Origin of the sequence: Limnohabitans sp. Hippo3 (genome assembly GCF_003063665.1) — a bacterium.
Lineage (GTDB): Bacteria > Pseudomonadota > Gammaproteobacteria > Burkholderiales > Burkholderiaceae_C > Limnohabitans_A.
In genome coordinates this window covers 1-41,936 of record NZ_NESF01000015.1, presented here as the reverse complement: position 1 = coordinate 41,936, position 41,936 = coordinate 1, and the positions used below count along the sequence as shown (strand labels likewise).

Annotated in this window: 36 protein-coding genes; 16 read left to right on the top strand and 20 right to left on the bottom strand. The window is 60.5% G+C overall.

The window, feature by feature from the left end; translation table 11 throughout:
- Positions 1-258: 258 nt before the first annotated feature.
- Complete coding sequence (locus B9Z34_RS13580; RefSeq protein WP_108428658.1) at positions 259-2,163, bottom strand: caspase family protein; 1,905 nt, start codon at positions 2,161-2,163, stop codon at positions 259-261.
- Between the two features lie 122 nt (positions 2,164-2,285).
- Here B9Z34_RS13580 and B9Z34_RS13575 point away from each other — a divergent pair, with 122 nt between their 5' ends.
- Genes B9Z34_RS13575 through B9Z34_RS13550 form a run of 6 tightly spaced genes read left to right on the top strand, consistent with a single transcriptional unit; the run spans position 2,286 to position 7,323 of the window.
- Entirely contained in the window at positions 2,286-2,714 is a 429-nt protein-coding gene (locus B9Z34_RS13575) for a hypothetical protein (RefSeq protein WP_146179669.1), read from the top strand.
- Positions 2,711-3,541, top strand: coding sequence for a hypothetical protein (locus tag B9Z34_RS13570; RefSeq protein WP_108428656.1), 831 nt, complete (start codon positions 2,711-2,713; stop codon positions 3,539-3,541). The genes B9Z34_RS13575 and B9Z34_RS13570 overlap by 4 nt, the downstream gene beginning before the upstream one ends.
- A 29-nt stretch (positions 3,542-3,570) precedes the next feature.
- A complete protein-coding gene (locus B9Z34_RS13565) occupies positions 3,571-5,421 on the top strand; it encodes a caspase family protein (RefSeq protein WP_158268731.1) in 1,851 nt (616 codons plus the stop codon).
- Positions 5,418-5,909, top strand: a complete 492-nt coding sequence (locus B9Z34_RS13560; protein ID WP_199220135.1) for an OmpA family protein — start codon at positions 5,418-5,420, stop codon at positions 5,907-5,909. Before B9Z34_RS13565 ends, B9Z34_RS13560 begins: the two co-directional genes overlap by 4 nt.
- Positions 5,906-6,367, top strand: coding sequence for a hypothetical protein (locus tag B9Z34_RS13555; RefSeq protein ID WP_108428654.1), 462 nt, complete (start codon positions 5,906-5,908; stop codon positions 6,365-6,367). The genes B9Z34_RS13560 and B9Z34_RS13555 overlap by 4 nt, the downstream gene beginning before the upstream one ends.
- A 41-nt stretch (positions 6,368-6,408) precedes the next feature.
- A complete protein-coding gene (locus B9Z34_RS13550; protein WP_233249617.1) occupies positions 6,409-7,323 on the top strand; it encodes a DMT family transporter in 915 nt (304 codons plus the stop codon).
- 106 nt (positions 7,324-7,429) lie between these two features.
- Here the strand turns inward: B9Z34_RS13550 and B9Z34_RS13545 are convergent, their stop codons facing one another.
- Positions 7,430-7,903: a hypothetical protein gene (locus B9Z34_RS13545; protein WP_233249615.1), complete on the bottom strand. Its 474-nt coding sequence runs from the start codon at positions 7,901-7,903 to the stop codon at positions 7,430-7,432.
- A gap of 147 nt (positions 7,904-8,050) precedes the next feature.
- Between B9Z34_RS13545 and B9Z34_RS13540 the strand changes: the two genes are divergently transcribed.
- The 3 genes from B9Z34_RS13540 (at position 8,051) to B9Z34_RS13530 (ending at position 10,457) form a co-directional block, all read left to right on the top strand.
- Positions 8,051-9,037, top strand: coding sequence for a LysR family transcriptional regulator (locus B9Z34_RS13540; RefSeq protein ID WP_199220134.1), 987 nt, complete (start codon positions 8,051-8,053; stop codon positions 9,035-9,037).
- Complete coding sequence (locus B9Z34_RS13535; RefSeq protein WP_108428651.1) at positions 9,034-9,906, top strand: metallophosphoesterase; 873 nt, start codon at positions 9,034-9,036, stop codon at positions 9,904-9,906. Before B9Z34_RS13540 ends, B9Z34_RS13535 begins: the two co-directional genes overlap by 4 nt.
- A gap of 128 nt (positions 9,907-10,034) precedes the next feature.
- The gene (locus B9Z34_RS13530) at positions 10,035-10,457 is read left to right on the top strand and encodes a universal stress protein (RefSeq protein ID WP_108428650.1); all 423 of its coding nucleotides are present in this window, start codon (positions 10,035-10,037) and stop codon (positions 10,455-10,457) included.
- Between the two features lie 69 nt (positions 10,458-10,526).
- Here the strand turns inward: B9Z34_RS13530 and B9Z34_RS13525 are convergent, their stop codons facing one another.
- Both B9Z34_RS13525 and B9Z34_RS13520 read right to left on the bottom strand, forming a co-directional pair.
- Positions 10,527-11,150 (bottom strand): TetR/AcrR family transcriptional regulator, encoded by a 624-nt coding sequence (locus B9Z34_RS13525; protein WP_108428649.1) that lies wholly within the window; start codon positions 11,148-11,150, stop codon positions 10,527-10,529.
- Between the two features lie 105 nt (positions 11,151-11,255).
- Positions 11,256-12,836 (bottom strand): alkaline phosphatase, encoded by a 1,581-nt coding sequence (locus B9Z34_RS13520; RefSeq protein ID WP_108428648.1) that lies wholly within the window; start codon positions 12,834-12,836, stop codon positions 11,256-11,258.
- A gap of 135 nt (positions 12,837-12,971) precedes the next feature.
- On the opposite strand from B9Z34_RS13520, the gene B9Z34_RS13515 reads away from it, so the two are divergent.
- The 4 genes from B9Z34_RS13515 to B9Z34_RS13500 all read left to right on the top strand — a co-directional run bounded on the left by B9Z34_RS13515 (position 12,972) and on the right by B9Z34_RS13500 (position 16,417).
- Complete coding sequence (locus tag B9Z34_RS13515; protein WP_108428661.1) at positions 12,972-13,868, top strand: DMT family transporter; 897 nt, start codon at positions 12,972-12,974, stop codon at positions 13,866-13,868.
- A 143-nt stretch (positions 13,869-14,011) separates the two neighbouring features.
- On the top strand, positions 14,012-14,998 hold the full coding sequence (locus tag B9Z34_RS13510) for an MDR family oxidoreductase (protein WP_108428647.1): 987 nt from the start codon (positions 14,012-14,014) through the stop codon (positions 14,996-14,998).
- 92 nt (positions 14,999-15,090) lie between these two features.
- Positions 15,091-16,068 carry a 2,3,4,5-tetrahydropyridine-2,6-dicarboxylate N-succinyltransferase gene (dapD, locus tag B9Z34_RS13505; protein ID WP_108428646.1) on the top strand — a complete coding sequence of 326 codons (978 nt, stop codon included), beginning with the start codon at positions 15,091-15,093 and terminating at the stop codon, positions 16,066-16,068.
- Positions 16,069-16,072: 4 nt separating this feature from the next.
- Positions 16,073-16,417 carry a hypothetical protein gene (locus B9Z34_RS13500; protein WP_233249614.1) on the top strand — a complete coding sequence of 115 codons (345 nt, stop codon included), beginning with the start codon at positions 16,073-16,075 and terminating at the stop codon, positions 16,415-16,417.
- Positions 16,418-16,453: 36 nt separating this feature from the next.
- Here B9Z34_RS13500 and yjjJ read toward each other — a convergent pair whose 3' ends face one another.
- From yjjJ to B9Z34_RS13480, 4 genes are all read right to left on the bottom strand, one after another.
- Positions 16,454-17,782, bottom strand: coding sequence for a type II toxin-antitoxin system HipA family toxin YjjJ (gene yjjJ / locus B9Z34_RS13495; protein ID WP_108428644.1), 1,329 nt, complete (start codon positions 17,780-17,782; stop codon positions 16,454-16,456).
- A gap of 150 nt (positions 17,783-17,932) precedes the next feature.
- Positions 17,933-20,029, bottom strand: a complete 2,097-nt coding sequence (locus B9Z34_RS13490) for an acetoacetate--CoA ligase (RefSeq protein WP_108428643.1) — start codon at positions 20,027-20,029, stop codon at positions 17,933-17,935.
- Between the two features lie 84 nt (positions 20,030-20,113).
- The gene (locus tag B9Z34_RS13485; RefSeq protein ID WP_146179666.1) at positions 20,114-20,434 is read right to left on the bottom strand and encodes a hypothetical protein; all 321 of its coding nucleotides are present in this window, start codon (positions 20,432-20,434) and stop codon (positions 20,114-20,116) included.
- A 25-nt stretch (positions 20,435-20,459) separates the two neighbouring features.
- Complete coding sequence (locus B9Z34_RS13480) at positions 20,460-21,026, bottom strand: cob(I)yrinic acid a,c-diamide adenosyltransferase (RefSeq protein ID WP_108428641.1); 567 nt, start codon at positions 21,024-21,026, stop codon at positions 20,460-20,462.
- 200 nt (positions 21,027-21,226) lie between these two features.
- Between B9Z34_RS13480 and B9Z34_RS13475 the strand changes: the two genes are divergently transcribed.
- On the top strand, positions 21,227-22,654 hold the full coding sequence (locus tag B9Z34_RS13475; RefSeq protein ID WP_108428640.1) for an FAD-binding oxidoreductase: 1,428 nt from the start codon (positions 21,227-21,229) through the stop codon (positions 22,652-22,654).
- A gap of 4 nt (positions 22,655-22,658) precedes the next feature.
- Here B9Z34_RS13475 and B9Z34_RS13470 read toward each other — a convergent pair whose 3' ends face one another.
- From B9Z34_RS13470 to mnmG, 11 genes are all read right to left on the bottom strand, one after another.
- Positions 22,659-24,434 (bottom strand): ATP-binding protein, encoded by a 1,776-nt coding sequence (locus B9Z34_RS13470; protein WP_108428639.1) that lies wholly within the window; start codon positions 24,432-24,434, stop codon positions 22,659-22,661.
- Entirely contained in the window at positions 24,431-26,191 is a 1,761-nt protein-coding gene (locus B9Z34_RS13465; RefSeq protein WP_108428638.1) for a hybrid sensor histidine kinase/response regulator, read from the bottom strand. Before B9Z34_RS13465 ends, B9Z34_RS13470 begins: the two co-directional genes overlap by 4 nt.
- Positions 26,188-27,945, bottom strand: coding sequence for an ATP-binding protein (locus tag B9Z34_RS13460; RefSeq protein ID WP_146179665.1), 1,758 nt, complete (start codon positions 27,943-27,945; stop codon positions 26,188-26,190). Before B9Z34_RS13460 ends, B9Z34_RS13465 begins: the two co-directional genes overlap by 4 nt.
- Positions 27,942-29,615 (bottom strand): ATP-binding protein, encoded by a 1,674-nt coding sequence (locus B9Z34_RS13455; protein WP_146179664.1) that lies wholly within the window; start codon positions 29,613-29,615, stop codon positions 27,942-27,944. Before B9Z34_RS13455 ends, B9Z34_RS13460 begins: the two co-directional genes overlap by 4 nt.
- Before the next feature lie 82 nt (positions 29,616-29,697).
- Positions 29,698-30,615: a ParB/RepB/Spo0J family partition protein gene (locus B9Z34_RS13450; RefSeq protein WP_108428635.1), complete on the bottom strand. Its 918-nt coding sequence runs from the start codon at positions 30,613-30,615 to the stop codon at positions 29,698-29,700.
- Between the two features lie 2 nt (positions 30,616-30,617).
- Positions 30,618-31,199 carry an alpha/beta hydrolase gene (locus B9Z34_RS13445; RefSeq protein ID WP_108428634.1) on the bottom strand — a complete coding sequence of 194 codons (582 nt, stop codon included), beginning with the start codon at positions 31,197-31,199 and terminating at the stop codon, positions 30,618-30,620.
- 11 nt (positions 31,200-31,210) lie between these two features.
- Positions 31,211-31,981: a ParA family protein gene (locus B9Z34_RS13440; protein WP_108428633.1), complete on the bottom strand. Its 771-nt coding sequence runs from the start codon at positions 31,979-31,981 to the stop codon at positions 31,211-31,213.
- A gap of 15 nt (positions 31,982-31,996) precedes the next feature.
- Positions 31,997-32,614 (bottom strand): LysE family translocator, encoded by a 618-nt coding sequence (locus B9Z34_RS13435; RefSeq protein ID WP_108428632.1) that lies wholly within the window; start codon positions 32,612-32,614, stop codon positions 31,997-31,999.
- A 39-nt stretch (positions 32,615-32,653) separates the two neighbouring features.
- On the bottom strand, positions 32,654-33,268 hold the full coding sequence (locus tag B9Z34_RS13430) for a LysE family transporter (RefSeq protein WP_108428631.1): 615 nt from the start codon (positions 33,266-33,268) through the stop codon (positions 32,654-32,656).
- A 91-nt stretch (positions 33,269-33,359) separates the two neighbouring features.
- Entirely contained in the window at positions 33,360-34,007 is a 648-nt protein-coding gene (rsmG, locus tag B9Z34_RS13425) for a 16S rRNA (guanine(527)-N(7))-methyltransferase RsmG (protein ID WP_199220133.1), read from the bottom strand.
- Complete coding sequence (mnmG, locus tag B9Z34_RS13420; RefSeq protein WP_108428630.1) at positions 34,004-35,974, bottom strand: tRNA uridine-5-carboxymethylaminomethyl(34) synthesis enzyme MnmG; 1,971 nt, start codon at positions 35,972-35,974, stop codon at positions 34,004-34,006. Before mnmG ends, rsmG begins: the two co-directional genes overlap by 4 nt.
- A 233-nt stretch (positions 35,975-36,207) precedes the next feature.
- Between mnmG and B9Z34_RS13415 the strand changes: the two genes are divergently transcribed.
- Positions 36,208-37,518 carry a Glu/Leu/Phe/Val dehydrogenase gene (locus B9Z34_RS13415; protein WP_199220132.1) on the top strand — a complete coding sequence of 437 codons (1,311 nt, stop codon included), beginning with the start codon at positions 36,208-36,210 and terminating at the stop codon, positions 37,516-37,518.
- 54 nt (positions 37,519-37,572) lie between these two features.
- On the opposite strand, the gene B9Z34_RS13410 is transcribed toward B9Z34_RS13415, so the two are convergent.
- Entirely contained in the window at positions 37,573-38,040 is a 468-nt protein-coding gene (locus tag B9Z34_RS13410; RefSeq protein WP_108428629.1) for an Lrp/AsnC family transcriptional regulator, read from the bottom strand.
- Between the two features lie 120 nt (positions 38,041-38,160).
- On the opposite strand from B9Z34_RS13410, the gene B9Z34_RS13405 reads away from it, so the two are divergent.
- Positions 38,161-41,697: an indolepyruvate ferredoxin oxidoreductase family protein gene (locus B9Z34_RS13405; protein WP_108428628.1), complete on the top strand. Its 3,537-nt coding sequence runs from the start codon at positions 38,161-38,163 to the stop codon at positions 41,695-41,697.
- Positions 41,698-41,936 lie beyond the last annotated feature (239 nt).

The following is a 41,936-nucleotide window of genomic DNA, read 5'->3' as shown; positions in this document are numbered from 1 at the left end:
AGCTGCCAGTCCTCATCGAGGCGAACAAATTCCGACGGCTGCACCGAGCACTCCATGGCCTTCTCCTTCCATACGCAATGGAGAAGAGCATATCTCAAATTGATATTTTAAGTTAGCGCATATGCGCGCATGCGGGTATCCATGGTGAGCAAAGGCCAAGTCGACTCATCTTGTCTGAACAGGGATCAGGCGAAGACCTGATCTGCACAACGCCCCGGCTGCGCGCCGGGGCTTTTTCATGTCAGCAGCACTGGCGACTTACTGCCGGAAATAAAACTCGCCAATCGCCTGGTCGTACAGCGCCGGGGTTTGCTCGTGCCCCACCGTGCGGGCCAAACGGACGACCTCATTGCGAACGTTACGCAAGACCCGGTCCACCGAAAGACCGGGCTTGACCATTTCTTTCACAAAAATACGGGTGAACAGGCCGTTCTTTTCCTTGTCGTTGTCACCCAAGCGGTCGAGCGCCTGCTGCCCCGAACCCGCCGAGAACATGATCATCTGACCGGTCGCAGCCGAAGTGGGGGCCAAGCCTCGGCCACCAATGGCGCGACCTTTGCTCTTGAACGGGTTGTCGCGGCAAGCATCGATCACGGCCAGGGCAAATTTGGTTTTTTTCTCTTCCAGGTCGTCCAGCACCTTTTGCAACAAGATGGCATCGTCCTTCACTTGGTCTTCCTGATCGCCTTGCACATCGGTAGGCAACAAATAATTGGCGTTGCCCAATTGCACGCCATGACCGGCGTAGAAGAACAACACCTCATCGCCGCCGCTCAGGTTTTGACGAAAGTCCCGAATGGCCTGCTTGAATTTTTTCTCATCCAGGTTCAAGTGCTTGAATACCTTGTAACCCACCGCCTCCAATGACTTGGCCATGGCCTCGGCGTCGGCACCCGCATTGTTGAGTTTGGGCACATGGGTGTACAAATCGTTGCCGATCACCAAGGCCTTGCGGTTGGCATAAGTCACAGGTTGACTGGGTTTGGCTGGCGGCTCAGGCGTTGCCGCTGCGACTTCCTTGGCTTTCGCCGCAGCAACTGCTGCTGCATTTTCTTGCTGGAGTTTGGCGAGCATCTGCGTCATGGCTTCGAGCTGCTGCGCCATCTTGCGCTTTTCCTCATCCATGGCCCGACGCTCCTGCTCCAACTTGAGTTGGGCGGAGTTGTCAACGACCACAGCGGGAGCAGGTACGGAAGCAGGCGGTACAACTGCTGCTGGGGTCGGTTTACTTGCCGATGGGCTCGCTTGATTGGCGGGTGCCAATGCCACAGCAGGCAGCAAGGCAGTGGATTGAACAGGTTTCGACGTTTCAGACTCGATTCTGGGCGCAGCAACAACCAGTGGTTCTGGCGCTGCGGCAAGCTGCTCACCCGTATTCACCGGGTAGGCCAACGCCATGATCGGTTGTGGCTTTTTGTTGAAATAACTTTGCTGCATGGACTCGATGTAAATCGAAGTCCAACCGGACAATATTTGATGCTCTGCCAAAACTTGACCTGTTTTGAAATCGTCCCTGAATTTGACCGCTGTCATGCCTTTTGGTGGCAAAACAAATGCATCAATACGCAGGTTCTTGCCGTTAAATTGTTGAACAGTCAATTCAACTTGAAAGACACTGGGTCTCGATCTGCCCAGTTTCTCCGGCAACCCCTCTAATGCACCCGACCACCATTTTTTGGCGTTTTGATCAGCCCAGCTCAAGGTCCTCCAGCTATCAAAATTAAATGCAAACATCCTGGAGCATTTATTCAAGGTCTGACTGCTGGTGGTGCCATGCTCGCTGACCATGAATTGATTGGGCGCGTTTGATAAGCAATTCGTATTTCCCCACCGACCCACTGTAGTTGTCTGTCGAACGATCAAGAAGGGCACTTTCGCATCGGGCTGCTGATTTTTAAGTGTGTATACCTCCCAGTTGCTGCCGGGATAATCAATGGTGGTGACTTGAGTCGCCTCCCACACACCTTCTGGCAAAGCCACACTGGCACCCGATCCCATGGGCAAGAAATCCCTGTAAACAGAACCCTTGGCAGGCTGCGCCGTAGCAGGAAGAATGACACAAGCCATAAGCCCAACAAAAACCAAAAGCCAACGCTGAACTACAGTGAAAAACAAATTGGGCTGTATCAAAGTAGCCCGCTTGGTAAATGAAATGGTCGACATGTTTGTTCCTGAAATCTCTTGGCGTTCATGGTTTGACAGACTCAGCACAAAGCGTCTGCGCAGAAACCGTTCCAATTGTTACACTGATGACCCGGTCTACACCACTGTAGGAAACACCCAATATGCGCTTCCTTTTCTCGACCACGATCATGGCCCTGGTGCTTTCGCCATGGAGCGCCATGGCTCAAACCCAGTTGATCACCGAAGCCGAGGCTCAGGCACCCAACATGCAAGTGCCCGCCACGCGGGCCATCACCCGGGGTCCGGGTATCAACTTGCTGTCGCCGACAGAAGTCTCAGGTAAATCTTTCGCATTCAAAATGGTTTTTGAGCCCCGAGGCGGCGCCAAAATCGATCCGAGTTCGGTCAAATTTGAATACTTAAAGCAACCTGTCGTCGATCTAACCGCTCGATTCAAAACAGGTTTGAACGGCAATCAGCTTGAATTGCCTCAAGCCAGCGTGCCCGCAGGCACGCACCCGATCCGCGTTTCCGTGCGCGACAGCGAAGGCCGTGAAGGCAAGACCATCATCCACTTGAGCGCCAAGTGAGCCACTCCACCTTCAACTGTCCTTACTGCTGGAGCAGTGTGCCTGTCCAGGCATCGGTGTGCAGCCATTGCACGCGGGATCTCACACTCTTCAAACCCCTGGCGCTCCAACTTCAAACACTGAGCGATGAACTGACGCAACTGAAAGCGCTGGTGCAGCATCAGGCCGAGACACTCACGCAGTTGCAATCGCGGGACATCCAGGCTGCCGCGCTGAGCTATGCCGAAAAGCACGACACTTCACCGCCATCACCAAGCGACTTTGACACCATCGCGCCCCAACGGTCCTGGCTCCATCTGCTGGGCATGGTGGTAGTGACCATTGCCACCATGGGACTTTGTCACTGGGTCCTGCTTTTTGTCTACGACGCACCGCCTTTGTTTCTGCGTCTCTTGACCATCACACTGCCCGCATGGACCGGCTATGCCTGTGCCCGTCGCAGTGGTTTCGGTGGGTTCACACAACTCCTGGCCGCTTTGCTGGTGGGTGGCTTGTCCGTCACCTTGATGCTGACCATCACAGCCCGCCTCGATGGGGTGCCTCTGTGGCCCGAGACTGCGAGGGATTGGCGCGAAACACTGGAATACACCGCCGCCATCGCTTTGTCATTTTTCACAGGCTACTTGACCCACCATCTGTTGGCCCGATGGGCGCGCCAACAGCGCAACAAGATCAGCCTGAGGGTTTTGCTGGCGCGCGATGAGTCCGGTCAATTCAAGATCACGGAAATCTCCAACCAGGTTCAAAGCCTGATCACGGCCACCGCCCCTTTGGTCTCTGCGGGTGCGGCACTCTACTCCGGACTCAAGGCCTTCACGGGCTCATGAACTGTCCCCGCTTGAATGGGTTTACTCTCATGAAAATAAACACTTCGCTCATGCTGATGCTGGCTTTGTTCACGGCATGGCCTGCACAATCACAGACACAGGCTTTGCGATCTGCAGTGATCATCGGTCTGAGCCAATACGGAGCCAACACTGGCGCAACCACGCTCGAAGGTGTACCCCATGACGTGGAGAGCGCCAAACGGATTGCCGCCGCCATGGGCATTCCGGCCAACCAGATCCGCCTGGTGCGAGACCAGGAGGCCACCAAAGAAAAAATCCTCCAGGAAATTCGGCAATTGGGAGAACGCACGCGCGATGGCGGACGCAGCTTCATCTACTTTTCCGGACACGGCACGCGTTATTGGGACCCGGCGGTCAACGGTTGCGTGGAAGGCCTGCTGACCCACGATGGTCAAGCCATCACCAATGCAGAACTGGCACAGGCCACACAAAAAGTGACTGCTGGTGCGGACAAAGTCATCACCATGATCGATGCCTGCCACTCGGGTGGCGTGACTTCCAGCAAGGCGGCCACACGGTCGATCGGCGGCATTGAGTTCAAACCCAAATTCACCTTCAAGGCCAGCAGCGCTGCCGACGCCTGCAGCCAGCCCTCGAACCTCAAGACCAGAAGCCTCTTGGGTGAAGCGACACGCTTGGGGGCACTGCAAGAAAACGTGGTGCAAATCACGTCTTCCCGGCCTGATGAAGTCAGTTTTGACGAACCGGGCAAAGGTGGACTGGCGACGCAAGGTGTACGGGATTGTTTGCTGGGCAAAGCCGTCGACAAGGACGGCTCCGGTGCGGTCTCGCTGGCAGAGATTCAGCAATGCGCACAATCTTTCATTGACTTGAGGCTCAAGGGAGCGAAAGACCTGACGCCGCACCATGTGTCGGTATCGGGTAACCGAAACCTGATTCCTGTGGCTGTGCAACGTCCGACCACAACACAAGTGGCAGCGGCCACGCCCAGTCCGGCGCCCGCAGTGACGTCTGCGCCAGCGGCGACCACCGCGGCAACACCGGCACCGACTGCACCGGCACGACCCCCTGCCACCATGGCCGCGAACACGACACCGGTCAGCACAGCGGTACCTGTCACGTCACCGTCACCTCCTCCTGCAGCCCCGCCCAATACAGCTTCACGGCCCCCTTCCACACCCGTCGTGCCGGTCATTCAAACACCAGCCGCGCCACCGGTCACAGCAACGGCCACCCCTGGCCCAGCCCCAGCAACCAGTCCACCCCCTGCAGTCACCCCTGCAGTCACCCCTGCGGCACAACGCCCTGAGCCCAGCTCAGCGGTAGCAGCCACGCCACCTGCCGCCAGCACCCCTGCACTGGCGCAAGCCACACCTGCACCCGCAGCACCCGAGCCGATGCTGGCATCACTGGCCACATTGACCGATATCGAACAGCAACGCGATCCACGCATCGTGCTCGATGTCAAACTGAGCAAATCGGTACTGAAGATCGGCAAAGACGCTTTGGACCTCAGCATCAAATCCAGCCACGATGGCTACATTTATATGGTCTTGCTGGGCAGTGACCGCAAGAGCTTCTATGTGCTCTATCCCAATGGTCTCGACAAAGACAACCGGATCAAGGCCGGTCAAACACGTCGGCTGCCACGCCCTGACTGGCAACTGGAGGCTGCTGGCCCCCCCGGCACAGACCACCTGTTGGTGATGGTGTCTTCAAGCCCACGGCAAATCGACCGCTTGACCATGGCCGAGCCCTCGGCCACCAACCCGTTCACTTTTGCCCTCAATGAAATTGGTGGCCGCACTGCGCTGATCAACTTTTTGGTTCACAACAAAGATGGTGAGGGCTCCGAACGCTTTGGTGCCAAACTGCTGACCCTGAAGGAAGTCTTATGAAACGCTTTACCCTGACTTTGGCATTCGTTTTGATGGGGGCATCTGCATCGGCCCAGTTGGTGCAGCAGGCCTCCAAAGAAGACCTGATCGAAAAGCTCACACCACCTGCACCACCCACCACGCGCAGCCTGCGCAACCTGGTGCCCAAACCAGTCAATGTGGATTTATCCATCAACTTTGATTTTGACTCCGCGCGTTTACAGGCCAGCAGCAAGCCCTTGCTCGACAACCTGGCCCAGGCCATGAACAGCGAGCGTCTGTCCCAACTGAAATTCAAGGTTGAAGGTCACACCGATGCCAAAGGCAAAAACGAATACAACCAGGAGCTGTCAGCACGACGGGCCGCGGCTGTGCAGGCCTACCTGATCGGTCAGAACGTGACTGCCGAACGCTTGCAGGCCGAAGGCAAAGGTGCCAGCGAATTGCTGGTCCCCGAAAAGCCATTGGCCAGTGAAAACCGCCGCGTGCGGATCAGCCTGTTGCCATGATGCGCTGGGTCTCTTGGCTGCCAACACCGGTCCTGGCGTTGGGGCTGTGCGCACCGGCCATCCATGTGCAGGCTTTTGAGTTGGTCTCTGTGCAAGAAATGCAGGCCTCTTTGGCGGCAGCTGAACCGTTAAGCGCTAAAACGGCTGCGGTGCCAGGCGCTCCTCAAATCGAGATCGTGTACCCCAAACTGGACGCGCCTGTGGCCTCGCCAACGGCCATTCAGTTGATGTTTGTGCCTGCTGCCTCCAGCGTTGTCCGTCCAGAGACCTTCAAAGTCCTGTATGGCCGTCTGCGCATTGACATCACGCAGCGCCTGATCAACGTGGCCAAGGTCACCGCCGAAGGCATCAACGTCAAAGAGGCCAGCTTGCCCAAAGGCACGCACCGACTTCTGATCAGCATTGAAGACCTGCAAGGCCGCCAGGGCATCAAGTCACTTGATTTTGAAATCAAGTGATTTAACTGACGGCTTCAGCGACACTCTGAATTGACTTCATTTTGAACTCCCCTGAATCCCGCGAACGCCGGGCCCTTTGGCTGCTCTGGATCACACCGGCCCTGTGGTCCGTCAATTACATCGTGGCCCGCACCGCACCCGGGGTGGTGGAGCCGCACATGCTGGCGCTGGGCAGGTGGGCGCTGGCGGGCGTGATACTGGGCTTCATTGCACGCAGTGAACTCTGGCGCGAACGCCGCAGCAGCCTGCGGGTGGCTTGGCAATACCTGGTGCTGGGCGCTTTGGGCATGCTGATTTGCGGGGCCTGGGTTTACCTGAGCGCACAGACCACCACAGCCATGAACATCGCGCTGATTTATGCCGCATCACCGGTACTGATCGCACTCGGTGCCGTGCTGTGGCTGGGCGAACGGTTTTCCTGGCGACAAGGCTTGGGCGTGCTGGTGGCCATGGCGGGCGTTTTCCATGTGGTGGTCAAGGGGCAATGGGCGGCGCTGGGCCAAGTGCAATGGGTGGCGGGTGACGGCTGGATTGTGGTCGCCATGATCGCTTGGGCAGGCTTTTCTTTGCTGCAAAAAAAATGGCCCTCGCCTTTGGGTGCCACTGCGCGGCTGGCCACGATTTGCATGGGCGGCGTGTTGGTGCTTTTGCCTTTTGCAGCCTGGGAATGGCAGCAAGCCGAAACACCCCTGTGGAGCATGCAAGCCACCTGGCTGGTAGTGGGTGCCGGTCTGGTGCCCGGCGTCGGGGCTTACTGGGCTTATGGGTTTTGCCAGAAAGTGCTGGGCGCCAGCCGCGTGGCAGCCAGCTTGTACCTGGGGCCGCTGTATGGCGGCTTGACCGCCTGGGTGGTGCTGGGCGAATCTCTGGGATGGCACCACGTCATGGGCGCGGGCCTGATCTTGCCCGGCATCTACCTGGCCTCACGCCAAGCCCCCGCCAGCCCAGAGATCTAACGCCGCTTGGCGTTCCACAAGCGCAGGGCTTTGCGGACTGCCGGCACAAAAAAGCCTCCCGAAGGAGGCTGTTGGGTTCTGGGCATCATCGCCCCTGGCAGAAGCCTCAGATGTAATACATGCGGCTGTTGACCATGCGGGCAGCGCGGCGGGTCATGTAAGTGGTCAAGTCGGCGGCTGGGGCGGAAGTGTTTTCGGCGCGGTCCATGGCCGTTTGCAGCTCGGTCATCAGGCGGCTGTCGGTTTGGGCCATGGCCCACAGTCGCTGGTCCGCACGGTTGCGCGCCAAGTTGGCCGACCAGGCGTCCAGATTCGCCATCACGGCCTGCGCCAACAGACGGCTCACGCCGCGCAAGGCGGCAATGGCGACCACCGCCACGGCCCAAAGCGCCATCCAGGCCGCGATCACATGTGTTTCGGCCCAGTCGTCAATCAGGTGGTCGGTCACCACCACCAAACCCGCAACGCCAGCGGCTAGCATCCAGGTGGCCAGGGTTTTGGTCGAGGTCGTCGGTGCTGACGGTGCACCAGAGGGGGCAGGCATTTGGCCCAAGACAGATTTAGAAGTGGTCGTGTTCATTTTGAGTTCCCTTGATTTGATTTTGTATGCTTTGGCAATCCAAACCAGCAAAACCATGACTTGAATCATAGGGTTTTTACTCATGCGATTCAACTTTATATTCATGATGTTCATCATTCATAATGGTGATATATAACCGGTATTTGCATGAACTCCCCCATCCCGGCCTCATTTCGCACGCTCGACCTGAATTTGCTCCGAATTTTTGACGAGGTCATGGCCGAACGCAGCCTGACAAGGGCGGCGCGCAACCTCTCGCTGACCCAACCCGCCGTGAGCAACGCCTTGCGCCGCTTGCGCGATGCACTGGGCGACGAACTGGTACGCCGCCACGGGCACGGCATCGAACCCACCCCACGCGCCTTGGTGCTGTGGCCCAGCGTGCGGGAGGCGCTGCGCCAGCTGCAAGAAGCCATCGTGCCCCAAACGTTTGTCCCCCAAGAGGCCAGCAGCACCTTCATTCTGGCCATGGCCGACGCCACGGCGGCTGAATTGATGGGCGGGCTGGCCCGTCAAATCCAATCCGAGGCACCGGGCGTCTCGCTGCGGGTGGTGCCGCTGACCACGCGGGACCCCCGCAGTCTGCTCAGCGATGGCGCGGCCGACATGGCACTGGGCTACTTTCCCGCTGTGCTGACCGACTTGACCGGGCGCGCACAAGCGGGTGAAGCCGTGTCCTTTGAACACCAGCGCCTGTATGCCGGTGAATATGTGTGCGTGATGCGACAAGGCCACCCCCTGGCCAAGCAGCCCATGACACTGGACAGGTATTGCGCCGCCCGGCACCTGTTGGTGAGTTTTTCAGGTCGGCCCTATGGCTTTGTGGACGAGGCGCTGGCCACGATTGGTCGACAGCGCCGCATCGTGATGACGGTGAACCAGTTTTTCACCGCCGGGCAGGTGGTGGTCAACTCCGACCTGCTCACCGTGCTACCACGCCACTTTGTGCCCACCACCGGCATGGGCGATCAGTTGCTGCTGCGTGAGCTGCCGCTGGACGTGCCCCCCGTGCATGTCGAGGCTTTGTGGCATCGGCGGCTGCAACACGACAGCGCGCACCAATGGCTGCGTGAGCAGCTGCTGCAAGTGGCGAAAGCGGCTTTCGACACCGAAGCCACGGGGGTAATGGCATGAACATCCAGCTCCTGTCGGACCTGCATCTGGAGTCCAACCCCGGCTTCATGCCCACGCCCGCGCCGGGTGCCGATGTGCTGGTGCTGGCCGGTGACATCGGCTCGTACCAAACCGGCTCGGCACTGGCCGCGTCCGGCGATGACGACTTTGGCCTGGCGCGGTTTTCGCCGCTGCACGGCTGGCCGACGCCTGTGCTGTTTGTACCGGGCAACCACGAATACGACGGCCTGGACTTTGACCAAGCCCACACCCGTTTGCAGGGCACCTGCCAACGCTTGGGCATCACCTGGCTGGAGCGCGAAGTGCTGGAGCTGGACGGTGTGCGTTTTGTCGGCACCACGCTGTGGACCGATTTCGATGCACTGGGACCGTTGGCAGGCCAGACCTTGCCAGACCCCACATCCGCCAAATTTCCAGCCCACTTTCACCATCCCAACAGCCAGTACACACGCCAGCTCAAGGCACGTGACAAGGCTTTTCGGGCGGCCAACTATTACCTGCGCAAAACCCTGACCACACGCCGTGGCGAGCCCTGGCTGGCCGAGGGCCTGCGCGAGCAGGCCCTGCAATGCCAAGTCTGGTTGAGCCAGGCCTTGGCCCAGCCGTTTGACGGACCCACCGTGGTCATCACACACTTTGCGCCCAGCCTGCACAGCGCTGATCCGCGTTACGGCCACGTGCCGGGCACGGCCGGTTTTTGCAATGCACTGGACCACTTGCTGCCACACGCCCAGTTGTGGCTGCACGGCCATTTGCATTGCGCCAGCGACTACACCCAACACGGCTGCCGCGTGGTGGCCAATCCGCTGGGTTATGCGCACAAAAACGAGCAGCTGCAATTCCAGCCTGGCTGCCTGCTCGCAATCTGAATGAATGCCAGATCACATGGGGTCATACACGCCCCGGCATCCCGTCAAATTTCATGACCCAAGTCAAGACAGGGCTCTGAGGCTGCGGTTAAAGTCAAGACTTCTTTGATCCGCAACAGGAGACCTTCATGAAAATCTTATTGGCCGTTGATGGCAGCGAATACACCAAAAAAATGCTGGCCTACCTGACCACGCATGACGAACTGTTCAGCGCGAACAACAGCTACACCCTGCTGACGGTGAATCCACAACTGCCCCCCCGTGCGCGCGCAGCCGTGGGCAAAGAAGTGGTCGACGCCTACCAACGTGAAGAAGCCGAAAAAGTGCTCGGCCCGGTCACCAAGTTCCTGTTGCGTCACGGCATCGACGCCAAGACCGTGGCCAAGGTGGGCCATGCGGGCGAGACCATTTCCAAGACCGCCGACAGCGGCAAGTTTGACCTGGTGGTGATGGGCTCACACGGCCACGGCACGCTGGGCAACCTGGTCATGGGCTCGGTCGCCACCCAGGTGCTGGCACATTGCAAAGTGCCCGTGCTGTTGGTGCGCTGAGCATTGGGGTATCAGCCCAGCCCTTAGCCAGCATTCGCGAGCAGGGGCTCGCTCCCACTTCAGACCGCGTCAGCGGGCGCTCAGGCCGTCGAAACAGGTGCTCATCACCAGGTCGAGGATTTGTTCGTCGGTGTGTTGCTCGCCCATTTTGAGAAACTCCAGCACCGGGTCGCAGGCCCGTGCAAACAGGGTGTAGAGCACCGCCACCGCAGGCAGGGCTTGGTTGATCTGACCTTGCGCCTGGGCTTTTTCAATCCAGCCGCCCAGCGCATCGCTGACTTCCATCAAGCCATCCATGTAGTCCTTGCTGGCCATCAAGGTGGCGCGCAGGCTGGAGTTCTGGCTGGGCAAGGAAGGCATCAGACCTTGCAGTTTGAGGGTCATCGTCCAGCGGGTCACCGCCTTGAGCTTGTCGATGGCCGCCTGTTCGGCAGGCAAAGTCAAAATGAACTCTTGCGCCTTGCGCATGGCCGTCACCATGGCCGCGCAGGCCAGCTCTTCCTTGCTGGTGAAGTGCTTGTACAAGCTGGCCTTGGCAATGCCCACCTCGGCCGCCACTTCGTCCACAGTCATCGCATCAAAGCCTTTTTCGGCCAGCAATCGGTTGACCGACTGGATGATGGCCGTCTCTCGGGCGGCGAGCATCTGGACCTTGAAGGATTTTTTGGGCGGTGTACGGGCTTCTGTATTCATCGGCGGATTCTAGCCCGGCAGACCAAAAAAAGACCCTGCGGTCATCCCTAAGCCTGTTCAATTCAAACCGCGAGAGTCCCGTTTATCCACACGGGCCGGTGGGCGTCAGGCTTTTTGCAAGCCTGGCACCCCCGCGCGAACAACCCACTGCCCCTGCGAGCGAAAAACCCCGTCCGCCTGGGCCGGGTTGGGGGTAGTTCTGAACTCTGCCGCCACGCCCTCGGGCCGCACATCCAGCACGGTGTAACCGCGTTCGTCCGAGCGGGCATGCAGGATGTCCGGGTTGCTCTCGCGGATTTGGGCCAACAACTTCTCACCCAGACCGCGTGAGGTGACCGATGTGGTCACGATCTCGCTGGCCACCACAGGCGAGCGCTCGTCGTTGGCTTGCACGCGCAATTGGGCTGCCACGTTCATGTGCACATCGCCGCCCAACAACACCACATTGGACACCCCTGCCTGCGCCACCGTGCCGAGCAGTCTGGCGCGGGCTTGCGGGTAGCCGTCCCAGCCATCGGTGAAGGCACTGCGCCCCAAAGGCGTGTTGACGCCACTCGAACTCATTTGTGTGGACTGCGCCACCAGTTTCCAGCGCCGGGTGCTGCACGTCAGGCCCTCGGTCAACCATTGCTCTTGCGCCGCGCCCAGCATGCTGCGCGCCGGATCGCTCAGGGCGTCACACCCCACCACCACCCGGCCACCGCCCCGGTTCGGGTCCAGACAGGCCTGGTGGTCGCGGTACTGGCGGCAGTCGAGTGTCCACAGATCGGCCAGTTTGCCCCAAGCCATGCGGTCATGGATGCGCATTTGGCTACCGTTGACCGGGTCTGGCCCCAGGCGCAGCGGCATGTGTTCAAAATAAGCTTGGTAAGCCGCCGCGCGGCGGCGCAAAAACACCTGTGGGTCGGTGAACTGGCGATCGAGGTCGTTGGCGTAATCGTTGACCACTTCGTGGTCGTCCCAGGTCATGACCCAAGTGTGCGCGGCGTGGCAGGCTTGCAAATCCGCGTCGGTCTTGTATTGCGCGTGACGCTCGCGGTATTCCTCCAGCAACTTGGGCACGCCCCCTTGGTGCTTGCGCAACATGTACTGGGGGTTGGAGCTTTCGTAAATGTAGTCCCCCACAAACAGCACCAAGTCCAGATCGCTTTGGGCCATCTCGCGGTGGGCGGCAAAAAACCCCTGCTCGTAATGCTGGCAAGAGGCCAGGCCCATGCGCAAACGCGCCACGGCCTCCTCGGCAGCAGGGCTGGTGCGTGCACGGCCCACCGGGCTGATGGCGTTGCCGCAGACAAAGCGGTACCAATAAGGCCGCCCGGGCTGCAAACCACTGGCCAGCACATGCACGCTGTGGCCACGTCTCGCATCGGTCTGCACGTGCCACTGGCGCACAGGCTGGCGCAATGCCGCATCGGCAAACACCTCGCACACGACGGGCACGCTTTGGCTCTTCAGCGCCGCATCGGCCTCGCTGATGCGAAGGCGCGTCCACAGCACCACGCTGCCCGGCTGGGGCTGCCCGCTGGCCACCCCCAAACCGAAGGGGTCCACTTGCCAGCGCAGCCCGTTGCCCGAAGGCGAGCCCTGCAACAACTGCGCTTGGGCGGCGGCGCTCAACCAAGGCATCAAGGCCAGGGCCAAGGCCCGGCGGTGCACATCACGGCGGGAAACAAGGGGGCGGTTCATGTCTGCAAAGCGTTCAGGGCGGGATGACCAAAATTCAGCAGGCATGTTAACCGGGGCGCTTCGGCTGGCCTGCGCCAGTGGCCGCTTGCCAAGCGGTGACAGGCGGGCACGCCAGACGGCGGCACAATGAACGGCATGACCCCGCCCGAAAAAATCCGCAAAGACCACCTGGACACCCTGGCCGTGAGCATGCTGCTGGTCTGCTGCATGTTCTGGGGGTTTCAGCAGGTCCTGGTCAAGGCCACGGTGGCCGAATTGCCGCCCGTGTTCCAGTCCGCGGTGCGCGGCGTGGGGGCCACGCTGCTGCTGTGGCTGTGGTGCCAATGGCGCGGGGTGCGCCTGTTTGCACGCGACGGCAGCCTGTGGGCCGGTTTGCTGGTGGGCTGCCTGTTTGCTGCGGAGTTTGCTTTCATCTACATCGGCCTGCAGCACACCTCGGCCTCGCGGCTGACGGTGTTTTTGTACACCTCGCCCTTTTGGGTCGCGGCGCTGGTGCCTTTGTTCATCCGCACCGAGCGGCTGCGCCCTGTGCAATGGCTGGGCATGGCCTGCGCGTTTGCCGCCGTGGTGTTTGCCTTGCGCGAAGGTTTTGGCGGCGGCGGTGCCACGGGCGACCTGATGGGCCTGGCGGCCGGAGCCTTGTGGGGCCTGACCACCGTGGCCATCCGCGCTGCCAACCTGACGCGTCTGGCCGCCGAAAAACTGCTCTTCTACCAACTGGCCGTCAGCACCGTGGTGCTGGTCTTGCTGTCACACCTGATGGGTGAGCCCTGGGGCGGTGACTGGAGCCACTTTGCCATCGGCTCGGTGGCGCTGCAAACCGTGGTGGGTGCATTCGCCAGCTACCTGGCCTGGATGTGGATGCTGGGCCACTACCCGGCCACCAAAATTTCCGCCTTTGTGTTTTTGACGCCGCTGTTCGCGCTGCTTTTCGGCATGCTCTGGCTGGGCGAAGCCGTAACCCTGACGCTGGCGCTGTCCTTGGCGCTGGTGGCGGTCGGCATCGTGTTGGTCAACCGCAAACCTGGCTGAGCGCGGCATGGGTTTTTCGCTCTGTCAGCCGTACCCGCCCGATCTGTCATTCCCGCGAAGGCGGGAATCCATCTTCCATTCCCCATCGGTAAAAAAACCTCACACCAATTCCACCCCTTGAACCTCCTTTCTGAAAGACACGCATGACCTACCAAGCCCTCCAAATTGAAAAAGACGACGCTGGTTACCGCTGCACCCTGCAAACGCTGGATGACAGCGCCTTGCCCGAAGGTGACGTGACCGTACAGGTCGACTATTCCACCGTCAATTACAAAGACGGCTTGGCGATCACCGGCAAATCGCCCGTGGTGCGCAAGTTCCCGCTCACGCCCGGCATCGACCTGGCGGGCACGGTGACCGACAGCCAGCACCCGCTCTTCAAAGTGGGTGATCAAGTCGTGCTCAACGGCTGGGGCGTGGGCGAAAGCCACAGCGGCGGTCTGGCGCAAAAGGCACGCCTCAAGGGCGACTGGCTGGTGAAGCTGCCCGCCGCCTTCACCCCGCGCCAGGCCATGGCCATCGGGACGGCCGGTTACACCGCCATGCTGTGCGTGATGGCGCTGCAAAAGCACGGCGTCACGCCCGACAAAGGCGACATGTTGGTCACGGGTGCTGGCGGCGGCGTGGGCAGCGTGGCGATCGCGCTGCTGGCCAAGCTGGGTTACCGCGTGGTGGCCAGCACCGGCCGCCTGCAGGAAGCCGACTACCTGCGCCAGCTGGGCGCGGCCGACGTGATGGACCGGGCCGAACTGTCAGCCCCCGGCAAACCCTTGGCCAAAGAGCGCTGGGCCGGCGTGGTTGACACCGTGGGCAGCCACACCCTGGCCAACGCCTGCGCCAGCACAAAATACGGCGGCGTGGTCACTGCCTGCGGCCTGGCCCAAGGCATGGACTTTCCGTCGAGCGTGGCACCCTTCATCCTGCGTGGCGTGACCTTGGTCGGCATCGACAGCGTGATGGCCCCGCGTGCCGTGCGCGAAGCGGCCTGGGCACGCCTGGCGCAGGACCTGGACACATCGCAGCTGGAGCGCATGACGCGTGAAGTGGGTTTGGCCGACGCCATTGGCTTGGGCGCGGAGATTTTGGCGGGGCAGGTGCGTGGGCGGGTGGTGGTGAACGTCAACCGCTGAAAGACCCTGAGGATTGTCAGCATGTCACCGATAATCACGCCTTCTGATTTCCAACGGCTTGCACCTTCGCAGGCCCTCTTCCCGGAGCAAACATGAGCACTTTCCAAACCACCGGCGCACGCGCCACGGGCCTGGCCACCATCGCCGCCGACGGCACCGTGCTGGACACCTGGTTCCCAGCCCCCGAACTGGCAGGCGATGTGGCCGCCAGCGGCAGCACCCGCCTGAGCCAGGCCGAAGCCGTGGCCGCCTTGGGCGCTGACGTAGCCCAGGCGCTTGCCCCATGCGCGGTGCGCAATGTCACCGTGGTCGCTGTGCGCACCGAGATCAAAAGCCTGGCCGACGCACCCGCCGACACCCACGACGCCTACCTGCGCCTGCACCTGCTGAGCCACCGCCTGGTGTTGCCACACGGTGCCAACGTGACCGGCATCTTTGGCCTGTTGCCCAATGTGGCCTGGACCAATTTCGGCCCCTGTGCCCTGGCCGATGTCCCCGCCGCGCGCCTGAGAGCCCGTGGCACCGGCCGCGTGCTGGAGGTCAAGGGCCTGGACAAATTCCCGCAGATGACCGACTACGTGATCCCGTCCGGTGTGCGCATTGCCAATGCCGACCGTGTGCGCCTGGGTGCGCACCTGGCCAGCGGCACCACCGTCATGCACGAAGGCTTCTGCAACTTCAACGCTGGCACCCTGGGCGCCAGCATGGTCGAAGGCCGCATCAGCGCAGGCGTGGTGGTCGATGACGCCAGCGACATCGGCGGCGGCGCGTCCATCATGGGCACGCTGTCGGGCGGCGGCAAGGAAGTCATCAAGGTCGGCAAGCGCTGCCTGCTGGGCGCGAACGCCGGCATCGGCATCTCGCTGGGCGACGACTGCGTGGTCGAAGCCGGCTGCTACATCACCGGCGGCAGCCGCGTGCAGCTGCCCGACGGCAGCGTGATCAAGGCCAAGGAACTGTCCGGCAAAAACGGCATCCTGTTCCGCCGCGATTCACAATCCGGCGCCTTGCACGCCATTCCGCGCAACAAGAGCTGGGGCGAGTTGAACGCCGAGTTGCACAAGAACTGATGCCATGCGCCGAGGCCTGCCCTTGAACTGGAAGTTGACCGCTATGGGCAGCTTTTTGCTGCCTGTGGTGATGGTGCTTCTGCGCCAACTGTGGCCAGACATTTCATGGGGCTTTCTCTTGCTGTTTGGCTTGCAAGTGATGCTGTTGCTGGCGGCACTGCACTTGGTGGTGACCAGCATCTGGGGGCCTGGAAGCCGTTGGAATCTACCAAACCCAGCGGTCGACTCACAGCGCCGCATCTTTGTGAAAAGAGGGGCTCTCATGGCCAATTTGCAGGCCATGCTGCGCCGTGTCAAAGCGGCCGTTCAAGCGCCGTTTGGGCGTTTTTTGAAACGCAAAGCGCCTTGATACCGGGCACCGAGCTTGCCCCACTGCACCACGGATTCAAAGCCCTTGAACCAGCGCACCGTTGATCCGGGCCAGTTCACGGAATTCAGCACTGATGCGGCCATCACCCGCTGCGCTTTGCCAGAATTGGATCGCCAGCATCCGCGCATGCAGCCACACACCCAGAGTGTCCGCATTGGGGCGTGGCAGTTGGCGGGTCCAATCGCGCACCACCACCTCGCCCGCCACCGGCGCATAAAACATGGGCAACATGTCGTAAGCTGGGGCCAACTGCCAACGGTGCTGGTGCAACAACAGTGAGACATTGCCATGGTGGCGGTCGGTGTTGGCGATCAGGGCGCCAAAGGCGTCCAGCAGGCACAGCGTCTGGATGTCGGCAGCGCTCAGGCTTTCAGTGCCTGCGCGACCGGTCTGCATGGCCGTCGCCGCCCACTGCGATCCGATGCCGATGTAGTGCGCGTCGTACATCTCCAGCGACACCATGCCCACACGGCCCTGGGGAGTGCGGTCAAAACGACGACTCTGCAAAAAGACGCGGCCACCGGCCTGCACGATGTCGGTCTGCGCGGCGGCAATGCCTGCGGCCTGCAGCGTTTGCAGGGCCAATGCCTCGCACACCAGCAGGTCGCGCCATCGCTGGTCGGCCGGAGCGTCACCTGCGGGCGAGAACTTGACCAGCACGGGCACGCCATCCGTCACCGCGCAAAACTTCGGCTGCTCGCCTCCTGCGCTGGAACCCGGAGCAGCGCTGCCCAGAGCCTGCAGGGCCAGACGGGGGTAGTCTTGCGCCGGATCGCTCACCGCCGGAGCAGCGCAGCGCCCGGGCGGCAAACTCAGATAGCGGTCCAATGAAGCGCCGCCCACCAGCAAGTTGCCCGGCAGGTCTTCACCTGCACGCACCAGCGCCAGCAGAATGTGGTCATCGCTCCAGTGCGCCAGATGCGGGGGCAGGGCCAGCTCGGCATGCGCCTGCACAAAGGTACGACCCAGAAAGCCTTGGGGTCGGGTGTCCATCAAGAACCAAGGCAAGCTGGGGTGAAATGCGCTTTGGCCATGGCTCTTGTCGGCTTCGTCCATCCAGAAGCCGCCACCAGCCAGTGGGTAGAGCGTGCCAAAGCGTTGCAGCTCACCACTGGGCAGCACCTGGTGGATCAGCACCTGCCGCCCTGCGCCAGGCACATCACGCGGCAGCAAATAGCGTTGCGCCCTGGCCGCCCCCACCTTCACCACCTGCCCCGACGCCAGCAGAGGCGCCAACAGGCGCGACACCGTGGGTTGGCTCACGCCCAGCTGCGCCTGCAGCTCAGGGCTGCTGGCGTGGCCGTTGTGGCGTCGCAGGGCGGAGATCAGGTTTTCGGTGGTCATTGAATGAATAACTGAATAGATATGCCGATAATACGGTTTTTCTAAGCTGTTGTCATTCAATAATTTTTGAACATTTTCTCTTGTCTAACGCTTTTCCCGTGAATGGTTAAAAGTGATGCGGGATCCCAGGTTTTCCATCCCTCGGCCAGTTCACGCCTTGGCCAAATGCCGCTTGGCCAGATCCACATACCAATCCAGACACCCCGGATTGGCCATGGCGTCTTTGTTGACCACCTTTTCCAGCGGCTGACCCAACATGAGCTTCTTGATCGGCAACTCCTGCTTTTTGCCGGACAGGGTGCGCGGGATCTCGGCCACCTGGAAGATGTCGTTGGGGATGAAACGCGGGCTCAGCGCTACCTTGATGGCGTTGTTGAGCTTGGCCTTGAGCGCGTCGTCGAGCGTGGTGCCTGGGCGCAGCACCACAAACAGCGGCATGTAGCTTTCCTTACCCAGGTACTCCAGGTCCACCACCATCGAGTCCATGACTTCGGGCAGGGCTTCGACAGCGCTGTACAGCTCGCTGGTGCCCATGCGCAGGCCGTAGCGGTTGATGGTGGCGTCGCTGCGACCAAAGATCACGCAGCCTTCGCCCTGGCCCTGTGCATCCCCGATGCGCAGCCAGTCGCCATGCCGCCAGACGCCGCCCATGCTGGCCGGGCCGTCGCCACCGCCGGGTTGGCGACCATGGCCTGCGGGGTACATCTCAAAGTAACTCGCCAAATAGCGGGCATTGTCCTTGTCGTTCCAGAAATACAGCGGCATGGACGGGATGGGCTGGGTGCACACCAACTCGCCGACCTCGCCCAGCACGGGCTCACCCGCCTCGTTCCAGGCCTCGACCGCACAACCGAGTTCACGGCACTGCATCACGCCGGGCTCTTGTGGCAGCTCGCGGTGGCCGCCCACAAAGGCGCCCGCAAAGTCGGTGCCGCCCGAGATGTTGCACCACCAGATGTCGGTGCCAATGGCCTTGAACTGCTCCACCCCCCAGGTTTGGGTGTCGGCTGACAAGGGCGAGCCGGTGGTGCCCAGGGCCCGCACCCGCGACAAATCGCCGCACCGCGAAATGTCCAGCCCGGCTTTGTGGCAGTTGGCAAAGTAGGCCGCGCCTGCCCCAAAAAACGTGACTTTTTCCTGCGCCGCCATGCGCCACAAAATGCCCCAGTCCGGGTGTTCCTTGCTGCCGCCGGGGTTGCCGTCGTAGATCACGCAGGTCACGCCATTGAGCAAGCCCGCCACCTGGGCGTTCCACATGACCCAGCCGGTGGAGCTGTACCAATGAAAACGCTCGCCCCAGCTGTTGGTGTGGTAACTACAGCCGATGTCGTTGTGCAAAATTTTGTTGGCCAGCGCCACGATCACCGTGCCGCCGTGCCCGTGCACGATGGGCTTGGGCAGACCTGTGGTGCCGCTCGAATAGACGATCCACAGCGGGTGGTCGAACGGCAGCCACATCGGCTCGAAGGCCTGCACCTCGGCATCGTCACGCGCGATGATGGCCGACATCTGCACGCTGCTGCCCACGTCGCAGTTGGTCAGATCCAGTGTGCCCAGGTTATTGTGCACGATGACGTGTTGCACGCTGGGCAAAGCATCGCGCAGCTCCTGCACCACGCCCATGCGGTCAAAATCGCGCCCGCCGTAGCTCACGCCATCCACCGCGATCAGCACCTTGGGCTCGATCTGCTTGAAGCGGTCGAGCACGGCGTTAGTGCCCATGTCGGGCGCGCAAATGCTCCACACACCGCCCACGCTGGCGGTGGCCAAAAACGCCACCATGGCTTCGGGAATATTGGGCAAATAAGCCGCCACCCGGTCACCGGGCTGCACGCCTTGGGCCTGCAGGTGCAGCGCCATGGCGGCCACCTGGCGGCGCAGTTCGGGCCAGCTCATCTCACGGCGCAAACCTTTTTCGTTGTGGCTGATGACTGCCAAAAACCCGGCCTCGTGCGCGGGCTGCACATGCCGCAGCACCTGGTGCGCGTAGTTGGTCTGGGCTCCGGGAAACCACTTGGCGCCCGGCATGACATTGTTCGCCAGCACCGCGGTGTGCGACGTGGGCGACTGAAAATCAAAGTAATCCCAGATGCTTTGCCAGAACGCATCCAGCTCGGTGACCGACCAGCGCCAAAGGTCGTTGTAAGTGGCAAAGCTCAGGCCGCGCTCATCGCGCAGCCAGTTTTGATACAAACGAATTTGAGGCAGATGAGGCGCGGGAGCGGAGAGATGGTTCACATTGTTCATGGCTTGCAGCGTAGCAGCGCCTGCGCTGCGCTGTCACGCGCAACAACCCTGAAACGTACACCTAGGTGACAGCGTGGGCCGGGTTTAACCGGGCACCGTTTCGCAGCGGCCCTGACCCGTGGCCTGACCGCGAAAATCGCTTTGCCACTGCCTCGCCACCAGATCGATCTGGATGCGCTCGTTGTCGATCGCGGTCATCACGCCACCGGGCAGCAGCGAAAAACCATACGGCTCGACACCATCGATGCGCAGGCGGCGAACGGCTTTTTTGTCCCAGTCGATGCGCACCTCGCGCACCCAGGTGCTGCGCTGCGGCAAATAGGCCACAGCGCAACTGAGCACCACCGACGACGGCGCGGCGATGGCGGGGCCCACCGCGGCCAGGCACAAGGCAGCCCATCCCACAACATGTGCCAGCCTGCGCACGATGTCAGGCCCCCGTGTCTTGGGCCATGCGCTGGCTCTTCCAGTACACATCGTCACCACCGTTCATGCGGTTGAGCACGCGGGCCAGCACAAACATCAGGTCCGACAGACGGTTAAGGTATTGGCGCGGTGTTTCGTTGATGGCCTCTTCGTTACCCAGTGCCACGCAAGCACGTTCGGCGCGGCGGGCCACGGTGCGGCACACATGCGCTTGTGCCGCGCCACGGGTGCCTGCAGGCAAGATGAATTCTTCCAGTTTGGGCAGTTGGGCGTTGTACTTTTCAAGGGCGGCGTCGAGTGCCGCCACGGCCTCATCTTTCAGCAATTCAAAACCGGGAATTGACAGCTCGCCGCCAAGGTTGAACAACTGGTGCTGCACCTCCACCAGCACCTCACGCACGTCTGCGGCCATGTCTTCGCACAGCAGCACACCGATGTGGGAGTTCAGTTCGTCCACCTCGCCCATGGCGTGCACGCGCAAGCTGTTTTTGGACACGCGCTGGTTGTTGCCCAGCCCCGTGGTGCCGTTGTCCCCGGTGCGGGTGGCGATTTGTGTGAGTCGGTTGCCCATGGTGTTGCTCTCTATTTTGTTCGCTCAAGCGTGCGGAGTCTGAATGAATCGCCCACAGGGTGGGCTCCTACAAAGAGGCTTGATTGTCGACCAAGTCCCCTTGGCTTGTCTGACAAAAGACAGCAAGGCCATTGTTTGCGGCGTAAACTGCTGTTCAGCATGTCTGGCGGATTTGGCCCGCCATTAACGGAGACACCCCCATGAACGCCCCTGTTGCCGCCGCCCACCTGGCCCCCGAAATCGCACAACGCGCTGTGCCTGAAGCCTTTTTGGCCGCCCTGAAAGCCCGCTTTGGCGGCAACTGCTCCACCGCGCTGGTCATCCGCGAACAACACGGCCGCGACGAGTCGGCTTTCACCCATGTGCCGCCCCCCGCCGCCGTGGTGTTTGCCGAAAACACCCAGGACGTGGCCGACGCGGTGAAACTGTGCGCTGAGCACAAAGTGCCGGTCATTCCTTTTGGCGTGGGCTCTTCTCTCGAAGGCCACTTGCTGGCGGTGCAAGGCGGCATCAGCATTGACCTCACGCGCATGAACAAAGTCTTGGCCATCAACGCCGAAGACCTGACGGTGACGGTGCAGCCGGGCGTGACGCGCAAGCAACTGAATGAAGAGATCAAATCCACGGGTTTGTTCTTCCCGATCGACCCGGGTGCAGACGCGACCATTGGCGGCATGAGCGCCACCCGCGCCAGCGGCACCAACGCCGTGCGCTACGGCACCATGCGCGAGAACGTGCTGGCCATGGAAGTGGTCACCGCAGCGGGCGAAATCATCCGCACCGGCACCCGCGCCAAAAAGTCGAGCGCCGGTTACGACCTGACCCGCCTGATGGTGGGCAGCGAAGGCACGCTGGGCGTGATCACCGAAGTCACCGTGCGCCTGTACCCCTTGCCCGAAGCCATCTCGGCGGCGATCTGCTCTTTCCCGAGCATCGAAGCGGCGGTGCGCACCGTCATCCAGACCATCCAGCTGGGCGTGCCGATTGCCCGTGTGGAGCTGATCGACCACAACACCGTGCGCATGGTCAACGCCTACGCCAAGCTGGGCCTGCGCGAAGAGCCCATGCTGCTGATGGAGTTCCACGGCTCGCCTGCGGGCGTGAAGGAACAGGCCGAAACCGTGCAAGAAATCGCCAGCGAATTCGGTGGCAACGCGTTTGAATGGGCGGTGACGCCCGAAGAGCGCACGCGCCTGTGGACCGCACGGCACAACGCTTACTTTGCGGCCATCCAGAGCAAACCCGGCTGCCGCGCCATCAGCACCGACACCTGCGTGCCCATCAGCCGCCTGGCCGATTGCCTGCTCGACTCCATCACCGAGACCGACGCGAGCGGCATCCCTTACTTTTTGGTCGGCCATGTGGGCGATGGCAATTTCCACTTCGGCTATCTGATCGACCCGAACAACCCGCAAGAATGCGAAACCGCAGAAGCCTTGAACCAGCAATTGGTCAACCGCGCTTTGCGCTTGGGTGGCACCTGCACCGGCGAGCACGGCATTGGCCTGCACAAGATGGACTTCTTGCGCACCGAAACCGGCGAGGGTGCGGTGGACATGATGCGCACCATCAAACGGGCGCTGGACCCGCACAACATCATGAACCCTGGGAAAATTTTCTCGATGTGACGCCTCAGGCTTTGGGCTTGTCATCCTGATCAACACGGATTAGGGATTCGATCTGCGCATACAACTGGGCAGGCTCAAAAGGCTTGAGCATCACAGCGTTCAGGCCCGCGGCCTTGAAACGCTCCAGATCCTGCGGATTGACGTTGGCCGTCAGGCCCATGACGGGCGTGTCGCAGACGGGTGCAGGCAGCGTGTTGCGCAAGGCTGAGGTCGCTTCAATGCCGTCCATCAGCGGCATCACCATGTCCATCAACACCAGGTCAAAACGGTTCTTTTGCAGTGCCGCCAGGGCCTGAGCGCCGTCTTCGGCTTCAACCACCAAGCTGTCGGGCCAAGCATTGAGCAGCACCTTTTTGGCCAGCAAGCGGTTGAGTGGGTGGTCATCCGCTACCAAAAAATGCAATGGGCCAGTGCTGTCCATGGCCGGTACTTTCTGGGGTGCACAGTCCTGCTGTTGCGGCGGATCGCGGGGATCCAGGGGCAGCGTGAACCAGAAGGTTGAGCCTTGACCCACGGTGCTCTCAAAACCAATCTGCCCCCCCATCAATTCCACCAGTCGGCGGGTGATGGACAGGCCCAGGCCATTGCCACCATAACGGGCCTGGATTTCACCCCCAGCTTGTGCAAAGCGCTCAAAAATCCGTTTCTTTTGCGCGTCTTCGATGCCAATGCCGGTGTCTTGTACCGAAAACTTCACGCCCTCCGCCAACTTTTGCACCCGCAAGCTGACATGGCCCTGGTGCGTGAATTTGATGGCGTTGCCCAACAAATTGACCAGCACCTGCATCAAGCGGTGTCGATCGGTGTGCGCCCACTGGGGCACATCGTCGGCGATATCCAGGTGGTACGTCAGGTTCATGCTTTGCTCACGCGGACTGAAGAGGCCGAAGGCGTTGTTCACCGTGTCGTGCAAGGCAAAGGTCTCGAACTGGACTTTGATCTTGCCCGCCTGCAGTTGTGAATAGTCCAGCACATCGTTGATGACGGTCATCAGATGCTCGGCCGACTGGCGCGTGTGGTTCAGGATTTTCAACGCCTGAGCCTGGTCGTTGGCGCGGCCGAGCAGCATGGTGTTGAAGCCAAGGATGGCATTCATGGGTGTGCGCAGCTCATGGCTCACGGTGGCAATGAATTGCTCTCGCAGCGCGGCCGCACGCAGGAGTTCTTGGCGCTTTTCCTCCAGCTGTGCACGGCGGTCCAACCGTGCTCGGAAAGCCTTACGGTAAAGGCTGTCATACAAAAAGACCACCGAGATGGTGACCAGCATGGACACCGTGTTACTGGCAAATGAAGATTTGACCTGCGCCAATCCCACCGTGGGGTTGGGTGGCAACCAGCCATGCCAAGTGGCATAAGACAGACCGCACAGCAAGGCCAGCACCACCAAGAGCCAGAGCAAACCCGCGCGTCGACTCAAGGCATAAAAAGCCACAAGCGGAATGGCCGTACACCAGGCCAGCCGAGGAGAGAAAATACCACCCGACACCCAAGCGGCGTAACTGACCTGCATGAGCGCACACGCCACCCCCAGTTGGACCGCCAGGGACATCGGCATGCCCAGACTGAAGGCCACGACCAACACCACCAGCACCAAAGCAAACGCCAGCGGCACAGGCACCCCATTGGTATAGGGCGTGACCGCAGCCACCAGACCGAGCGCAATGACCATCACCACCACCAAGCCAAACAAATAAGGCATGCGGTCTTGCTGAAAACGGGCCGGTAGCCAGTGCACAACCCGTTCCAGCGCGGTATCCCAACGGCTTGAATACGGCTTCATCGAGCCCCCTTCGACGCACGTTGCCCGACACTGGAAATCTGGGCCACCAGTTGCGCTTCATCCAGCGGCTTGAGAAGCACACCGTTCATGCCCGCGGCCATGCAAAGGTCGCGGTCAACCGGGTTGGTGCTGGCCGTCAGGCCGAGCACGGGCACGTCACGCGCAGGGGCCGGGAAACGGCTGCGCAGGGTCTTCGTCGCTTCCAGACCGTCGACATCCGGCATCACCATGTCCATGAGGACCAAATCAAAGGACTGTGTTTTAAGCAAGGCCAGCGCCTGAACGCCGCCCTGGGCCTCGGTCACCTCGGCGTGTTGGAAGAATTTTTGCAACATCAAACGCGCCACCATCAAGTTCACCGCGTTGTCGTCGACCAACAAAATTCGGATTCGCCGGTTCATCAACTCGGTCCGTTCGGCGTCGGTGACGCCATCGCCTTGCGCGGCCGTCATGGTCAAAGGCAACTCAAACCAGAATGTGGTGCCCTGGCCCTGCACACTGCTCACCCCAATGCGGCCCCCTTGCAGGCTCACCAAACGCTCACTGATGGACAAACCCAAGCCTGTACCGCCGAATTGGCGGTTGGTTTGCAGGTCGGCAAATTCAAATCGGTCAAACACTTGCTGCAAACGGTCAGCCGGAATGCCGATGCCGGTGTCTTCGATCTCAAACAGCACACCCAAGCCGACACTTTTGACGCGCACCTGAATGCGCCCGTGCAAGGTGAATTTGAGCGCGTTGTCCAGCATATTGCGCAAGATCTGCACAAGGCGTTGCCGATCGCCCTTGACCCACATGCCCTGAATCTGGCGAGCGTCCAGCGTCAGTTCCAGGGACTTCGCTGCGGCCTTGTCGGCGTAACGATCCATCACCTCCTGCAGCGTTTCACACAAGGCAAACCGCTCTTCGTTCAAAACCAGAAGGCCCGCCTGCAACTGCGAAAAATCCAGGATGTCATTGACCACTTGCAACAACTGCTCTGTCGAGCGCCGGATGTGGTCCACCACTTCGACGTCTTCAGCCCTGCCCGCCAGCTCCGTGCGCAAAATGCCATTGAGCCCCAGGATCGCGTTCATGGGGGTGCGCAGTTCATGCCCCACCGAGGCGACGAATTCATCCTTGTGGGCTTGCGCCTGACGCAAGGCCAGGTGGGTATGCTCCAGAGAGCGGTTGTGCTTGTCCAATTCATCGCTTTGCTGGCGGTGCATGTAATCAGTGAGGAACACCACCCCCATCGCCATGCAAACTACCAGCACCTTGTTCAACAATGTCCAGGCCAGCACCTCATGGTTCATGAGCGTGAGGCTGCTCAGCACGCCCGTCTGGGTCAAGGCCAGCATCAGCAAATTGACGGCCACCGCCACACCCGCCCAAACCACGGCCGCCACGCGGCTGAGCAGCAAAATGGAAGGCAAGGTGACCACCGTCATCCAGACCATGGTGGTCGAGTTGATGCCGCCTGTGGTCCAGGAGACCGACAACACATAGGCGATCGAGACAAAAAATCCCAGGTTGGCAACAGGCACATACGAAGCACCCGCTTGCACAGCCACAAACAGGAGCAAATACACCAACGCCGCCAGCAGGTGAATGTCGTGGTCATACGCAGGTTGTGCCACGCCGTAAAACAACAAGGAGCACACGACCAGGGACAGCATGCCGAGCTTCAAAAACCAGCGACGGCGTCCACTGGCGGTGTCGTCATGCAAGCCTTTCATGGGGGCCCATTGCATCCAGGTGTTGCGCATGTGCTTCATGTGTGATCAAAACGCCGGAACAACAACTGCTCTACACGCTGACACAACAATTCGGGCTCGAACGGTTTGAGCATCACATCGTTAAGGCCGGAGGCCTTGAAGGCGGAGAGGTCCACGGGGTTCACGTTAGCCGTCAGCCCCATCACAGGCACCGCAGAGGCGGGCTCAGGCCATTCGGTGCGCAATCTGCGCGTGGCTTCAATGCCATCCATCACCGGCATCACCATGTCCATCAAGACGAGGTCAAAACTTTGATCGTGCAATGCGTTCAAGGCATCCAGACCATTGCCCGCTTCCACGGTCTGGCACTGGGGCCAGGCATTTTTCAAAACCTGCTGAACCAGCAAGCGATTGACCGGATGGTCGTCCACGATCAGAAAACGCCAAGGCATTTGAGCGGTTAACAATGTGGCGCTGGTGGCGTGCCCTTTTTGTGCCGGTGCAGCTTCGGCATGCAGCGGCAAGCGCAGCCAAAAGTGCGCGCCTTGTCCCGGCTCACTTTCAAAACCAATTTCGCCGCCGAGCAATTGCGCCAACTTGCGCGAGATCGCCAGGCCCAGACCGTTCCCGCCGTAAAGCGCCTGCGTGTCACTTTCGGCCTGGCTGAAACGATTGAAAATCGTGGCCTGCCGCTCGTGTGCGATCCCAATGCCGGTGTCCTGCACCGAGAAAATCACCCCGGGGTTTTGCCACTGCACGCGCAACACCACCGAGCCCTGGTGGGTGAACTTGAGCGCATTGCCCAAGAAGTTGACCAACACCTGCATCAGGCGGTGCCGATCGGTGTGCACCCACACGGGCAAGTCGTCATCGAGAACCATGCGGTAATCGATGTCCATGCTTTTAACGCGGGGCCAAAACAGCTCAAAAGCATGCGTAACCGTCTGTCGCAGGTCAAAGGTCTCCGACTGAATGACCAACTCACCCGCCTGAAGCTGTGAGTAATCCAGGATGTCGTTGATGACCGTCATCAGGTGGTCTGCCGATTGCTGCGTGTGTTTGAGCACCTTGTGGGCCTCGGGCTTGCCCTCCACACGGGACAGCAAAAGCGCATTGAAGCCCAAAATGGCGTTCATGGGTGTGCGCAACTCATGGCTCACGGTGGCGATGAAATGCTCACGCATCTCCGATGTTTGCTCCAGCTCTTGACGCCGCGCTTCGAGCTCACGCTGATGGTTGCGGCTGGCCTCCAGTGCCTGACGGTAGAGGTGGTCGTACATCAAAGGAACGACGATCAGCACGCAGGTCACCAGCGTGTAGGTCATGAAAGAAGATGGCACATGCCGCATGCCCGTCTCGAACGCTGGCACCCAGCCCAAGTGGTTGGCCAACACCATGACCAACTGCAAAGCCATCGTGATCAACAGCCAGAAAATGCCGGCTTTGCGGCTGATGACATAAAAGGGCGTGAGCGGCAATATCAGCAACCAGGCCAATCGAGGCGAATGAACGCCGCCCGTGGCCCACACGGCATAAAACAGGATCAGCGCACCCAGACCCGTGCCCAAATGGATGGCCCACTGCAATGAAAAACCCTGGTTGACCAAGAGCAGCAAAACAAACAGGAAAAAGGCAAACGTGGTGAACGTGACTTGCGCATACGGATAGGGGCTGATCACCGCATAGGTCAACAACACCACGATGACCATGACCGCAAAAAAGAACACGTAGGGCATCTTGCCCTGTTGGAAGCGCACAGGCAGGCGCGCAGACAACTGCAGCATCCGGGTTTGGAGCCAAGCACTGAGGTTCACAACTTGCCCTCCCGGGCCAGGCGCACGCAACGGCCCACGGTGCGCATCAACTCGGCCGTGTCCATGGGTTTATGCAAAACCTCATTCATGCCTGCAGCCAAACAACGGTCACGATCGACCGGGTTGGTGTTGGCCGTCAAAGCCAATATGGGCATGTGCGCGACCATCGCCGGAAAGTGTTGGCGTATTTGCTGCGTCACCTGCATGCCATCCATGTCCGGCATGATCATGTCGATCAAGGCCACGTCAAACACCTGCTGGTCGAGCAGGGCCAAGGCTTTGGCGCCGCTGTCCACGGTGGTGATGTGGGCATTGGGCCAGCATTTTTGCAGTTGCAACTGGGCCACCATCAGGTTCACCCGGTTGTCGTCCACCACCAAGATGTTCAGGGCCTCGTCGACCAGACCATCGTCCGCCAGGGTGTTGGACACGTCCGTGTCCTGCGCGGCCTGCAAAGGAATTTCAAACCAGAACAATGCCCCATGCCCCTCCTGGCTGTCCACACCGATGCGGCCCCCATGCAGGGTGACCAGCTTTTCACACAGTGTCAGCCCCAAGCCCGTGCCGCCATACGCGCGGTTGGTCTGGACATCGGCGTGCTCAAAGCGTCGAAAAATGTGCTGCTGCCGCTGCCGCGCAATGCCCCGCCCCGAGTCCTGCACCTCGAATCGCAGGCACTCTCCACGGGCCTGCAAACGGACATGGATGGCACCTTCGGTTGTGAACTTGATGGCGTTGTCGACCAGGTTGTTCAGGATCTGGAGCAGGCGGTTTCGATCCCCGTGCACGCGGCAAGGCACAGCGGCATCCAGCTCGAAACGTAAAGCCAAGCCCTTGCTCGAGGCCTTGTCGGCATGGCGCTGCTGCAGTTCATCCATCAAGGTTTGGGGGGCAAAGTCGGCGCAGTTCAAGCGCAACTTGTCCGCTTGCAGCTGTGAAAAATCCAGGATGTCGTTGACCACCTGCAACAAATGTTCGGTCGAGCGGCGAATGTGCCCCACCACCGCCAACTGCTCGGGGTTGTCCGAGAGTTCACGGCGCAGCACCCCGTTGAAACCCAGAATCACATTCATCGGGGTGCGCAGCTCGTGGCCCACAGCAGCCACAAATTCGTCCTTGTGCGCCTGTGCCCGGATCAGCGCTTCATGGGTGGCCTTGAGTTCATCATTGCGCTGGTTGAGTTTGCGCAGTTGCACTTTGTGCAGGTGCTCATAAATGCGCACCCCCATCATCAGGTTCAGAAGCGCCAGCAAATGGTTCAGATAAGCCCAGGTCACCACCGACGAGGACACAGTCACATGGCTGCCGACCCAGCCCATCCAGGTGATCCAGGTGAGCAACAGAATCGACAGCAGCATGATGCCAATCCAGACGAGCGTGGCGGCGCGTCCCAGCAACAACAACACCGGTACCGACAAGACATTGAGCCAAACCACGGTGGTGGAATTGATGCCCCCTGTGTGCATGGCCGTGTAAATCGTCAACAGCACCGTGAGTGCGGTGACGGTGTGGACAATAAGCTCAAAGATCGCCCGAACACGCACCACTGAAAACAGGCAAACCGACAACACCGACACCATCAGACAAGCCTGCGATATCCGCTCAACCGGCGTGAACAAATAACCAAAGAATGTCGTCAAGCCCACCAGGATCAAATAGATGGTGAGCATTTCCTGACGCAAAAACCCGTTTGGACGAAACAAGGTTCGCCAAAAGGCCTTGGACAGTTTTTGCGTACCGCGCAGCACCAGCTTATCCGCGCAATTTTTCAATCAGGCCATTGAGCTCATCGAGCGAGCCGAACTGGATCGACAACTCGCCCATCTCTTCGATCTTGCCCAAGCGCTTGACGCGCTTTTTCACACGCACCTCGACCTCCGCCATGAGCAGATCCGACAGCTCTTCTTCCACCCGCCGGATGTCGCGGGATTTTTCCTTTTTGGGTTTTTGATGCACCAGGTTGAATTCGGCACCGAGCTTTTTGGCCAGACTTTCGGCTTCGCGCACCGACAGTTTTTTGGCCGAGATCTGGTTGGCGGCGGTGATTTGGGCCGCCTTGTCGAGCGACAGCAAAGCACGGGCATGGCCCATGTCCAGGTCACCGGCCATCAACATGCTCTGGACCGGATCGGCCAGATTCAGCAGACGCAAGAGGTTGCTGGCGGCACTGCGTGAGCGGCCCACCGCCTGCGCGGCTGATTCGTGAGTGAGCCCAAACTCTTTGATCAGGCGTTGCAGGCCTTGGGCTTCTTCGAGCGGATTGAGGTCTTCGCGCTGGATGTTCTCGATCAGGGCCATGGCCGCGGCGGCCTCGTTGGGCACGTCACGCACCAAAACAGGGACAGACTCCAGCCCCGCCAGACGCGAAGCGCGGAAACGCCGCTCGCCCGCGATGATCTCGTACTTGCCAGCGTTGTCGCCCTCGCTCAGCTGACGCACCAGGATCGGCTGCATGATGCCTTGCGCCTTGATGGATTCGGCCAACTCGTACAAAGCGCCCTCGTCCATGCGGGTGCGCGGCTGGTACATGCCGGCCACCATCTGGTCGAGCTTGAGCTGGGTGGGCACACCCGTTTCGGCGGTCATGTCGGCAACGGGTGCGTCCTGCACTTTGGGGCCCAGCAGGGCTTCAAGTCCGCGGCCCAGGCCTTTGGGTTTTTTGGTGACCATGGTCAATCCTTCAGTAATGTTTGCAACAGCGCATGGCCCTGCGGCCAATCGCCCAGCGATGAATCGGCGTTGATGTGCCCGGCTTCACCCAAGTCCACCCAAGTGGCGCCCCAAGCGTGGGCCAAACCTTGGGCACGCCGGGCGGCGCAATAGGGGTCGTTCTGGCTGCCCACCAGGATGCTTTTGAACGGCAATGGCTGGCGCACGATGGGCGACCAGCCGGGCAGGCGGTGGTTCAATTCAGGGGCTTCGGTGTCTCCCGGAGCCACCAGCAAAGCCCCTCGCACTCTGGCCGTGTGCCGGGACACAGAGGCCCAGGCGGCCACCAAAATGCAGCCCAGACTGTGGGCGGCAAAAACCACCGGTCCTGGCGCATCGATCACGGTCTCGTCCAGACGCGCCAACCAGTCCCCGCGCAAGGGGTGCAGCCAATCGTTTTGCTCGACCACGGCATAGCCATGCAGACGCGCCCAACGCATTTGCCAATGCTCGGCACCACTGCCTTGCCAGCCCGGCAAGATCAGCACCGTGGCCGCTTGGGCCAGAGCACCATCGAGCGGCAGGGATTGCGCCTGAAACGACATCGTCAAACCGCTCAGAGCGTGGGCGCGCGCAGCACCAGTTCACGCGCAAAGTCGACATAGGCCTGGCTGCCCTTGGCAGGCGGATCAAATACCACGCCCGGCAAGCCGTAGCTCGGCGCTTCGGCCAGGCGCACATTGCGCGGGATCACGGTGTCGAAGACCTTGTCGCCAAAGTGGGCCTTGAGCTGGTCGCTGACTTGCATCTGCAAGGTGATGCGCGGGTCAAACATGACACGCAGCAAGCCGATAATTTTCAGGTCCTTGTTCAGGTTGGCGTGCACCTGCTTGATGGTGTTGACCAGATCGGTCAGGCCTTCGAGCGCGAAGTATTCGCACTGCATGGGTACGATCACGCCATGGGCCGAGCAGAGGCCGTTGAGCGTGAGCATGGACAAGGACGGTGGGCAGTCAATCAACACAAAGTCGTAATCGGCATCGACCACGGCCAAGGCATTTTTCAAGCGTTGGTCGCGGTGCTCCAGCTGCACCAGCTCGACCTCGGCCCCGGCCAGTTCGCGGTTGGCGCTGAGCACGTCGTAGCCGCATTTGTCGGCCTTGACCACGGCTTCGGCGATCGAGGCCGACTCCAGCAAGACATCGTAAACGCTCAACTCAACCGCGCGTTTATCGATGCCCGAACCCATGGTGGCATTGCCCTGCGGGTCCAAGTCCACCAGCAGCACCCGCTGCCCGACTTTGGCCAAGCCTGCGGCCAGGTTCACGGTGGTGGTGGTTTTGCCAACGCCACCCTTTTGGTTGGCAATGCAGAAAACCTTGGCCATACTGCGCTTTCGGGGTTATTTGGACATGGCCAGCTTGATGCCAAAGCCGACCAGAAAAATGCCGGCCACCTTTTCCAGCACCCGCCCCACCAAAGGGTTGGCGCGCATGCGCTCGGCCAGGTGGTGCGTGAGCAAGGTCATGCCCAGGCCATACAAAAAGGTCAACGCGGCAATGGTGGCCGCCATGACGCCAAAGCTGACCCAACCCAAATGGGTTTGGGGGTCTACGAACAATGGAAAGAAGGCCATGTAAAAGACGATGGCCTTGGGGTTGAGCAAGGTGATAGCCAGGGCCTGTTGAAAATACTGGCAGGGCCGGATGTTCAGCACAGGCGCATCCCCCGGTTTGGCAGACAGCATCTTCCAGCCCAGCCAGGCCAAGTACACCGCGCCCAACCATTGGATGGCCACAAATGCCGCCGGGTAGGTGGTCAGCACCGCCGCCACACCTGCGACCGCCAGCCACATGAGCACCTGGTCCCCGGCGATCACGCCCAGGGTGGCCATGAGGCCACCGGCCACGCCGCCCTTGCTGGTGGAGGTGATGAGGGCCAGATTGCCCGGGCCGGGAATGGCCAGAAACACCACGATGGCCGCCACAAATGCGCCGTAATCCGAGATGCCAAAGAACATGAGGAGCTTTCCGAAAAACGAGAACGTCTGGTGCGCGCCTTATTTGGCCAACACCATCCTGAAACCAAAACCCACCAGGCACAAACCCGCCAGTTTTTGCAAGGAGGATGACAACTTGGGATGGGCGCGGAGGCGTTCGGCCATGTGGTGGGTGACCCAGACTACCCCGAAACAGTACACAAATCCCAGCGCTGCGATGGTCCCGGCCATCACACCAAAAGTCACCCAACCCTGATGCTGGACCGGGTCGATGAACTGCGGGAAAAACGCCAAATAAAACATGATCGCCTTGGGGTTGAGCAAGGTGATGAGCAATGTTTCCCGAAAATAATGCCCGGGCGTGATCTGCAGACTGGGCACCTCGCCCGGCTTGGACATGAGCATCTTGCCACCCAGCCATAACAAATAAGCCGCCCCCAACCACTGCAAGGCCATGAACAAAGGCGGGTAGGTCTTGAGCATGGCGGCCACACCGGCCACCGTGAGCCACAGCGAAATCTGGTCCCCCAAAAGCAGGCCCATCACCGAAGCCAGGCCACCCGGCATTCCGCCTTTGCTGGCCGAGCTGATCAGTGCCAGGTTACCGGGACCAGGCAAAAACAAAAGCAGGACAAAGGCCGCAGCGAATGCGCCGTAATCCGAGATACCAAACATATCTGCACTTTCAGGGGGAATGTGGCGAGTGTACGTGATGCCCTTCGGGCAACCCCTCAAACAGCGTGTTTCACGTGAAACACGCCCGCATTCACGGCGTTTGGGGCTTCATCCAGACCATGCAACGCTCCACGTCCAGGCCAGGCACCTTCAAAGGTTCCACGTGAAACACCTGAACATCCGTCGGCAGTGCGTCAATTTCACCCTGTGGGTGCTTGCCCTTCATGGCCATCCAGACCCCGCCGTCGGCGAGGGCCGAACGGGACCAGGTGACAAAGTCAGGCAAAGAGGCAAAGGCCCTGGAGCAAATGATCTGGTACGGATCGGTCAGGGACTCGACCCGAGCGTGCACACCACGCAAATTGGGCAGCTTCAAACTCACCGCCACCTGCTGCACAAAGGCGGCTTTTTTGGCCACCGTGTCGACACAGCTCACGTTCAACTCTGGCAAGCAAATGGCCAAGACCACGCCAGGCAGGCCACCACCCGAACCCACATCCAGCACCCGAACAGGCTGGCCCTGGTTATGTCGGCGCAAAGGGGCAATGGCGGTCAGGCTGTCCAACAGGTGGTGCGTGAGCATGTCCGCCGGGTCGCGCAACGCGGTCAGGTTGTAGACCTTGTTCCATTTCTGGATCAGCGCCGCATAGTCCAGCAAATGCTGGATTTGCGCATCCGTCAAAGCCAAACCCAAGGCTTGCGCACCCGAGCGCAGCCCAGCCTCCAGATTCACGCTCATGCCTGCACGCCTTCCTCAGCCGCTTGCATGAAGCCTTTGAAACCACCCTTTTTCAGGTGAATTAACAACAAAGACACGCTGGCCGGTGTGATGCCGGAGATGCGTGAGGCTTGACCCAGGGTTTCAGGACGGTGCTTGGCCAACTTCTGCCGCGCCTCGATCGACAAGGCCGAGACCTGCATGTAGTCGAGATTCTCGGGCAGGCGCAGGTGCTCGTAAAACGCAGCCCGCTCCACCTCCCCTTTTTGGCGGTCGATGTAACCCGAATACTTGGCCGCGATCTCGACCTGTTCAATCACCGGGGCGCTCAAATCGCCCAGTGTTTCACGTGAAACATCGGCACTTGCCATGCGCCCACCATCCAAAGACATCAGGTCAGGGTATGACACATTCGGTCTGCGCAACAAATCGAACAGGTTGTGCTCGTGCTCAATGGCCTTGCCCAAAACCCGCTCGGATTCCGCTGCGGGCAGGTTGCGCGGGTTCACCCAAGTGGATTTCAGGCGCTCTGTTTCACGTGAAACAGCATCGCGTTTGCGGCTGAACGCGTCCCAACGGGCGTCATCGACCAGGCCCATTTGTCGCCCCACTTCAGTCAAACGGGCATCGGCATTGTCTTCGCGCAGCTGCAGGCGGAACTCCGCCCGGCTGGTGAACATGCGGTAAGGCTCGGTCACGCCCTGGGTCACCAGGTCGTCCACCAGCACACCCAAATACGCCTGGTCGCGTGCAGGTGTCCAGGCGGCTTCGCCCCGGCATTGCAGCGCAGCGTTGATGCCCGCGAACAGGCCCTGGGCCGCAGCTTCTTCGTAACCGGTCGTGCCGTTGATCTGACCCGCAAAGAACAAGCCGTTGATCTGCTTCGTCTCAAAACTGTTCTTGAGTGAGCGCGGGTCGAAATAGTCGTATTCGATGGCGTAGCCCGGGCGCAGGATGTGGCAATTTTCCAGCCCCTTCATCGACCGCACCAGATCGTACTGGATGTCAAACGGCAAGCTGGTCGAGATGCCGTTGGGGTAATACTCGTTCGTGGTCAGGCCTTCGGGCTCCAGAAAAATCTGGTGGCTGTCCTTGTCGGCAAAGCGGTTGATCTTGTCTTCGACGCTCGGGCAATAACGCGGGCCCACGCCTTCGATCTTGCCGGTGAACATGGGGCTGCGGTCAAAGCCGGAGCGGATGATCTCGTGTGTGCGCTCGTTGGTGTGGGTGATCCAGCACGGCACTTGCTGCGGGTGCATGCTCGCCTTGCCCATGAAGCTTAACACCGGCACCCCACCCTCGGGGTTCATGCCACCGGGGACGCCGTCGCCGGGCTGCTCGGTGCATTTCGAAAAATCAATGGTGCGCCCATCCAGGCGCGGCGGCGTGCCGGTCTTCAGGCGCCCTTGCGGCAGCTTCAGTTCCTTCAGACGCGCCGACAGGCTCACCGCCGGGGGGTCACCCGCTCGGCCCGCTGAATAGTTCTGCAAGCCCACATGGATCTTGCCGTCCAGAAAGGTGCCTGCGGTCAGCACCACGGTACGCGAACGGAAACGGATGCCCACCTGCGTCACGGCGCCCACTACCCGGTCACCTTCCACCATCAAATCATCGACGGCCTGCTGGAACAGCCACAAATTGGGCTGGTTCTCCAGCATGCGACGGATGGCGGCTTTGTAGAGGATGCGGTCGGCCTGGGCGCGGGTGGCGCGCACGGCCGGGCCTTTGGAACTGTTGAGGATGCGGAACTGGATACCGCCTTCGTCGGTGGCCAGCGCCATGGCGCCGCCCAAGGCATCCACCTCTTTGACCAGATGCCCCTTGCCAATGCCGCCAATACTGGGGTTGCAGCTCATCTGGCCCAGCGTCTCGATGTTGTGGGTGAGCAAGATCGTTTTACAACCCATGCGCGCAGCCGCCAGTGCAGCCTCGGTTCCGGCATGGCCGCCGCCGACCACGATCACATCGAATTCTTGAGGGTAAAGCATGAGAAGTCCGCCTTGAATGAAGGCCAAAAATGGGCGCCGCCTGCGCCGTGGGCCGCCCTGCCACGGGGTCAGCTGAAGCGGCTGATTTTACAGGCAGGGGGTCAGACCTGCGGCCCTTGCGGTTATGCACCAAACGCATGACCTGACAGCCAAGCGGCCTTGGACGGCGGCGTGTTCCCGCCCTACCATTTGCACCACTGAAAAACCGTCAGTTTCAAGAAAGGCGACGAAACATGTCCAATTCACCTGTAGGCATCACCGCCACAAGCGCCCATGCACTGCCCTCTTATTTGAACCCAGAGCACCTTGGCCCCTGGGGGATTTACCTGCAGCAAGTCGACCGCGTCACGCCCTATCTGGGCAGCTTGTCGCGCTGGGTCGAAACACTCAAACGCCCCAAACGCGCCCTGATCGTGGACGTGCCGATCGAGCTGGACAACGGCACCATGGCCCACTTTGAGGGCTACCGCGTGCAGCACAACACCAGCCGAGGCCCGGGCAAAGGCGGCGTGCGCTTTCACCAGGATGTGACGCTGTCCGAAGTCATGGCCTTGTCGGCCTGGATGTCGGTGAAAAACGCGGCCGTCAACCTGCCTTTTGGCGGCGCCAAGGGCGGCATCCGGGTCGACCCCAAAACCCTGTCACGCGGCGAGCTGGAGCGCCTGACACGCCGCTACACCAGCGAGATCGGCATCATCATCGGCCCGACCAAGGACATTCCGGCCCCGGACGTGAACACCAACGAACAGATCATGGCCTGGATGATGGACACTTATTCGATGAACGAAGGCGCCACCGCCTCGGGCGTGGTGACCGGCAAGCCCTTGGCCTTGGGCGGCTCTCTGGGGCGACGCGAAGCCACCGGGCGGGGTGTCTTCACGGTGGGTCAGGAAGCCGCGCAACACATCGGTCTGGACATCGCCAAGGCCCGTATCACCGTGCAAGGCTTTGGCAATGTGGGCGGCATTGCGGCCAAGCTGTTTGCGCAGGCCGGGGCCACGGTGGTCGCGGTGCAGGACCACGGCGGCACGGTTTATCAGGCGTCTGGTCTGGACGTGCCCGCCCTGCTGAGCCATGTTGGGGAGAACGGCAGCGTCAAGGGGTTCGCGCCTGCAGAGACCCTGCCTGATGCGCAGTTCTGGGGGGTGGACTGCGACATCCTGATCCCGGCCGCACTGGAGCAGCAAATCACCGCCGCCAATGCCCACCAGATCCAGACCCGCATGGTGATCGAAGGCGCCAACGGCCCCACCACCCCCGAAGCCGACGACATCCTGCACGAACGCGGCATCCTGGTCGTGCCCGATGTGATCGCCAACGCGGGCGGCGTGACGGTCAGCTACTTTGAATGGGTGCAGGATTTCTCCAGCTTTTTCTGGAGCGAAGATGACATCAACACCCGCTTGGTGCGTATCATGCACGAAGCTTTTGCCGCCATCTGGCAAGTGGCCGACGAGCACCGCGTCAGTCTGCGCACAGCCACCTTCATCGTGGCTTGCACGCGCATTTTGCAAGCACGCGAATTGCGCGGTTTATACCCCTGACATCCGGTTTTTACGCACAGACCCAAAAGACCGTTTGTCCATCAAGCAAGGCGTTCAAGGCTTCAAAGGCAAGGCCCCTACGGCCTTGACCTCGCCCAGCGAAAAACTGGTGTGCAAGTCTTTCACATTGGGCAAATTGATCAACACATCGCGGGCAAACTGGCTGAAGGTGTTCAGGTCTTTGCTGACCACCTGCAGCTCGAAGGTGCCAGTGCCGCTGATGTAGTGGCAAGAGATCACTTCCGGGATCTTGAGGATCGCCTCCTCCAGTTGGCGTGTGATGTCGCCTCGGTTGCGCTCGGCATCCAGGCGTACGAAGGCGAACACGTCCAGCCCCACTTTTTGACGGTCGATTTCGGCGCGATAACCTTTGATGACGCCCGCCTCTTCCAGCGCCCGCACCCGCCGCCAACACGGCGCTGCCGACAGGCCGACACGCTGAGCCAACTCGGCGTTGGTCAAGCGCCCATCACGCTGCAGTTCATTCAATATCGCCCAGTCGAATTTATCCAGTGTTTCCAAAATAGGCCTCATTGAGCAAGATTCTTTCAAATCATAGGGCAAATCCTGTCACAGAAAGCAAGCACTTGTCGGCTTGGCCGTCCTACACTGTGTTTTCCATTGATTGCCGCAGGACACACCATGAACGCCCCTTTGCCCGAATCGATTCGCCAGGCTCTGGAAACCGTGACGCTGGACGACAAATACAGCCTCGATGTCGGCCGCGCCTTCATGAGCGGCGTGCAGGCCCTGGTCAAGCTGCCCATGCTGCAACGCCAGCGCGACACCCTGCAAGGCAAGAACACCGCCGGCTTCATCAGCGGCTACCGGGGCTCGCCACTGGGCAGCTACGACCAGTCGCTGTGGAAAGCCAAGGACCACCTCAAGGCCCAGCACATCGTGTTCCAGCCCGGCGTGAACGAAGAACTCGCTGCCACTGCTTTGTGGGGCACACAGCAACTGGGCTTTGCGCCACCCGGCACCAACAAGTTCGATGGCGTGTTCGGCATCTGGTACGGCAAAGGCCCCGGTGTGGACCGCTGCTCTGATGTGTTCAAGCACGCCAACATGGCGGGCACCACACCTTGGGGGGGCGTGCTGGCGGTGGCGGGCGACGACCATGTGGCCAAAAGCTCCACCGCCGCGCACCAAAGCGACCACATCTTCAAGGCCTGCGGCCTGCCCGTGTTTTTCCCGGCCAGCGTGCAGGACATCCTGGACCAAGGTCTGCACGCCCTGGCCTTGAGCCGCTTTGCGGGCATCTGGTCGGGGATGAAGACGATTCAGGAAATCGTCGAGTCGAGTGCCACCGCGCACATCGACCCCGAGCGTGTGCAAATCGTGTTGCCCGAATTCGTCATGCCCCCTGGCGGCGTGCACATCCGCTGGCCCGATACCGCACTGGAGCAGGAAGCCCGTCTGTTCGACTACAAGTGGTACGCGGCTCTCGCCTACATCCGCGCCAACAAACTCAACCACAACGTCATCCAGGGACCGAATGACCGCTTTGGCCTGATCGCCAGCGGCAAAGCCTACAACGACACGCGCCAAGCCCTGCTGGACCTGGGGTTGGATGACGCCACCTGCCAGCGCCTGGGCATCCGGGTGCACAAGGTGGGCGTGGTCTGGCCGCTTGAAGCACAAACCACCCGCGAATTCGCCACCGGGTTGCGCGAAATTTTGGTGGTCGAAGAAAAGCGCCAAGTCATCGAATACCAGCTGAAAGAAGAGCTGTACAACTGGCGTGACGATGTGCGCCCCAACATCCTGGGCAAATTCGATGAAGCCGACGGCGACATCTCGGGTGGTGAATGGTCCATCCCCAACCCGACCGAGCGCACGCTGCTGCGAGCCAACGCCGACCTGACCCCGGCCCTGATTGCGCGGGCCATTGCCAAGCGCTTGAAGAAAATGGGTGTGGACGCCGACACCACCGCCCGCATCGACGCGCACCTGGCCGTTCTGGACGCCAAGGAAAAATCGCTCCAAACCCTGACCCTGGGCGCGGCCGCCGAGCGCACCCCCTGGTTCTGCTCAGGCTGCCCGCACAACACCTCCACCAAGGTGCCCGAAGGTTCACGCGCCATGGCGGGCATTGGCTGCCATTTCATGAGCATCTGGATGGACCGCAGCACGGTAGGCTTCACGCAGATGGGCGGCGAAGGCGTGCCATGGACGGGCCAACAACCCTTCAGCACCGACCAGCACATTTTTGCCAACATCGGCGATGGGACCTATTTCCACAGCGGCATTTTGGCGGTGCGCCAAAGCGTGGCCTCGGGTGTGAATATCACCTACAAAATTTTGTACAACGATGCCGTGGCCATGACCGGCGGCCAGCAAGTCGGCGAGCGCCCCGAAGGTCACAGTGTGGTGCAAATTGCCATGAGCATGAAGGCCGAAGGTGCTCAGCGCATCGTGGTCGTGACCGACGAACCGGACAAATACGATGGCGTGGCTTTGGCCGAAGGCGTGCGGGTGTTCCACCGCGATGAACTCGACCGCATCCAGCGCGAAATGCGCGAGATCAAAGGCACCACCGTCATCATTTACGACCAGACCTGCGCCACCGAAAAACGCCGCCGCCGCAAGCGCGGCACCATGGTCGACCCTGCGGTGCGCGTAATGATCAACGAAGAAGTGTGTGAGGGCTGTGGCGACTGCGGTGTGCAGTCCAACTGCCTGTCGGTCGAACCGCTCGAGACACCCTTGGGCCGCAAGCGCACCATCAACCAAAGCACCTGCAACAAGGACACCAGCTGCCTCAAAGGCTTCTGCCCCAGCTTTGTCACGGTGGAAGGCGGCACGTTCAAAAAGAAAGCCTCGTCCAGCACAAGCACGCTGAACCCTGCCAATTTGGGCGCTTTGCCAGAACCTGAACTGCCCCTCATCACCCAACCCTGGGGCATGGTGGTCGCAGGCGTGGGCGGCACAGGCGTCATCACCATCGGCCAGCTGCTGGGCATGGCCGCACACATCGAAGGCAAGGGCATCGTCACACAAGACTCGGCCGGTCTGGCGCAAAAAGGCGGCGCGACCTGGAGCCATATCCTGGTGGCCAACAGCCAGAACGAGATCCGCACCACCCGCGTGAGCATGGCCGCTGCCGACCTGATCATCGGTTGTGACCCAATCGTGAGCGCCTCCAAGGAAACGACATTGCGCATGCGTGCAGGCCGCACCCATGTGGCCCTGAACAGCAACAGCACACCCACCGCCGCGTTTGTGAAAAACGGCAACTGGCAAAACCCGGCCGAGCAATGCGTGGCCGAAATCACCGCACAAGTGGGCGTGGAAGGCGTGGGCGCTTTTGACGCCGATGCCCTGGCCAAGCAACTCATGGGCGACACGATTTATGTGAACCCCATGATCCTGGGCTACGCCTGGCAAAAAGGCTGGGTGCCATTGCGCCGTGAGTCTTTGGTGCGGGCCATCGAGCTCAACGACGTGCAGGTCAAAAACAACCTCGCTGCTTTTGAATGGGGTCGCCACGCCGCACACCAGCCCGATGCGCTGATGAAAACCCTCCAGCCTGCCCAAGTGATCCAGTTCAAAAAACGTGAATCACTGGAAGACCTGATCGCCGACCGCATGGCACGCTTGACCGATTACCAAAATGCCGATTACGCCAAACGCTACCAGGCATTCATCGCCCAGGTTCAATCAGCCGAAGCCCCTTTGGGAAAGAGCACATTGACCGAAACCGTGGCACGTCATTTGTACAAGCTGATGGCCTACAAGGATGAATACGAAGTCGCCCGCTTGCACACCCAAACAGGTTTTCTGGCGCGCATTCAAAACAGCTTTGAAGGTGACTTCAAAGTGCATTACCACCTGGCCCCACCGCTCTTGGCCAAACGAAACAACAAAGGTGAGTTGATCAAACAGAAATTTGGACCCGCCATGTTGACGGGCTTCAAATTGCTGGCCTCATTGAAGGGCTTGCGTGGCACCTGGTTTGATGTGTTTGGACGCACTGAAGAACGACAAACCGAGCGCGCCTTGATCCAGGAATACATGCAGCACATGAGGCATGCCATTCAAGGTCTGAACCTTGAAAACCATGCTCAGGCTTTGCGCATGGCACAAGTGCCTGAAAACATCAAAGGCTTTGGCCATGTCAAGGAACGCAATATCAAGGCGGCACGGGCTTTGTGGGCTTCCTTGCGGGCGCAATGATTGACGATGCCTCTTTAAACCCGTTGAAAACCATGGACACCCGATCAAATCGGGTGTGACAGAGTCACAACAAACCAATCTTGGTGAATTCGTCATACCCGCGCATGCGCATATGCGCTAACTTAATATCTTACGCAACGTTGCCCTCTGTGAGCGGCGTTTTCGGCTCGGTTCAGCCAAACGGTAGCGTAGGTCCTGCCATCGCCTGATCGCATCGGTCACCCGAAGATTAGGCGCGA

Excerpts from the sequence above, each read along its gene's own strand:
- B9Z34_RS13580 (WP_108428658.1), bottom strand. The coding sequence starts at position 2,163 with ATGTCGACCATTTCATTTACCAAGCGGGCTACTTTGATACAGCCCAAT.
- B9Z34_RS13575 (WP_146179669.1), top strand. The coding sequence starts at position 2,286 with ATGCGCTTCCTTTTCTCGACCACGATCATGGCCCTGGTGCTTTCGCCA.
- B9Z34_RS13565 (WP_158268731.1), top strand. The coding sequence starts at position 3,571 with ATGAAAATAAACACTTCGCTCATGCTGATGCTGGCTTTGTTCACGGCA.
- B9Z34_RS13560 (WP_199220135.1), top strand. The coding sequence starts at position 5,418 with ATGAAACGCTTTACCCTGACTTTGGCATTCGTTTTGATGGGGGCATCT.
- B9Z34_RS13555 (WP_108428654.1), top strand. The coding sequence starts at position 5,906 with ATGATGCGCTGGGTCTCTTGGCTGCCAACACCGGTCCTGGCGTTGGGG.
- B9Z34_RS13545 (WP_233249615.1), bottom strand. The coding sequence starts at position 7,903 with ATGAACACGACCACTTCTAAATCTGTCTTGGGCCAAATGCCTGCCCCC.
- B9Z34_RS13540 (WP_199220134.1), top strand. The coding sequence starts at position 8,051 with ATGAACTCCCCCATCCCGGCCTCATTTCGCACGCTCGACCTGAATTTG.
- B9Z34_RS13535 (WP_108428651.1), top strand. The coding sequence starts at position 9,034 with ATGAACATCCAGCTCCTGTCGGACCTGCATCTGGAGTCCAACCCCGGC.
- B9Z34_RS13530 (WP_108428650.1), top strand. The coding sequence starts at position 10,035 with ATGAAAATCTTATTGGCCGTTGATGGCAGCGAATACACCAAAAAAATG.
- B9Z34_RS13525 (WP_108428649.1), bottom strand. The coding sequence starts at position 11,150 with ATGAATACAGAAGCCCGTACACCGCCCAAAAAATCCTTCAAGGTCCAG.
- B9Z34_RS13520 (WP_108428648.1), bottom strand. The coding sequence starts at position 12,836 with ATGAACCGCCCCCTTGTTTCCCGCCGTGATGTGCACCGCCGGGCCTTG.
- B9Z34_RS13515 (WP_108428661.1), top strand. The coding sequence starts at position 12,972 with ATGACCCCGCCCGAAAAAATCCGCAAAGACCACCTGGACACCCTGGCC.
- B9Z34_RS13510 (WP_108428647.1), top strand. The coding sequence starts at position 14,012 with ATGACCTACCAAGCCCTCCAAATTGAAAAAGACGACGCTGGTTACCGC.
- dapD (WP_108428646.1), top strand. The coding sequence starts at position 15,091 with ATGAGCACTTTCCAAACCACCGGCGCACGCGCCACGGGCCTGGCCACC.
- B9Z34_RS13500 (WP_233249614.1), top strand. The coding sequence starts at position 16,073 with ATGCGCCGAGGCCTGCCCTTGAACTGGAAGTTGACCGCTATGGGCAGC.
- yjjJ (WP_108428644.1), bottom strand. The coding sequence starts at position 17,782 with ATGACCACCGAAAACCTGATCTCCGCCCTGCGACGCCACAACGGCCAC.
- B9Z34_RS13490 (WP_108428643.1), bottom strand. The coding sequence starts at position 20,029 with ATGAACAATGTGAACCATCTCTCCGCTCCCGCGCCTCATCTGCCTCAA.
- B9Z34_RS13480 (WP_108428641.1), bottom strand. The coding sequence starts at position 21,026 with ATGGGCAACCGACTCACACAAATCGCCACCCGCACCGGGGACAACGGC.
- B9Z34_RS13475 (WP_108428640.1), top strand. The coding sequence starts at position 21,227 with ATGAACGCCCCTGTTGCCGCCGCCCACCTGGCCCCCGAAATCGCACAA.
- B9Z34_RS13470 (WP_108428639.1), bottom strand. The coding sequence starts at position 24,434 with ATGAAGCCGTATTCAAGCCGTTGGGATACCGCGCTGGAACGGGTTGTG.
- B9Z34_RS13465 (WP_108428638.1), bottom strand. The coding sequence starts at position 26,191 with ATGAAGCACATGCGCAACACCTGGATGCAATGGGCCCCCATGAAAGGC.
- B9Z34_RS13455 (WP_146179664.1), bottom strand. The coding sequence starts at position 29,615 with ATGCTCACCATCTATTTGATCCTGGTGGGCTTGACGACATTCTTTGGT.
- B9Z34_RS13450 (WP_108428635.1), bottom strand. The coding sequence starts at position 30,615 with ATGGTCACCAAAAAACCCAAAGGCCTGGGCCGCGGACTTGAAGCCCTG.
- B9Z34_RS13445 (WP_108428634.1), bottom strand. The coding sequence starts at position 31,199 with ATGTCGTTTCAGGCGCAATCCCTGCCGCTCGATGGTGCTCTGGCCCAA.
- B9Z34_RS13440 (WP_108428633.1), bottom strand. The coding sequence starts at position 31,981 with ATGGCCAAGGTTTTCTGCATTGCCAACCAAAAGGGTGGCGTTGGCAAA.
- B9Z34_RS13435 (WP_108428632.1), bottom strand. The coding sequence starts at position 32,614 with ATGTTCTTTGGCATCTCGGATTACGGCGCATTTGTGGCGGCCATCGTG.
- B9Z34_RS13430 (WP_108428631.1), bottom strand. The coding sequence starts at position 33,268 with ATGTTTGGTATCTCGGATTACGGCGCATTCGCTGCGGCCTTTGTCCTG.
- rsmG (WP_199220133.1), bottom strand. The coding sequence starts at position 34,007 with ATGAGCGTGAATCTGGAGGCTGGGCTGCGCTCGGGTGCGCAAGCCTTG.
- mnmG (WP_108428630.1), bottom strand. The coding sequence starts at position 35,974 with ATGCTTTACCCTCAAGAATTCGATGTGATCGTGGTCGGCGGCGGCCAT.
- B9Z34_RS13415 (WP_199220132.1), top strand. The coding sequence starts at position 36,208 with ATGTCCAATTCACCTGTAGGCATCACCGCCACAAGCGCCCATGCACTG.
- B9Z34_RS13405 (WP_108428628.1), top strand. The coding sequence starts at position 38,161 with ATGAACGCCCCTTTGCCCGAATCGATTCGCCAGGCTCTGGAAACCGTG.